Annotated in this window: 46 protein-coding genes, 6 tRNA genes, 1 other RNA gene and 2 pseudogenes (1 of these 55 running past the window's edge); 24 read left to right on the top strand and 31 right to left on the bottom strand. The window is 48.4% G+C overall.

Annotated elements, in window-relative coordinates; genetic code table 11:
* Window positions 1-1,899 carry the 3' portion of an NADP-dependent malic enzyme gene (locus VF685_RS10855; protein WP_104488292.1) on the top strand. It extends 381 nt beyond the left edge of the window, so the window shows 1,899 of its 2,280 coding nt (coding positions 382-2,280); the start codon falls outside the window, past its left edge; its stop codon occupies window positions 1,897-1,899.
* 89 nt (window positions 1,900-1,988) lie between these two features.
* Window positions 1,989-3,221, top strand: coding sequence for a multifunctional CCA addition/repair protein (locus VF685_RS10850; protein WP_368775816.1), 1,233 nt, complete (start codon window positions 1,989-1,991; stop codon window positions 3,219-3,221).
* Between the two features lie 97 nt (window positions 3,222-3,318).
* Here VF685_RS10850 and epmA read toward each other — a convergent pair whose 3' ends face one another.
* Entirely contained in the window at window positions 3,319-4,293 is a 975-nt protein-coding gene (gene epmA, locus VF685_RS10845) for an EF-P lysine aminoacylase EpmA (protein ID WP_286423853.1), read from the bottom strand.
* Window positions 4,290-5,357 carry a 4-phosphoerythronate dehydrogenase gene (locus tag VF685_RS10840; RefSeq protein WP_368775815.1) on the bottom strand — a complete coding sequence of 356 codons (1,068 nt, stop codon included), beginning with the start codon at window positions 5,355-5,357 and terminating at the stop codon, window positions 4,290-4,292. The genes epmA and VF685_RS10840 overlap by 4 nt, the downstream gene beginning before the upstream one ends.
* A 233-nt stretch (window positions 5,358-5,590) precedes the next feature.
* Between VF685_RS10840 and VF685_RS10835 the strand changes: the two genes are divergently transcribed.
* On the top strand, window positions 5,591-6,223 hold the full coding sequence (locus VF685_RS10835; protein ID WP_005179171.1) for a class I SAM-dependent methyltransferase: 633 nt from the start codon (window positions 5,591-5,593) through the stop codon (window positions 6,221-6,223).
* A 69-nt stretch (window positions 6,224-6,292) separates the two neighbouring features.
* Here VF685_RS10835 and cueR read toward each other — a convergent pair whose 3' ends face one another.
* Together cueR and VF685_RS10825 are read right to left on the bottom strand one after the other, a co-directional pair.
* On the bottom strand, window positions 6,293-6,685 hold the full coding sequence (gene cueR / locus VF685_RS10830; protein WP_005179173.1) for a Cu(I)-responsive transcriptional regulator: 393 nt from the start codon (window positions 6,683-6,685) through the stop codon (window positions 6,293-6,295).
* Window positions 6,686-6,757: 72 nt separating this feature from the next.
* Window positions 6,758-9,226, bottom strand: a complete 2,469-nt coding sequence (locus tag VF685_RS10825; RefSeq protein WP_127799608.1) for a heavy metal translocating P-type ATPase — start codon at window positions 9,224-9,226, stop codon at window positions 6,758-6,760.
* A 152-nt stretch (window positions 9,227-9,378) separates the two neighbouring features.
* Here VF685_RS10825 and VF685_RS10820 point away from each other — a divergent pair, with 152 nt between their 5' ends.
* Entirely contained in the window at window positions 9,379-9,573 is a 195-nt protein-coding gene (locus VF685_RS10820; RefSeq protein ID WP_127799610.1) for a heavy-metal-associated domain-containing protein, read from the top strand.
* A 151-nt stretch (window positions 9,574-9,724) separates the two neighbouring features.
* Here the strand turns inward: VF685_RS10820 and VF685_RS10815 are convergent, their stop codons facing one another.
* From VF685_RS10815 to VF685_RS10790, 6 genes are read right to left on the bottom strand one after another with little or no spacing between them, the layout of a single operon-like run.
* The gene (locus tag VF685_RS10815) at window positions 9,725-10,786 is read right to left on the bottom strand and encodes an NADH:ubiquinone reductase (Na(+)-transporting) subunit F (protein ID WP_286385279.1); all 1,062 of its coding nucleotides are present in this window, start codon (window positions 10,784-10,786) and stop codon (window positions 9,725-9,727) included.
* Window positions 10,787-10,797: 11 nt separating this feature from the next.
* Complete coding sequence (locus VF685_RS10810) at window positions 10,798-11,160, bottom strand: phenol hydroxylase subunit P4 (protein WP_104511304.1); 363 nt, start codon at window positions 11,158-11,160, stop codon at window positions 10,798-10,800.
* A 57-nt stretch (window positions 11,161-11,217) separates the two neighbouring features.
* Window positions 11,218-12,744, bottom strand: coding sequence for an aromatic/alkene/methane monooxygenase hydroxylase/oxygenase subunit alpha (locus VF685_RS10805; RefSeq protein ID WP_075168172.1), 1,527 nt, complete (start codon window positions 12,742-12,744; stop codon window positions 11,218-11,220).
* 59 nt (window positions 12,745-12,803) lie between these two features.
* Window positions 12,804-13,073: an MmoB/DmpM family protein gene (locus VF685_RS10800; protein WP_075168171.1), complete on the bottom strand. Its 270-nt coding sequence runs from the start codon at window positions 13,071-13,073 to the stop codon at window positions 12,804-12,806.
* 11 nt (window positions 13,074-13,084) lie between these two features.
* Window positions 13,085-14,089, bottom strand: coding sequence for an aromatic/alkene monooxygenase hydroxylase subunit beta (locus tag VF685_RS10795; RefSeq protein WP_163170272.1), 1,005 nt, complete (start codon window positions 14,087-14,089; stop codon window positions 13,085-13,087).
* 18 nt (window positions 14,090-14,107) lie between these two features.
* Window positions 14,108-14,398: a phenol hydroxylase subunit gene (locus tag VF685_RS10790; protein ID WP_104489758.1), complete on the bottom strand. Its 291-nt coding sequence runs from the start codon at window positions 14,396-14,398 to the stop codon at window positions 14,108-14,110.
* 394 nt (window positions 14,399-14,792) lie between these two features.
* Between VF685_RS10790 and mobR the strand changes: the two genes are divergently transcribed.
* Window positions 14,793-16,466 carry a phenol degradation transcriptional regulator MobR gene (gene mobR, locus VF685_RS10785; protein WP_163170273.1) on the top strand — a complete coding sequence of 558 codons (1,674 nt, stop codon included), beginning with the start codon at window positions 14,793-14,795 and terminating at the stop codon, window positions 16,464-16,466.
* Window positions 16,467-16,696: 230 nt separating this feature from the next.
* Here the strand turns inward: mobR and VF685_RS10780 are convergent.
* The 4 genes and pseudogenes from VF685_RS10780 to VF685_RS10765 form a co-directional block, all read right to left on the bottom strand.
* Window positions 16,697-16,849, bottom strand: a pseudogene (locus tag VF685_RS10780) (Arm DNA-binding domain-containing protein); the annotation flags it as partial.
* Window positions 16,850-17,021: 172 nt separating this feature from the next.
* Window positions 17,022-17,111: transfer RNA gene (locus VF685_RS10775), tRNA-Ser, on the bottom strand.
* 87 nt (window positions 17,112-17,198) lie between these two features.
* Complete coding sequence (locus tag VF685_RS10770; protein WP_171293314.1) at window positions 17,199-19,235, bottom strand: NADPH-dependent 2,4-dienoyl-CoA reductase; 2,037 nt, start codon at window positions 19,233-19,235, stop codon at window positions 17,199-17,201.
* A gap of 104 nt (window positions 19,236-19,339) precedes the next feature.
* Window positions 19,340-19,693 (bottom strand): hypothetical protein, encoded by a 354-nt coding sequence (locus tag VF685_RS10765; protein WP_180192077.1) that lies wholly within the window; start codon window positions 19,691-19,693, stop codon window positions 19,340-19,342.
* Window positions 19,694-19,914: 221 nt separating this feature from the next.
* Between VF685_RS10765 and argG the strand changes: the two genes are divergently transcribed.
* On the top strand, window positions 19,915-21,255 hold the full coding sequence (gene argG, locus VF685_RS10760) for an argininosuccinate synthase (protein WP_005179184.1): 1,341 nt from the start codon (window positions 19,915-19,917) through the stop codon (window positions 21,253-21,255).
* A 58-nt stretch (window positions 21,256-21,313) separates the two neighbouring features.
* Here argG and VF685_RS10755 read toward each other — a convergent pair.
* Both VF685_RS10755 and VF685_RS10750 read right to left on the bottom strand, forming a co-directional pair.
* Window positions 21,314-22,701, bottom strand: a protein-coding gene (locus VF685_RS10755) for an IS3 family transposase (protein ID WP_373685922.1) whose coding sequence is annotated in 2 segments (ribosomal slippage) — window positions 21,314-22,204 and window positions 22,207-22,701 — 1,386 coding nt in all. Because the reading frame shifts where the segments join, the coding sequence is not laid out codon by codon here.
* 89 nt (window positions 22,702-22,790) lie between these two features.
* Window positions 22,791-24,062 carry a GGDEF domain-containing protein gene (locus tag VF685_RS10750; protein ID WP_005179187.1) on the bottom strand — a complete coding sequence of 424 codons (1,272 nt, stop codon included), beginning with the start codon at window positions 24,060-24,062 and terminating at the stop codon, window positions 22,791-22,793.
* 148 nt (window positions 24,063-24,210) lie between these two features.
* On the opposite strand from VF685_RS10750, the gene pyrC reads away from it, so the two are divergent.
* The 11 genes and pseudogenes from pyrC (at window position 24,211) to VF685_RS10695 (ending at window position 32,140) form a co-directional block, all read left to right on the top strand.
* Complete coding sequence (pyrC, locus tag VF685_RS10745; RefSeq protein ID WP_034597856.1) at window positions 24,211-25,245, top strand: dihydroorotase; 1,035 nt, start codon at window positions 24,211-24,213, stop codon at window positions 25,243-25,245.
* Window positions 25,230-25,889, top strand: coding sequence for a ribonuclease T (gene rnt, locus VF685_RS10740; protein WP_075167718.1), 660 nt, complete (start codon window positions 25,230-25,232; stop codon window positions 25,887-25,889). Before pyrC ends, rnt begins: the two co-directional genes overlap by 16 nt.
* A gap of 20 nt (window positions 25,890-25,909) precedes the next feature.
* Window positions 25,910-25,985, top strand: a tRNA-Glu gene (locus VF685_RS10735).
* A gap of 156 nt (window positions 25,986-26,141) precedes the next feature.
* Entirely contained in the window at window positions 26,142-28,637 is a 2,496-nt protein-coding gene (locus VF685_RS10730) for a TonB-dependent receptor plug domain-containing protein (protein WP_180192078.1), read from the top strand.
* Window positions 28,638-28,720: 83 nt separating this feature from the next.
* Window positions 28,721-28,879, top strand: a complete 159-nt coding sequence (locus VF685_RS10725) for a hypothetical protein (protein ID WP_016659224.1) — start codon at window positions 28,721-28,723, stop codon at window positions 28,877-28,879.
* A gap of 229 nt (window positions 28,880-29,108) precedes the next feature.
* Window positions 29,109-29,184, top strand: a tRNA-Glu gene (locus tag VF685_RS10720).
* Window positions 29,185-29,297: 113 nt separating this feature from the next.
* Window positions 29,298-30,716 carry an amino acid permease gene (locus tag VF685_RS10715; RefSeq protein WP_005179201.1) on the top strand — a complete coding sequence of 473 codons (1,419 nt, stop codon included), beginning with the start codon at window positions 29,298-29,300 and terminating at the stop codon, window positions 30,714-30,716.
* A gap of 90 nt (window positions 30,717-30,806) precedes the next feature.
* Window positions 30,807-31,711, top strand: a pseudogene (locus VF685_RS10710) (alpha/beta hydrolase).
* Between the two features lie 133 nt (window positions 31,712-31,844).
* Window positions 31,845-31,920: transfer RNA gene (locus VF685_RS10705), tRNA-Glu, on the top strand.
* A 24-nt stretch (window positions 31,921-31,944) separates the two neighbouring features.
* A tRNA-Glu gene (locus VF685_RS10700) sits at window positions 31,945-32,020 on the top strand.
* Window positions 32,021-32,064: 44 nt separating this feature from the next.
* Window positions 32,065-32,140, top strand: a tRNA-Glu gene (locus VF685_RS10695).
* Window positions 32,141-32,425: 285 nt separating this feature from the next.
* Here VF685_RS10695 and VF685_RS10690 read toward each other — a convergent pair.
* The 6 genes from VF685_RS10690 to VF685_RS10665 all read right to left on the bottom strand — a co-directional run bounded on the left by VF685_RS10690 (window position 32,426) and on the right by VF685_RS10665 (window position 42,520).
* Window positions 32,426-33,670, bottom strand: a complete 1,245-nt coding sequence (locus tag VF685_RS10690) for an NADH:flavin oxidoreductase/NADH oxidase family protein (protein WP_075174999.1) — start codon at window positions 33,668-33,670, stop codon at window positions 32,426-32,428.
* A 100-nt stretch (window positions 33,671-33,770) separates the two neighbouring features.
* On the bottom strand, window positions 33,771-35,357 hold the full coding sequence (locus tag VF685_RS10685) for an ABC transporter ATP-binding protein (RefSeq protein WP_180192080.1): 1,587 nt from the start codon (window positions 35,355-35,357) through the stop codon (window positions 33,771-33,773).
* Window positions 35,332-36,345 carry an ABC transporter permease gene (locus VF685_RS10680; protein WP_180192081.1) on the bottom strand — a complete coding sequence of 338 codons (1,014 nt, stop codon included), beginning with the start codon at window positions 36,343-36,345 and terminating at the stop codon, window positions 35,332-35,334. Before VF685_RS10680 ends, VF685_RS10685 begins: the two co-directional genes overlap by 26 nt.
* Complete coding sequence (locus VF685_RS10675) at window positions 36,345-37,415, bottom strand: microcin C ABC transporter permease YejB (protein ID WP_005179212.1); 1,071 nt, start codon at window positions 37,413-37,415, stop codon at window positions 36,345-36,347. The genes VF685_RS10680 and VF685_RS10675 overlap by 1 nt, the downstream gene beginning before the upstream one ends.
* Before the next feature lie 29 nt (window positions 37,416-37,444).
* Complete coding sequence (locus VF685_RS10670) at window positions 37,445-39,283, bottom strand: extracellular solute-binding protein (protein ID WP_163170278.1); 1,839 nt, start codon at window positions 39,281-39,283, stop codon at window positions 37,445-37,447.
* Window positions 39,284-39,310: 27 nt separating this feature from the next.
* Window positions 39,311-42,520, bottom strand: coding sequence for a lytic transglycosylase (locus VF685_RS10665; RefSeq protein ID WP_163170279.1), 3,210 nt, complete (start codon window positions 42,518-42,520; stop codon window positions 39,311-39,313).
* 206 nt (window positions 42,521-42,726) lie between these two features.
* Here VF685_RS10665 and dnaQ point away from each other — a divergent pair, with 206 nt between their 5' ends.
* From dnaQ to nudC, 3 genes are all read left to right on the top strand, one after another.
* Window positions 42,727-44,214: a DNA polymerase III subunit epsilon gene (gene dnaQ, locus VF685_RS10660; protein WP_286385470.1), complete on the top strand. Its 1,488-nt coding sequence runs from the start codon at window positions 42,727-42,729 to the stop codon at window positions 44,212-44,214.
* 126 nt (window positions 44,215-44,340) lie between these two features.
* The gene (locus tag VF685_RS10655) at window positions 44,341-45,984 is read left to right on the top strand and encodes a chemotaxis protein (protein ID WP_163170281.1); all 1,644 of its coding nucleotides are present in this window, start codon (window positions 44,341-44,343) and stop codon (window positions 45,982-45,984) included.
* On the top strand, window positions 45,984-46,751 hold the full coding sequence (nudC, locus tag VF685_RS10650; protein WP_075167710.1) for an NAD(+) diphosphatase: 768 nt from the start codon (window positions 45,984-45,986) through the stop codon (window positions 46,749-46,751). Before VF685_RS10655 ends, nudC begins: the two co-directional genes overlap by 1 nt.
* Before the next feature lie 11 nt (window positions 46,752-46,762).
* Here the strand turns inward: nudC and VF685_RS10645 are convergent, their stop codons facing one another.
* The 4 genes from VF685_RS10645 to VF685_RS10630 form a co-directional block, all read right to left on the bottom strand.
* Window positions 46,763-47,647, bottom strand: coding sequence for an alpha/beta hydrolase (locus VF685_RS10645; protein ID WP_127798894.1), 885 nt, complete (start codon window positions 47,645-47,647; stop codon window positions 46,763-46,765).
* Window positions 47,637-48,320 carry a BON domain-containing protein gene (locus VF685_RS10640; RefSeq protein ID WP_127798892.1) on the bottom strand — a complete coding sequence of 228 codons (684 nt, stop codon included), beginning with the start codon at window positions 48,318-48,320 and terminating at the stop codon, window positions 47,637-47,639. The genes VF685_RS10645 and VF685_RS10640 overlap by 11 nt, the downstream gene beginning before the upstream one ends.
* A gap of 61 nt (window positions 48,321-48,381) precedes the next feature.
* Complete coding sequence (locus VF685_RS10635) at window positions 48,382-48,804, bottom strand: YraN family protein (protein WP_075167708.1); 423 nt, start codon at window positions 48,802-48,804, stop codon at window positions 48,382-48,384.
* Window positions 48,805-49,773, bottom strand: a complete 969-nt coding sequence (locus tag VF685_RS10630) for a penicillin-binding protein activator (RefSeq protein WP_440203629.1) — start codon at window positions 49,771-49,773, stop codon at window positions 48,805-48,807. It abuts the gene before it with no gap.
* 11 nt (window positions 49,774-49,784) lie between these two features.
* Here VF685_RS10630 and rsmI point away from each other — a divergent pair, with 11 nt between their 5' ends.
* Entirely contained in the window at window positions 49,785-50,630 is an 846-nt protein-coding gene (gene rsmI, locus VF685_RS10625; protein WP_127798888.1) for a 16S rRNA (cytidine(1402)-2'-O)-methyltransferase, read from the top strand.
* A 53-nt stretch (window positions 50,631-50,683) separates the two neighbouring features.
* Here rsmI and VF685_RS10620 read toward each other — a convergent pair whose 3' ends face one another.
* From VF685_RS10620 to VF685_RS10600, 5 genes are all read right to left on the bottom strand, one after another.
* The gene (locus VF685_RS10620) at window positions 50,684-50,932 is read right to left on the bottom strand and encodes a hypothetical protein (protein ID WP_016659239.1); all 249 of its coding nucleotides are present in this window, start codon (window positions 50,930-50,932) and stop codon (window positions 50,684-50,686) included.
* Window positions 50,933-51,108: 176 nt separating this feature from the next.
* The gene (locus VF685_RS10615; protein WP_127798886.1) at window positions 51,109-52,350 is read right to left on the bottom strand and encodes an FAD-dependent monooxygenase; all 1,242 of its coding nucleotides are present in this window, start codon (window positions 52,348-52,350) and stop codon (window positions 51,109-51,111) included.
* Complete coding sequence (ubiH, locus tag VF685_RS10610; protein ID WP_104487372.1) at window positions 52,347-53,555, bottom strand: 2-octaprenyl-6-methoxyphenyl hydroxylase; 1,209 nt, start codon at window positions 53,553-53,555, stop codon at window positions 52,347-52,349. Before ubiH ends, VF685_RS10615 begins: the two co-directional genes overlap by 4 nt.
* Before the next feature lie 798 nt (window positions 53,556-54,353).
* Entirely contained in the window at window positions 54,354-55,682 is a 1,329-nt protein-coding gene (gene pepP, locus VF685_RS10605) for a Xaa-Pro aminopeptidase (RefSeq protein ID WP_127798884.1), read from the bottom strand.
* A gap of 47 nt (window positions 55,683-55,729) precedes the next feature.
* The gene (locus VF685_RS10600; protein WP_127798882.1) at window positions 55,730-56,359 is read right to left on the bottom strand and encodes a UPF0149 family protein; all 630 of its coding nucleotides are present in this window, start codon (window positions 56,357-56,359) and stop codon (window positions 55,730-55,732) included.
* A gap of 64 nt (window positions 56,360-56,423) precedes the next feature.
* On the opposite strand from VF685_RS10600, the gene VF685_RS10595 reads away from it, so the two are divergent.
* From VF685_RS10595 to ssrS, 3 genes are all read left to right on the top strand, one after another.
* Window positions 56,424-56,975: a hypothetical protein gene (locus VF685_RS10595; protein ID WP_005179239.1), complete on the top strand. Its 552-nt coding sequence runs from the start codon at window positions 56,424-56,426 to the stop codon at window positions 56,973-56,975.
* Window positions 56,976-56,977: 2 nt separating this feature from the next.
* Window positions 56,978-57,265: a cell division protein ZapA gene (locus VF685_RS10590; protein WP_104487367.1), complete on the top strand. Its 288-nt coding sequence runs from the start codon at window positions 56,978-56,980 to the stop codon at window positions 57,263-57,265.
* Between the two features lie 97 nt (window positions 57,266-57,362).
* A non-coding RNA gene (gene ssrS, locus VF685_RS10585) (6S RNA) lies at window positions 57,363-57,546 on the top strand.
* Window positions 57,547-57,671: the final 125 nt, after the last annotated feature.

The following is a 57,671-nucleotide window of genomic DNA, read 5'->3' as shown; positions in this document are numbered from 1 at the left end:
GAACCAACCTTTGGCGGGATTAACCTTGAAGACATCAAGGCACCAGAATGCTTCTACATCGAGCAAAAACTGCGTGAACGCATGAACATTCCGGTGTTCCATGATGACCAGCATGGTACGTCAATTATCGTCGGTTCTGCGCTGCTGAATGCGCTACAACTGAACGGCAAAAACATTGCCGAAATCAAGATTGTGGCTTCAGGTGCCGGTGCTGCTGCCCTGTCGTGCCTGGACCTGCTTTGTGCCCTGGGTGCGAAAAAAGAAAATATTATTGTGGCGGACTCGCGCGGTCTATTGACCACTAAACGTGAAGGTCTGGACGAGTCGAAAAAACGCTACGTACAGGATATTGAAGCGACCCAACTGGCCGATGTAATTGCCGGTGCCGATATGTTCCTCGGTCTCTCTGCTGCCGGTATTCTGACCAAAGAAATGGTCAAGCAGATGGCGGCTAATCCAATCATCTTCGCTCTGGCTAACCCGGACCCGGAAATTCTGCCTGAACATGCCCACGAAGTACGTGATGATGTAATTATGGCAACCGGCCGTTCCGACTATCCGAACCAGGTGAATAACGCGCTGTGCTTCCCGTACATCTTCCGTGGTGCGCTAGATGTCGGTGCAACCACCATTAACGAAGAAATGAAAATTGCCTGCGTACACGCGATTGCACGTATGGCACACATAGAAGCAGATGCGGCATCCTATGGTGAAAAATCTGCTTCATTTGGTCGTGACTATTTAATTCCACGTCCGCTTGATCAGCGTCTGATTCTTGAAATTGCTCCTGCGGTCGCCAAAGCAGCGATGGATTCAGGTGTGGCAACACGTCCAATTCAGGACTTCTCGGCTTATCATCAACGTCTGTCAGAGTTTGTATATAACTCTGCGTTTATGATGAAACCAATTTTTGCACAGGCGAAAACCGATCCGAAACGCATTGCCTATGCAGAAGGTGAAGACTTACGCGTTTTACGTGCAGTACAAATTGCAGTGGACGAAGGTCTGGCGCAACCGATTCTGGTGGGTCGTACTGCGGTTATTGAAGCGAATATCAAGAAACTGGGCTTACGTCTGGAACATGGTGTGAATATCACTATTGTTGACCAGGAGAAAAACCCGGATTACGAAAAATTCGCCGATGATTACTACAGCATCATGCAGCGTAAAGGTGTAACGCCTGAATATGCGCAGCGTGAAGCACGTCGCCGCTCGACCTTAATTGCCGCAATGCTGGTGAAACACGGTCTGGCTGACGGTATGTTATGTGGTACTTATTCAAGCTACGACATTCACTTAGACTTCGTTAGCAATATCATTGGTCTGAAAGAAGGTCACAATACTTTCTTCACCTTGAATGCGCTGATGCTGGAAGATCGTAACCTGTTTATTGCCGACACTTACATCAACCGTAATCCAACCGCTGAACAGCTGGCGGAAATGACCATTCTGGCGGCTGAAGAAGTACGCCGTTTTGGTGTAACACCACGTATTGCCCTGCTGTCGCATTCAAGCTTTGGTTCAGACCAGAACGATGCCAGCGCGCAAAAAATGCGTAAAGTGTTTGATATTCTGTCTGAGATTGCACCAGAACTTGAAGTGGAAGGTGAAATGCATGGTGATGCGGCACTGGATGAAAATATTCGCCATTTCGCATTCCCGAACTCACGCTTCAAAGGTTCAGCTAACCTGCTGATTATGCCGAACCTGGATGCAGCCAATATTTCGTTTAACCTGCTGAAATCGACTTCAGGCAGCAACGTGACCATTGGTCCAATCTTGCTGGGCGCAGCGAAACCGGTACATATTTTAACGCCAACAGCGACCACCCGTCGTGTGGTGAATATGACTGCGTTAACCGTGGCAGAAATTCAGCAAGCGGAACAAGACGCGCTATAAAAACTGAATGCCGAGTGAAAAGCTCGGCATTCTGACTTGAGAAAACCTCTATTCTGTTGCATGATGACCTCAAGAATAGAGGTTTTTTCATGCAAGTTTATTTAGTAGGCGGTGCGGTGCGAGATCATTTGCTGGGGCACCCCTATCACGAAAAAGATTATGTGGTTGTCGGGGCAACACCCGAACAGCTTCTGGCCCAAGGCTATCAGCCCGTGGGCAAAGACTTCCCTGTGTTTTTACATCCTGAATCAAAAGAAGAATATGCACTGGCCCGTACCGAACGTAAAGCCGGTCAGGGCTATCATGGTTTCGAGTTTTATACTGCACCCAATGTCACGCTGGAAGAAGATTTAATCCGTCGTGACCTGACCATTAATGCCATGGCCATGGATGAAAACGGCAAGGTCTATGATCCTTATGGTGGACAGCAGGATCTGGCGCAAAAAGTGCTGCGTCATGTTTCCGACGCCTTTGTTGAAGATCCATTACGTGTGCTCAGAATTGCCCGTTTTGCCGCGCGTTATAAAGCGCTGGGCTTTCGTGTGGCCGATGAAACCCTGGCCCTGATGCGCACGCTGGCAGCGTCTGGCGAGCTGGACACCTTAACCCCGGAACGGGTCTGGAAAGAAACCGCACGTGCCTTGCAGGAAGATCATGCCGATGAATACTTTGAAGTGCTGCGTCGCTGCGGTGCCTTAAAAGCCTTGTTCCCGGAAATTGATGCCCTGTTTGGGATTCCACAGCGCCCGGAATATCATCCGGAAATTGACTGCGGCGTGCATACCTTAATGTCCCTGCAACAGGCCTGCCGCCAGAATTACAGTCTGGATGTGCGTTTTGCCGTGCTGGTGCACGACTTGGGCAAGGCCCTGACCCCAGCCGATGAATTACCGCGTCATATCATGCATGAAGAACGTGGTATTCAGCCGGTTACTGACCTGTGTGACCGCCTGAAAGTGCCGACCTATACCAAACAACTGGCACTGGCGGTGTGCAAGGAACATTTAAAATGCCATCAGGCCCTGACCTTGAAACCGGGCACCTTATGGCGTCTGCTACAGCGTCTGGATGTGTTGCGTCGCCCGGAACGGGTAGAAGCCTTTGTTCAGGCCTGTGAATGTGATTCGCGTGGCCGTTTAGGCATGGAAGATCGGGACTATCCGCAGGCCGATTATGTGCTCAAAGCCATGCAGGTGGTGCGCGGCATTAAAGCGCAGGATTTATCGCCTGAGATTAAAGGCCCGGATATTGGTGAAATGCTGATTCAGCGCCGTATTAAAGCCATTGAAGTGCTGAAAGCAGAATATACCGCTGCAAGCTAAAATTGAGTCATAAAATTAAAAATACCCGTGCTATACACGGGTATTTTTGTTGATCAGGGATGAATCATCCCCCTGTGCTGATCTGGATCAACCTGCCTTAAGACTGCTCGGCCGGAAAAGTAATTACCTGTTCCAAACGCATCTGCTGGGTGGCAACCATCAATAAACGGTCAATACCCAGCGCAATACCTGAACATGGCGGCATCTGAGGCAAGGCACTGAGCAAATATTCATCAAGTGGCATCACATGCAAGCCCAGTTTTTCCCGCTCCTGATTGTCGGCTTCAAAACGGCCACGGAGCACCTCGGCATCAGCCAGTTCATCATAGGCATTGGCCAGTTCCAGCCCTTCAATGTACAGCTCAAAACGGGCGGCAACCAGTTCGCCCTCTTCATCGACACGAGTTTTGGCCAGTGAGGCCAGTTCCGGCGGGAAATCAGTCAGGAATACCGGCGTATCAAAGCCCAGACTAGGCTCAACCATATGCGAGAACAACAGGTCGATATAGCCCAGACGATCATCACCTAAATCGAGGCTTAGCCCGACACGCTGACAGCAGGCTTTCAGTTCAGATAATGTCGCTTGCAGCGGATTCAGATCCAGCCGGTCCATAAAAGCATGTTTATAACTCAGTACTGTCGGACGCACTTCACCAAAACGCTGTGCCAAGGTCAGATTGAGTAAATCGGTGACTTCAAACATCAGCTCTTTCAGGCTAAAACCCGGGCGATACCATTCCAGCATGGTAAATTCGCTATTGTGTTTGCGGCCATGCTCATCATCACGAAACACCTTGCAGATCTGGTAAATCGGGCCACTGCCACTGGCCAGCAGGCGTTTCATGGCAAATTCAGGCGAAGTTTGCAGATAATGCGTCTGCTGCTGGCCCAATACATGACGCTTGGCCTGTACCGAGCTTAAATGTACATCGGTGACACCGGCCTGCGACAAAATAGGCGTTTCCACTTCCAGCACTTCGCGCTCAGCAAAAAACTGGCGAATCTGGACGTACATCTTGGCGCGGGCGCGCATAGCCTCAAGACTACAGGTCGGCTGATAGTTCAGGCTCATGCGGCTGGCCCTCCATGCGCAGCCCATTCACGGCGCAGCGGATAAGTCTTGCGTAAATGGTCAAAGGCCTGCTGATCGACCTTGCCGTCTTTTAAGCAGGCACGTAATTTGGCGTCATCGGCAGCAATATCATACATCTGTGGCAGATGCTGTTGCAGTGCGGCTTTTAACGGCTGACCACTAAAATAATCGCTGCACGGCGGCAACTGGTTTTCAAAGCGTTTATATGCCACTTGCCCAAAGACTTCACAAAAAGCGGCATAAATCAGTTGTGTGCCGCGGGCTTTGCCTTCCAGACTGTAACCGGCAATATGCGGCGTTACCAACGTGACCAGATGTAATAATTCGGCAGAAATTTCCGGTTCATGCTCAAATACATCCAGCACCACCGCACGCCCGGTCTGCTGGATATCGGTCATTAATGCCTGCTCTGCCACCACCGGACCACGCGCTGAGTTAATTAAAATTGCATCCGGCTTCATCTGGGCCAGGGTTTCGGCATTGAACAGATGATAGGTCGGATACGGACCGGTTTTGGTCAGCGGCACATGAATCGAAATGGCATCGGCCTGAGCGAATACGTCTGCCAATGCCAGTTGCTGCACACTTTCACGTTGCACCAAAGGATCATAAGCCACTACTTTCCAGCCCAGCAGTTCCGCCATTACCGCCAGACGCGAACCGACATTGCCCAGTCCGATAATGCCCAGACAGAACTGCTGGCCTGCTTCCAGTAAGGCTGGACGCACATGCAGTAAGGCGGTAATCACATATTCGGCAACCGCCTGTGCATTACAGCCGGCGGCATTGGACCAGCGAATCTGCTGCTGTTCCAGCGCGGCAATATCCAGATGATCGGTACCAATGGTGGCACTGCCCACAAAACGCAGCTTGCTGTGCTGGATCAGTTCGGCATTGACCTTGGTTACCGAGCGCACCAGTAAGGCTTCGGTATCGTGCAGGTCCTGCGCAGTTAAGGTCCGGCCCGGACGATGGGAGATTTCACCAAACTCGGCAAAAAAATAATCGGTAAAGGCCAGATTTTCATCGGCAATAATTTTCATAAGGCAATCCAATGCTTTGATCTGTCCATGATAACGCCTGAAGGCCCTGCGGATGAAGCGCTATTGCAGTAAATACACTGAATATTAACCGCAGCAAAGCCGGCCCATCAGGCTTCACCCAAATACAACTTGCCGAAGCCGAATAAAACAATATATGTTTTTATAATATGTTATAGTCAAGGCCAGTCTTAATCTTCTCCCCCGTTTATTTTTAACCAATGAAGGGCCTGCATATGACACCTCGCTTTAGCAATCCATGGGATGAACGCTACCACAGCACCGATCATTTATATGGCGAAGCGGCCAACGTTTTTATTCAGCAGATGGCCCAGCAGTTAGCGATTTCTGGCGCTACGCTGGGCATTGCTGAAGGTGAAGGCCGTAACCTGATTTATCTGGCCGAGCGCGCCCGTGAACAGCAACTGCCGTTTGCCGGACTACTCTGGGATTATTCGACTGTTGCGCTTGAAAAAGCCCAAAAACATGCCCAGGCCAAACAGCTGACCTTGGACACCGCCGCGGTGGATTTAAGTCAGGTAGAATGGCCGGAAAACCAGTTTCAGCATGCGATTTGCGTGTTTGGTCATGTCAATCAGCCGACCCAGCAGAAATTACTGCACGGCGTGCGTCATAGCCTGAAATCCGGTGGCTGGTTCATTGGCGAGGTCTATTCCAAAGCACAACTGGCCTATGCCACCGGTGGCCCGGGCAATCCTGACATGCTGTATGATCCACGTGATTTTCTAGAGATCTTCCAGCAGGATCATCTGCTGCATTTCTTTGTCGGTGAAGTGGAACGTCATGAAGGACAGCTGCATCAGGGGAAGTCGCATGTGATTCAGTTTGCCATTCAAATCCGTAAATAAAGCATAAAAAAGGAGGATGAATCTGCATTGATTCATCCTCCTGCAATTCGATTCCTGCTGCTTACTGGCTTATCCGCCTTTTTCAATCTGGTCTAGAATGGCACATTCCGCGCTGTGATTGCCCTGACAATGCTGCGCAGATTGCTGCAACAAATTGACCATGTCCTGTAAACGCTGGATTTTCTGGTTCAGCTCATCAATATGTTTTAAGGTCAGCGCTTTCACTTCTGCACTCTGGCGACCGCTATTTTTCCACAGCGAAATCAGTTCTTTCATTTGCTCGGTAGAAAAGCCCAGCTCGCGGGCATGACGAATAAAATTCAGGGTTTTTAAATCCTGCTCGGAATAGACCCGATAACCAGCAGCACTGCGCTGGGCAGCCGTGAGCAGGCCGATACTTTCATAATAACGGATCATTTTGGCAGAGATGCCCGACTGCTTTGCGGCTTGACCAATATTCACATGCTTCTCGCTCAATACGGCGGTTTAAGACCTGCCTCCGATCTTAAACCGAAAATGTCCTGACGCCAACGGCTATTGCAGCGGCGCGGCAAAGCGCTTCAGGCGTAAAGCATTGCCCAGCACAAACACGGATGACAGTGCCATTGCGCCTGCAGCAAACATCGGCGACAGTAAAATGCCCCACAGCGGATACAGCACGCCGGCGGCAATCGGAATTAAGGCCACGTTATAAACAAAGGCCCAAAACAGGTTCTGGCGGATATTGCGGATAGTGGCCTGACTTAAAGCAATCGCATTGGGAATGCCTTTTAAACTGCCGGACATCAGCACCACATCGGCGGCTTCAATGGCTACATCGGTACCGGTGCCAATGGCCAGCCCGACATCGGCCTGTGCCAGCGCCGGGGCATCATTAATCCCATCGCCGACAAAGGCCAGACGGCCATATTGCTGCTGCAATTCACGTACGCTATCGACTTTGCCTTCCGGCAGGACTTCGGCAACCACGGTATCAATTTTTAGCTGCCGGGCAATCGCTTCAGCAGTATGCCGGTTATCACCGGTGATCATCGCCACTTTAACACCTAATTGATGCAGCGCTTCAATCGCAGCAAAGGTGCTGTCTTTGATTGGATCGGCCACGGCAATGATGGCCGCCAGTTGATCCTCTACCGCCACATAGAGTGGTGTTTTTCCTTCCTGACCCAAACGTGCCGCAACCTGATCAAAGGCTGTGGTACTTAAACCCAGCTGATGCATATAACGGTCAGCCCCAATATGTAGCCATTGACCATTGACCTGCCCTTTTACGCCGGACCCGACAATCGAATCAAAATCGCTCACAGCTGGCAAAGATAAGCCTTGTTGCTGCGCGGCTTCAACAATGGCAAAGGCAATCGGATGCTCCGACTTGGCTTCTACTGCTGCTACCCAGCTTAACAATTGCGCCTGCTCAAAACTAGCCTGTACATGAAAATCTGTCAGTTGCGGTTTGCCTTCGGTTAAGGTGCCGGTTTTATCCACCGCCACCACCTGCGCTTCCTGTAACAGCTGCAAGGCTTCGCCTTTACGGAACAGAATGCCCATTTCTGCCCCACGTCCAGTGCCGACCATAATCGAGGTTGGAGTGGCCAGCCCCATAGCACATGGACAGGCAATAATCAGCACCGCTACAGCATTGACCAGACCAAAGGTCAGCGCCGGTTCAGGACCAAAAATCAGCCAGACCAGAAAGGTCAGCACAGCCATCAGCATTACGGCTGGCACAAACCACATGGTGACTTTATCGACCAGCGCCTGAATGGGCAGTTTGGAGCCTTGCGCCTGCTCGACCATACGGATAATTTGCGCCAGCACCGAATCTGCCCCCACCGCAGTTGCGCGGATGCTCAGGCTGCCATTCTGGTTGATGGTGCCGCCCACCACGGCGCTGCCTGCCATTTTTTCTACTGGCAGCGGCTCTCCGCTAATCATCGATTCATCGACATAACTGCGGCCGTCCAGCACTTCCCCATCCACCGGAATCCGCTCTCCCGGGCGGATATCAACCTGCATACCCGAGCTGACTTCAGCCAGCGGGACTTCTACACTTTGGCCATTACGTACAATGCGGGCGGTTTTTGGCTGCATGCCGATCAGGTGCTGAATTGCCTGCGAAGTACGACCTTTGGCTTTGGCTTCAAAGTAGCGACCCAGCAGAATCAGGCTGACAATCACCGCGGCAGCTTCAAAATAGACATTGACCGTGCCTTCCGGTAACAGCTGTGGCATAAAAGTCGCCACCACCGAAAAGCTGTACGCGGCCAGCGTTCCAACCGCCACCAGCGAGTTCATATCTGGCGCAAAACGCAGCAAGGCCGGAATGCCTTTTTGATAAAAACGCCGGCCCGGAAACAGCAATACCAGCGTGGTTAACACGAACTGTAGCAACCAGCTCGACATCTGCCCGATCTGATGCATGACCCACATATGAAAAGCCGGAATTAAATGCGAGCCCATTTCCAGCACAAATACCGGAATGGCCAGCACCAGGGAAATTAACAGATCACGTTTTAGTTGCTGCTGCTCGCTGGCTTTCTGATCCGCCTGTTCAGTGGTGGTCGTGGTCTGTAGCTGGGCATCATAACCAGCCTTACGGATGGCCTGAATCAGTTTATCGGCACTGACCGTAGTATCGGCTTCGACCCAAGCCTGTTCAGTGGCCAGATTGACATTGGCTTGTTGCACCCCCGGCACTTTTTTCAGGGCTTTTTCTACCCGCGCCACGCAGGAGGCACAAGTCATGCCATCAATCGACAATTCGATGGGTGCCGCGACGACCACATCATAACCGGCGCGCTCGATGGCTTTGACCAAAGCAGCCCGATCAAGTGGTACAGAAGATTCGACCACGGCCTGTTCGGTGGCCAGATTAACATTGGCCTGCTCGACCCCATCTACTTTTTTTAAGGCTTTTTCCACCCGGCCTACACATGAAGCACAGGTCATGCCCTGAATAGACAATGTTTCACGAAAAACAGCAGATGAATTGGAGATGCTCATGCCCTACCTCGGCCAATACCCAGACTTTCTTACAGCATACAGATTGACATCATGGGAAGGTCAAGTCTCTGCGCATAAAAATTTGGCTTGACCTTCCCATCATGACAAGCTTTAAACTGAAAGCATCTTCACATGACTCATGGAGCATCTTAATGAAACTGTATATTGCCAATATGACTTGCGGCGGCTGCGCCCGCGGTGTAACAGCCACCATTCAGGATGTGGACCCGAATGCCAAAGTTGACATTGATCTGGACAGTAAAATCGTGACCGTTGACAGCAGTGCCAGCGTAGATCAGCTGGTGGCGGCGCTGAATGAAGATGGTTTCCCGCCAGAAGTGCAATAATTTCCAGGCATTCTCAAAACCGCTAGCGTTTATAAAATCGCCTCCGTGATGCGGGCATCAGGGAGGCGGCAAAAGACGAATGACCTATAACGGACAACGGGACATGCAATAGGTCATTCGAAACCGGACAAAAAACAAAACACACTTAAACTTAAATATGCTTAAACAGCGCCGAACGGGCTGAACCGGATGCCCCATCAGCCGCACTCAGGAAGCGTTCGGTGTGGATGTCACGTTCAAACAGGCGGCTTTGCATTAAGGTTGAAATCGCGGCATCAATCATCACCGGTGGACCGCATAAATAGGCTTTGTGACCACTGCATTTGTGTTCAAAATAATCCGCCACTGCTTCATGTACATAGCTGTTAAAGCCGGTCCATTGATCTTCCGGCTGTACGGCATTCAGCGCCGGAATATAACGGAAGTTCGGATAGTCCTTGACCAGCTGCTCAAACAGTTCGCGGTTATACAGTTCGCTTAAATCTCGCGCGCCCTGGAACAGGTAAATAATCCGGCTGTCACCCTGTTCCAGTAAGTCCAGAATCATGGATTGTGGGCTGGATAAACCCGAACCGCCAGCAATAAAGATCACGTCCTGATCATCGGATTTACGCACAAAGAACTGTCCATACGGCCCGGACAATTGCAGTTCTTCACCCACACTCAGTTGTTCGTGCACATAACTGGTGGCTGCGCCGCCTTCAACTTTACGAATATGCAACTCGATAATACCGGCTTCACTTGGCGCATTGGCAATCGAGAAAGCGCGCGTGCCGTCAACACCCGGAAACTGGATATTGATGTATTGCCCGGCCTGAAACTGCATTGGACGGTCAATCTGCAAACGCAGCCCTTTAATGGTCGGTGACAGGTCTTTTATTTCCAGCACCGTGGCCTGATAATCTTCCACCAGATAGCCCATGAAATCTTCATCTTCATCGACATCGGCTTCAATAATCATGTCAGATTCCGGTTTGCAGCAGCAGGCCAGCACCTTGTTTTCTTCGCGTTCAATATCCATTAAGGCAAACGGCGATGCTTCACCGACATCATAAAAACCGTCCGTAACCTGCACTTTGCAGGTGCCGCAGGTGCCATGCCCGCAGGCAAAGGGTAACCATACGCCCTGACGTAAGGCGGCATCGAGAATGGTCTGGTCTTCTTCCACGTCAATGGTGGTGCCAATCGGTTCAATGGTAACTTGATAACTCATGCGCTTTCTCCTTAAACATGGGCATCCTGATAGCCTTTTAGTTCCGGGCTGACAAAACGCAGCAGGGATTTGTGGTCAAAGCCTAGCTCGGCCAGTGTTTTGGAAAAATCGGTCTGTAAAGGTTCATGGTTTAACACAAACTGCACCGTTGACCAGTCCAGCTGCTCAAAGTCGGGATGCTGATGAAAACCGGCCTGAATCTGCTGATCGATCAGATCCTGCAAGGTCTGCTGCGGTGACACCACAAAGGCATGAGCCGCACAATATAAGGTGTGATGATCCCAGCCAATATACAACAGCATGTTGTCGCCATAGTGATGCTGGGCATCGCGCGGTTCGAATTGATAATGGTCTTGAATTGCACGTACAGTCATGAGAAATCTCCTAATTCCTTGAGCGGGTCATTGGCAGCAATGACCCGATTCCATTTTTTATGCGGCGTCGCCTTTCCATTTTTTCCAGCGCTGCTGATCTGGCGAGCCTTCAATGTCCAGGTTATCTGCACCGACATTGAAGTGATAATAATCACGCAGGATGCTCTCCAGATCTGGCCCGCCACAGTTGCCCTGTAAAATCTGGTTCACTGGCAGCCAGGCCTGAATATATTTTTCCGGTTCACGTTCAAAGATGTCGTGGCAGCCATCGGAACAGGTGTGATAACGCTCGCCCTGATAGATGCTGTCGCGATAACTGAACATGGTCGGGTCGCCGCCCATTTCGGTAAAGGTCATTGGAATCTGGCAGACCTGACACAATTGCGGTAAACCGGCGCTATAGAAGCGTTTGCCTTCGGCTTCCATCTTGCGGGCCAGTTCCCAGCGTGGACGGTAATATTTGTCAAAGGTGTCCGGATACTTGGCCGACAGCCAGTCCATTTCTTCATCGGTTGGAATCCAGGTGTGGAAACCGGCAGCATGGCCAAAGTTATAGAAAATCCACCAGGCCTGATGCGACACATGCTCTTTTTCTTTCTCAATCACTTCCGAATATTTCGGCATACGGATGCCATAACGGCCCAGGTCTTTAAACAGTGCCCCGCCCGCTTCTTCAAAGTAGGTTTCCCAGGCTTCTTTCCAGGACATGACTTTATTTGGCAGCATGTAGTCCATCATCATGCCGACAATTGACAACAGACGTGTGCCGCGCCAGAACCATTTATCAATCCATTCCTGCACAATTGGCACGTTATCTTCATGCTGTTCCAGCAGGAATTTGACAATTTCCAGGCCCAGGGTCATGTGACGTGCTTCATCGGACTGAGCACTAAAACCAAAAGTCACGGTGGCCATATCACCGTTATAGGCCGCACCAGACATAAATGGCACAAACAGCAGGTTGGTCAGCACATATTCAAAGGCAAAGCTGATCGCCAGCAGGAATTCAAATGGTCCGGCTGAACGTGCATCTTCAAAGAATGATTTAGGCACAGATAAATACCAGACCCGGTCATGCATATGCGCCCAGTCCTGAAAGCCATCAAAGAACTTGTTGTAATGGCTCATGGCATGAATCTGGGTCTGTACATGACGCAGCTCATCAATCGACTGCATTTGCGAGGCAATCCGCGCACCAATACCACTGAACTGACGGCCGACATGGGCATAACCCTGATAGGCCTGATATTCTAGCGGGGTAACCGCGGTTAAAAACAGCTTGATCGCATTTAAATAACGTTCATTGGAGACATTCATCTGACCGTTGTTCTGCGCGAATGCATCAAAAATGGCGTAGAGTTTTTTCTCTTTTTCGGCCTGATATTTCCAGTAGGCATCCATGGTTAAACGGAACGGATCTTCCCATTTTGACCAGTCGGTAATTTTAATGCCTTCAAATTCTTCATACGGAAATGCGGCTTTACGGTCGGCATAGGAAAAATCCCAGTCCAGATCACGGGTCAGCATCCGGTAACGGTCTTTGGCATTCAGTTTTTTCTGTGCAGTTTTGGCTTGTGTATTCATCTTGATCATCCTGTTCAATTTTTCCAGTGCAGGCACTCAGGCCTTGGCATGTTGTCTGTTTAATTCCATTTCAGCTGGAAGCTGTCATCATCTTCCTCGACATTGCCGCCCAGAGTAATCATGTTGAGCTGTAATTCCTGGATGTCCCAATCCTGACCCAGTTTTTCCGACACGGTTTCAGCCCGTACAATCAGACCGGTTTCGCTTTCAATGCGGATCATGGCCGGTAAATACTGGATGCTGGCATCGGGGTTGTCCTGTTCAATCGCTTCGACGATATAGCGTGAAGTGTCGTTATCTTGCAGGGCTAAATAAACTTTTGAGCTCATGAGGCATCTCCTTATGCGGCTGAGGCGTGTTGAATCTGTAAACCGGCTTTCTTGCAACGTTCCTGAATCAGGTTCATGGCGGATTCCACCGATGCACTACCCAGTGCGAGCGTGGCCCAGCTAGAAAAGGCCTGTTCCACTTGGGGCAGCAGTTCTTCAATCCAGCCCTGAATCAGCTGCTGGTTATGCTCCGATTCTGCGACTGCAGTTTTAAACACACTGTCAGACCATTTACGTAAATCGTTCAGGCAGTCCTGCATAAACTCGGTCAGCATGGCAATATCGCGTGCGCCCTGCTCGACCAGCCATTGATCCAGCTCGCCATACACCAGCTGCTGCAACATGCTGTCGATCATCAGGTTTTGTAATAAAAACAGTTTGAACCAGTCCTGCTCGGTCAGGCTGACTTCACATAAACGGCGCAGCGGCTGCCAGGCGGCATCTTCCATCCAGGCAGTTTTGGCGTGCTGCAAAGCCTCACCACGATTGCCATCGAGCAGCAAACCAATTCGTGACAGATACTGCGCCATGCCCAAACGGTCCATTGCGGCAAAAATACAGGCCTGGGTGATAACCGTGCCATAGCCATAGGCACTGCCCGACATCATGTGCAGATTAGCAGTCTGTTCGACATAACGAAATGGCAACAGGCACTGCATCAGTTTTTGCTGAACTGCCTCGGACAGGTTCGCCACCAGTTCGCGCTTTTCAAAAAAGGCATAATTGCTTTCGGCAATATCCTGCAAACGCGCGCGATGCTGCACATAGGCGCCATAATAAAACTGGCGCGGATCTTTAAAGGCATACCAGTCCTGCATCAGCAGTGCGGTATGGGTTGGATCATTTAAGGTTTTTTCCGGTTTCCATAGCGGACGATAATGGAAATTGGCCGCCGCCTGCACATCAAAGCTGACTTCCTGATAACGTGTGGCCGGCTTGTTGCCAAAACGGCGTTCAATATAGGCATAGGTCTGGCGGATGGGTTCAACGCTGGACGTTTTAATTTCTAAAGTCATCATTATCTCCTTATCGACTTAAGACTGATCTTCTTGATCTGACAGATACTGTGTCGGGCGCACCATGCTCGGTTCTACGCCATAACGCCATTTATCTTCCTGGGCATCATTCCAGGCCTGTTGTGCGGCGCTCATTTCCACCACCTGATGCATGGCACAAAATTCCTGGAAAGCCTGCTGGGGCAGAACCAGCTCGACAAATAGCGTCGGGTCCTGAATGGCAAAATCAAATTCGACAAATTTGGCCTGTGGATCACCGGTAATCCGGATGTATTTGGTCAATGCCGTTGGGCGTGCAGTGTGCGTCATCATGACCTTCCTTTTTCATTGCCACCAAAATCATTTCAGTGTGGCAAGCACGGAGCTTGCAGCTTTATTTACTTAAAGCATTTCAAAAGGCGTGCCAACTTTTATAAATTATTGATATTTATATTTTTATTTAAATTGGCTTAAAAATACAGAGATGAGATGGACGAGAAATTTCATGTTTTGCTGAAAGATATTTTGCTGAATTTCAGCATTTGATGAACTTAAACGCATACTGAAGTTTTAGACATTTGTATATTGCTAAAATTTCAACTTATTGATTTATGAGCACTATATTTAAAAGGTATAAGATTATGCGCTTTTAATCCTCACCTCCGTGGTCGGAATTGGTTAAGATCAACCCATGCTTGTGACTTGCCAAAATGGATGATTGGCTATGCCCCATACCCAGGACCTTAAACACTACAAACAGCTGCTGGAACACAATCAGGACATTCAGGATCTGCTCGACAAAATCCAGTTTGATACCGAACACGGTCAGATCTGGTTTGAAGAAAACCGGATGCTGCTGATTCATAGCGGCATCATGGGCTATTTGCGCAAAGACCTGTATCAGATGCTGGGCTATGAACGCACCAAACACTTTTTTATCCGCTGCGGCTATCAGGCCGGGATGCGCGATGCCGAAGTCACCTCACGACTGCGCCCGAACTTAAATGAAGTGGAAGCCTTTATGGCCGGCCCGCAGATGCACGGTATTCGCGGCATGGTCCAGGTTACAGTCAATGACCTGCGTTTAAGTCATGACCAGCATCAGTTTTATGCCGATTTTAACTGGCTTAACTCTTTTGAAGCCGAAGTGCATTTATCTGAATTTGGCGCAGCCGATGAACCGGCCTGCTGGATGCTGCTCGGTTATGCCTGCGGCTATAGCAGCTATGTGATGGGTCAAACCATTATTTATCAGGAAACCCATTGCGTGGCCAAAGGCGATGACTGCTGCCGGATTATCGGCAAACCGCTGGCCGACTGGGAAAATGCCAATGAACTGATCCGCTTTATGTCACCCGATCCGGTGTCAGACAAGATTATTGCCTTGCAGGCAGAGCTGAACCAGCTGAAACAGACCATCTACACCGATGCTGAAGCCGACTACACCATGTTTAATGCTATCGGTGAATCGGCGGCCTATCGCAAGGTCTGTGACCTCCTGAAAAAAGCTGCAGGCAGTAAAGTCGCAGTCCTGCTACAGGGCGAAACCGGTGTCGGTAAAGAAGCCTTTGCCCGCGGGATTCATCAGGCCAGCCAGCGCCGCCAGCAACCGTTTGTCGCAGTCAACTGTGCCTGTATTCCTCCCGACCTGATTGAAGCCGAATTGTTCGGGGTGGAAAAAGGTGCCTATACCGGCGCCAACCAGTCACGTGCAGGCAAGTTTGAACGCGCAGATGGCGGCACCATTTTTCTGGATGAAGTGATTGAGCTGTCACCGCGGGCGCAGGCCGCCCTGTTACGCATGTTACAGGAAGGCGAATTTGAACGAGTTGGTGATTATCGGACCCGCAAAGTCGATGTGCGTATTGTCGCCGCCACCAACGAAGATCTGGAACAGGCAGTCAAAGCCGGACGTTTCCGTGCCGATTTATTTTATCGGCTGAATATTTTTCCGGTACAGATTCCGCCACTGCGCGAGCGCCGTGAAGATATTCCGCTACTGGTCAATCATTTTCTGAAACGCTTTGAAAACCTGTATGGCAAAACCCTGCCTGGCCTGAGTGACAAAGCCAAAAATTATGTGATGAGTTATGAGTGGCCCGGTAATATCCGTGAACTGGAAAACCTGCTGGAACGCGCCACCTTACTGACCGATGACCAGCAGGAAATTAAACTAAGCTGCCTGTTTCCGCAGTTAAAGCAGCAGGCTAAAAATTCAACCTCCCCCAATTCAATTGAGACCCTGTTGACCGAGGATTTTTCTTTGGAACGGCATGAACAGGAAATTATTCTAACCGCCATGCAGCGCAGCCAGCAGAATATTTCTGAAGCGGCACGTTTATTGGGGATTAGTCGGGCAACGCTGGATTACCGGTTAAAGAAATATCAGATGGTTTAAAATTTAATACAGCAAAGTTCAGGTCAAATTCGGACCTGAATTTAGGTGAGCCAATATCTCCTTAAACCAATAATTTAATATTAATCGCAGCTATTGAGTATTTAGTTTAAGAATAGGCTTTGTTGCACAAAGATTTCATAACTATATGATTTTAAAAGTTTTGATTATTTTTTGATCCAAAATTAAATTTATTTAAATCAGATGCTTACATATTTATGCAACAAAGCCTATGGGCGAGTATAATTAAATATCCAATACCGATTCCCATTCGGATCAACACGAAAGTAGAGATTTCCACCATCACCTATTTTTTTACTCTTTTGCGGATCAGCCTTAAGTTTTTTAATTTGTAGCGCTGTGAGCTTATTCTGGGTACGTGCCATAATAAAAAACCACGCAAAAAAAATGTAGTAAGTTTTAACTTACTACATTTCTTATTACTTTATAACTGTCGATTCACGTCAAGTGTCAACGTACGTCGTACTGTTATATTCCAGCTTTAACCAATATAATCAATCGCTTATATTACGTTAAGCAATACTGGACAGTGTTGTTTGGCGGAAGCGGTGAGATTCGAACTCACGGAGGACTCACACCCTCGTCGGTTTTCAAGACCGGTGCATTAAACCGCTCTGCCACGCTTCCATGTGCGCCATAATACGAAGCTTTTTTCCATCTGACAAGTAAAAATTACATTCAAGTGACTCAAACGAATATTGTTTCATCAAATGTTTAAAGTTTGGCGGCCAATTCAGCACCTTCGCGAATGGCGCGCTTGGCATCCAGTTCCGCCGCCAGTTTTGCCCCGCCAATAATGTGATATTGCGCCAAGGTCTGCTGGCCATTTTCCGGCATAATCTCTTTAACAGATTCCTGCCCGGCACAGACCACCACGGTATCGACTCGCAATAACTGGTCATGGCCATCCATTTCTACCCATAAGCCTTCATCACCAATGGCTTTATATTGCACCCCGCGTAACATGCGTACGCCGTGCTTTTTCAGTTGTGCACGATGCACCCAGCCGGTGGTTTTACCTAAGCCGGCACCCAATGGCGTGGTTTTACGCTGCAACAAATAAATTTCACGCACAGGGGGATGAATTTCCGGTGCCTGCATACCGCCTTCAGATACATAGTGTGGATTTAAATCGACGCCCCACTCGCGTTTCCAGTCCTCCACAGGTTGCGGCTGTGGCTGCTGCTCCGGTTTTAATAAAAACTCGGACACATCAAAGCCAATGCCGCCAGCGCCAATTACCGCCACTTTATGACCGACAGGCGCGCCATTCAGCACTTCGGCATAAGACAGAACTTGGGGTAAATCGCTGCCCGGAATATTGAGTGTACGTGGCACCACACCAGTGGCAACAATCACCTCCTCAAAACCTTCACGTTCCAGCTGCTCGCGGTTAACTTTGGTATTCAGACGTACATCTACGCCAGTTTTTTCCAGCTGCACTTTAAAATAGCGGATGGTTTCGTGGAATTCTTCTTTGCCCGGAATCACTTTGGCCAGATTAAACTGCCCGCCGACATCGGCATTGGCTTCAAATAATGTCACCTGATGACCACGGCCTGCAGCCACCGTTGCAGCAGACATACCAGCGACTCCACCGCCCACCACGGCAATCCGTTTTGGCTGTTTGGTTTTGACATAGACCAGTTCGGTTTCATAAGCAGCACGCGGATTGACCAGACAGGTGGCGCGCTGGTTTTTAAAGGTATGATCCAGACAGGCCTGATTACAGGCAATACAGGTATTGATTTCATCGACCCGGTTAGTGGCGGTTTTATTGACCCAGAAAGCATCGGCCAGTAAAGGACGCGCCATCTGAATCATGTCGGCTTTGCCCGCTGCCAGAATTTCTTCGGCCGTATCCGGCATATTAATCCGGTTAGAAGCAATCACCGGAATCGATACCTGCTGTTTCACCGCTGCCGTGTAATCCACAAACGCTGCGCGCGGCACCGAAGTCACAATGGTCGGAATACGCGCTTCATGCCAGCCAATACCGGTATTCAGTAAAGTCACACCGGCCTGTTCCAAGGCTTTGGCTACCGTGATGACTTCATCCATAGTGTTGCCATCATGTACCAGATCCAGCATCGACAGACGGAAGCAGATAATAAATTTATCGCCAATTTCTGCACGAATGGCTTTGACAATTTCCACAGCAAAGCGCATTCGGTTTTCAATCGGGCCACCCCAGCGGTCATTGCGCTGATTAACATGACGGCTTAAAAACTGGTTTAGCAAATAGCCTTCAGAGCCCATGATTTCCACGCCATCATAACCGGCTTTTTTGGCCAGACTGGCGGTTTTCACATAGTCCTGAATGGTGTTTAAAATCTGTTTATCGCTGAGCTGGCGCGGTTTAAACGGTGAAATTGGCGATTTAATCGGGCTGGCCGACACCACAAAAGGCTGATAGCCATAACGGCCGGCATGCAGAATCTGCAACAGAATTTTGGCGCCATGCTTATGTACCGCGTGGGTCACCAGTCGATGCGGTGCAATATCCCCCAAGGTATTCATGGTGCCGCCGGCCGGTAATAACCAGCCCTGACGGTTCGGTGAAATCCCGCCCGTAATAATCAGGCCAACGCCGCCTTTGGCACGCTCACCAAAATAGGCCGCCAGTTTCGGATAATTATAAAAGCGGTCTTCCAGACCGGTATGCATGGACCCCATCACCACCCGGTTTTTCAGGGTGGTAAAACCTAAATGTAAGGGACTGAGCAGATGTGCATAGCTTGTTGTCATCATGTATTCCTGTACGCTGGTTTTGCAACTTGTTGCATAATACTGTAGCGATTTTTTATTATTTGTTTATGGCATTTTCAAAAAATTATCATGACAAACTGCCAATGTCAGTTCTGCCACTGCTTGCTGCTGCTTTTCCATAGCGCAATTGCACCGAGCACCGTGCCAATTGGAAAGCTTAATAACATTAGCACTGCCAGAATACGCGACAGTGTGCGTCCTTCACCATTGCCCCGTTTCACTTTCAAACAGGCGCTGATATTCAGATAAATCAACAGCAGCATCAAGGCCATCACAATCACTAAATTGAGGGTAGCAATACTGCGCTGCTGATATTCCAGATACAGGAACACCACTGCACTAAAACTGAGTAAACCGGCATAAATACCATGAACCAGCGCCAGGGTTTCATTGCGGTTATTGTTGGAGATCAATGGGGGCGGTGTGACATTGGGCTGCATCGGCATTTCCTCTCTGTGGATATAAATTGTTCTATCATACTCAAGCCAGGAATGGGCTGCTGTGGCCGAAAATAAACTGAAACCGATGAAAAAAGTCTAACTTTTTTCAGAAAGCAAATTTTTCAGAAAACATCGTTTCGGAAAAGTGCTACAATAGCGCCATTTTCGAATTCTCCTTGGCCACCATTTTGGTTGCCTATATTCATAAGTTAGGACTCGCAATGACTGATAATGCAACGATCTTGCAAAGCGTACCAGTAGGCAAAAAAGTGGGTATCGCCTTCTCTGGTGGTCTAGATACTTCTGCTGCTTTATTGTGGATGAAACAAAAAGGCGCTGAACCTTATGCCTACACAGCAAACTTGGGTCAGCCAGATGAAGATGATTACGATGCTATTCCGAAGAAAGCGGAAGCCTATGGCGCAGTAAAAGCACGCTTAATCGACTGCCGTTTACAGCTTGCACTTGAAGGTATTGCTGCAATTCAGTGTGGCGCGTTCCACATTTCAACAGGTGGTGTGCCTTACTTCAACACCACACCACTAGGCCGTGCAGTTACCGGGACCATGCTGGTTACTGCCATGAAAGAAGATGACGTGAACATCTGGGGTGATGGTTCAACCTATAAAGGTAACGACATCGAGCGTTTCTACCGTTACGGCTTACTGACCAACCCGGCGCTCAAAATTTACAAGCCGTGGTTAGACCAGACCTTTATTGATGAGCTAGGCGGCCGTGCAGAAATGTCACAGTTCCTGATCGACAACGGCTTCGACTATAAAATGTCAAAAGAAAAAGCCTACTCGACTGACTCGAACATGCTGGGTGCAACACACGAAGCCAAAGATCTGGAATATCTGAATGCCGGTATCAAGATTGTTGAGCCAATCATGGGCGTTGCGTTCTGGAAAGATGATGTTGAAATTGCGCCTGAAGAAGTTTCAATTACCTTTGAAGAAGGTTTCCCGGTTGCACTGAACGGCCGTCGTATCGAAGATCCGGTAGAGTTCATTCTGGAAGCCAACCGTATTGGTGGCCGTCATGGTCTGGGGATGTCGGATCAGATCGAAAACCGTATCATTGAAGCGAAATCTCGTGGTATTTACGAAGCTCCGGGTATGGCACTGCTGCACATTGCTTACGAGCGTTTAGTGACAGGTATTCATAACGAAGACACCATCGAACAATACCGCATCAACGGTTTACGTTTAGGCCGTTTACTGTATCAAGGTCGCTGGTTCGATTCTCAAGCCCTGATGCTGCGTGAAACTGCACAGCGTTGGGTTGCAAAAGCCATCACTGGTACGGTGACTTTAGAGCTGCGTCGTGGCAATGACTACACCATCATGAACACTGAATCTGAAAACCTCACCTATGAAGCTGAGCGTTTGACTATGGAAAAAGGTGATTCAATGTTCACGCCAATGGATCGTATTGGTCAGTTAACCATGCGTAACCTGGACATTACCGATACCCGTCAAAAACTTGGCATTTATACCGGTGCTGGTTTACTGGCCGTGGGTACAGGTTCTGCTGTTCCACAGTTAAAAGACAAGAAATAAGTTGTCTCTATGAAAAAACCGCCTTCGTGATCTGACCCCAATAAGTTGGACGGTTTGATTAAGCAGCTTTTAAGGACTGAGTTCTGTATTGTACAGGACTTAGTCCTTTTAATTTAACCTTGATTCGTTCATGGTTGTAATAATGAATATATTCTTTCACGGTCTGTTCCAACTCTTCAACTGAATTAAATTCCTCACCATAGAAACATTCTGATTTAAGTATTCCAAAGAAGCTTTCCATTGAAGCGTTGTCTAGACAGTTACCTTTACGCGACATACTTTGAATAAGCCCGTGCTGTTGAAGCTGTTGCTGATAAAATCTCATTTGATATTGCCAGCCCTGATCTGAATGAATAATTGGCTTATCATTCGGGCTGAGCTTGGCGATAGCATCTTTCAACATATCTTTAACTAAACCAAACAGTGGTCTACGTTGGAGCTGAAACGCAATGATTTCACCATTAAACAAATCCATTATGGGTGACAGATAAAGTTTTTCACCGCGTACATTAAATTCAGTTACATCTGTTACCCACTTCTGATTGGGCTTGTCTGCCTTGAATTGACGCTGCAACACATTCTTAGCAATTTTACCAATTTGCCCCTTATAAGAGCGATACTTTACAGCTCTAATACATGATCTGAGCTGCATGGACTGCATCAAGCGTTGAACACACTTATGGTTAATGGTAAACCCCAAATTCTTCAAGGCAAGTGTAATCCTGCGATACCCGTATCGTCCCTTATGTTTATGATATATCGCCTTAATTTGCTGTTTAAGGTCACTATATTTATCTTCACGCTTTGATTGCTGCTCATGATAAAAGTAAGTGCTTCGAGCCATTTCTGATGTACGTAACAAGTGCCTTAATTGATAGCTTTGCCTTAATTCAGATATGAATCTTGCAGCCGTTGCTGTTCGGCTTTTTCCTGTTCTTTGCGCTTCTGAATCAAGGCTCTCCGCTTTTTTAGATAAGCGACCTCTGCCCGTAGATACGCCAATTCCTCAAGTAGCTGTTCTTGAGTTTTATTTCGATCTTCTTGTGAGGTTTTAATTCTAGGTCGCTGTGGCTTTGGCATCTGTTTGGGGCGTCCTTTGGGCTTAGATTTTAAGCCATCTATACCGTGTGCCTGATATTTGCGCAACCATGTAGAAAGAGTTCCAACTTCTTTTAATTTAAAAAATCTTAAAGCATCGATAAGTGACAAGCCATCATTCAATATTTTAAGAACAACTTTAAGTTTGAACTCTGTAGAGTAGGTTATGCGATGAGATTGAGGTTTCAAGCCGTCTTCGCCAAGAGTCTGGTATATAGCAACCCATTGTCGAATAGTAGCTCTGTCTAATTTATATTTATTAGCTGTTTTTCTAAACCCATCATCATTTTTATTTGATAAATAATTTTGAACAACTTCAAGTTTAAACTGTTGAGAATATTTAGCCATAGAAAAGCACCCTTCAAATTGGACTAAGAGTGTCCAAATTTCGGGGTGCAGATCATTCGGGCGGTTTTTTTGTGCTTGCTGTTTGGGATTTATTCCAGCCCCTGCAGAATATCGCTGACCTGCGCGGTCTGATAATAAATCTGGTTCCGGCCGAGTTTTTTCGCCCGGTACAGCGCCTGGTCGGCACGGCTAATCAGATCATCCTTGGAAATCTCGAGCTCGCCTTTATACACGGTAAAACCCAGGCTGATAGTAATGATATCGGACACACTGGATTTTTCATGTGGAATGGCCAGCCGTTCAATTGCCCTAAAAATATTTGACGCCACCGCATAAGCACCATGCGCATCAGTTTCAGGCAGCAACACCACAAATTCTTCGCCGCCATAACGCGCCACAAAATCCATATGCCGAATCGCGTCTTTAATGGACTTGGCCACTGATGAAATGACTTCATCACCTTTTTGATGGCCATAAAAATCATTAAACAGCTTAAAGAAATCGACATCAATAAATAGCAAGGACAAGGGCCGTTCATCATGCCGCGCCTGCTCATAATAGCTGTTCAGCATTTCATCAAAGTTGCGCCGGTTCGACACTTTGGTCAGTGCATCATGCTGGCTTAAATGCAGCAATTCTTCACTGTTAATCCGGTTAATTTTCTCGCCGAGTTTCGCCTGCTGCATCACCAGAAAGATCATCCGCTCTCGGGTACACAGCATTTTACTCATTAAAAAACCCATCACTACGCTGCCGATGAGCACCCGCGCCATCACCATCACATCAATTGGAATGTAAAAGGTAAACAGCATGACCATGGTCATGACTGCCGCCATTAATCCGGTCAGCAGCATATGAAATGGTTTTACCCCGGTCAGCACATAGCCCATGATGTAAATGATACAGATGATCATCATGGCCTGATATTTCAGTGCTTCGGTATACACGGTCATGGTGAGCCAGGTCATCGACAGGATGGCCCAGAACACCAGCGCCATGGCGGCATAGGCAAAATAGCGCCGCAGGATTTTATAATGCGCAAAGAAAAACAGCGTCAGCAGACACAGGCCACCATTGAGTAGCCCGAGCAGACAGCGGATAAAATCATGCCAGAAATGTTGCGGCTGGATAATCCAGTAATCCCCGGGAATGACCAGCATGGTCAGAATAAAATAGACCAGCACCCCCGACCAGAAATACTGGTTAATATTATGCCGGGCACGCTCCAAATACTGCTGCCAAAATTCCTGTTCCAGCTGTTTCGGAAACACCTGACCCGCGCTGCGTCGTTGCCGGGCAATCAGTGCCTCTATTTTTTCCTTGTCGTATTGCAATTGGACAAGCTTATATTTGTATTCCATTGACATAAAATATAATTTTTATAGTCGCTTAAAAATAACACAAAATGATAAAAATTAATTCAATATAAGGCATCTTTTGTCTAGATTTGACGTTATCATTGTCAGGTTTATAGATTATCATTCCATTTATTTTTCGATCGGCATCACCTTGAATACGATTACTCTTTTACAGCCAGATGACTGGCATGCTCACTTACGTGACGGTTTAGCATTAAAACGTACAGTTCCAGATCTTGCCAAACAGTTTGCACGTGCGATCTGTATGCCGAATCTTGTCCCGCCTGTAAAAACCGTGGAAGAAGCGATCAGCTATCGTGAACGCATTATGGCGCATGTGCCAGAAGGCGTGGCGTTTGATCCGCGCATGGTACTGTATTTCACCGATCAGACTTCGCCAGCCGAAGTGAAAAAAATTAAAGACTCCGAGCATGTCAATGCCATCAAGCTGTATCCGGCCGGTGCAACCACCAACTCGGACAATGGGGTCAGCGACATCCGTAAAGTCTATGCGGTGATTGAACAGTTAGAAGAACATCAGGTGCCGCTGCTGTTACACGGCGAAGTAACCCATCAGCATGTCGATATTTTTGACCGTGAAAAACGCTTCCTCGATGAAGTGTTGGCACCTTTATTAAAACAGTTCCCGAAACTGAAACTGGTGCTAGAACACATCACCACCAGCGAAGCAGCGCACTTTGTTCTGGAGCAGGACCGCAACGTGGCCGCTACCATTACTCCGCAACATTTGCTGTTTAACCGCAATGACATGCTGGTTGGTGGGGTTAAACCACACTTCTACTGCCTGCCTATTTTAAAACGTCAAACCCATCAGCAGACTTTGCTGGAAGTGGCGACCAGTGGCAATCCGAAATTCTTCCTCGGAACCGACAGTGCGCCGCATTCTAAAAATGCCAAAGAAAATGCCTGCGGCTGTGCCGGCTGCTATAGCGCACCAACCGCCATTGAGCTGTATGCGCAAGCCTTTGACCAGGTCGGTAAACTGGACCGCCTAGAAGGTTTTGCCAGCCACTTTGGCGCAGACTTCTATGGTTTGCCGCGTAATACTGGTACGATTACCCTGGTTAAAGAAGACCAAGTGATTCCTGCAAGTTTAGACTATTTGGATGGTGAACAGATTGTTCCGCTATATGCCGGTCAAACCATCCAATGGAGAAAAGTGTGACAGACGAAACTCTACCTTTAATTGGTCAGCGTTTCCGTGGATTCTTACCTGTTGTGGTCGATGTCGAAACAGCAGGTTTTAATTCGCAAACCGATGCCTTACTTGAAATAGCCGCCATTCCGATTGTGTTTAATGCGGAAGGCCATTTTGTTCCGGGTCAGGCCTATCATGCGCATATTAATCCGTTTGAAGGGGCCAATCTGGACCGTCGTTCACTCGACTTTATCGGGATTGATCCGTTCAACCCGATGCGTATGGCCATGGCTGAAGATGAAAAAACGGCGCTGAAACGTATTTTTAAATCCGTGAATGAAGTGCGTCGCCAGCAAAACTGTACTCATGCAGTGCTGGTCGGCCACAATGCGCATTTTGATCTGGGCTTTTTACAGGCGGCCATTGCCCGTACCAGTACCAAAAACCAGAATCCGTTTCATAGCTTTTCCGTACTCGATACCGTAACCTTAAGCGCAGTGATGTTCGGTCAAACGGTACTGGCCAAATCCTGTATTCAGGCCGGCATTGAATTTGATGGCAAAGAAGCGCACTCTGCCCTGTACGACACACAAAAGACCGCGGAACTGTTCTGTTATATTTTAAACAAACTCACCCCACATCTACTTGACACCTTGGTGGCGGATCAATAAGATACCGCCATCTTCTAAACGTCCCTATCGTCTAGAGGCCTAGGACATCGCCCTTTCACGGCGGTAACCGGGGTTCGAATCCCCGTAGGGACGCCATCTCATTTCTCTCCCCTCCTGTTTGTTATTCATTCTTCTTTGCACAGCACTGTTGTCTATTTAAGCTGTTATTGCAAATAATTCTCATTTCTATTGATTAAGCCCATAAATTTAATGATAATCGCTTGCATTATCTTTTACAAAAAAACACATCTCATGCGTTTTGCCTATTCCAGCTTGTCTGTGGCCATTTTAAGCAGCTTCAGCTCCCTTAGTTTTGCTGAACAGATTCAAGAATCAGAACCTACCACCCTCTCTCCCTCGCTCAAACTGTCGACCATTGTGGTCGAGGCCAAAGAGGAAAATGCGCTGGGAAAAACAGTCTATAAACAGGAAGATTTAAAGAAAAGCCCGAATAGCAGCAAGAACATCACCGACTTTTTAAAGGTGAATCCGAACGTGCAGCTAGGTCACCGCTTTCGCAGCAGCTTGCAGCAAGGTGAACTGAACGCGGCCGATATCAGTATTAATGGCGGATTGGCTTACGATAACAAGATTCTGATCAATGGCCTCTCCATCAACAATACGATTAATCCGGTGGGGGCACAGCAATCCAATCATCCTAACCAGCTGATGGGCAATTCACAGGCCGCTGCCATTAATACCGACCTACTGTGTAAACTGACCGTGTTAGACAGTAATATCGGGGCGGAATATGGAGAATTTACCGGTGGCGTGATTTCTGCCGAAACCTGCGCTCCGCAAACCGAAATTGGTAAAATTCACGGTTCGCTCAGTTATGACTACACCTCGGATGCCTGGTCAAAAGTCAATTTCCCCTCTCAGGACAGCCGTGATGCTTTTGAAGATTCGAGCGATGAATCGGCACAGCCCTACTTCACCAAACAGGGCATCAGCCTGAACAGTTATGGCCGGCTCAGTGAACAATGGGGTTTTAATGCCTTTGCTTCATACCGGCATTCAGCCATTCCCTTAAAAACAGATTTTGCCGAATCAGGGCAATTTGAACAGCAGCGTCAGGCCCGCAATGCCGGTGTGGAATTATTTTATGATCCCTCTGAACGTACTTCGTTTAAGCTGGGTGCGAGCTTTTTGGAAAATGATGGACTGTATTTTAAATCCAATATCCGTGATTCTGAATCGACCCAGCACTCGAACAGCCAGAACCTGTATTTTAATCTGAACAACCAGCTCGACAGTGTCTTGCTGACCCAGCAGCTGAACTATCAACGCCAGCAAGCGGGACGTCAGGCTGCCCAGAATCACTATAGCTGGCTCAACTCGAGCAGCAAAAACTGGGGCAAGGACAAATATAGTTTCGAAGGTCATATGGGCGGCTTAAAGCAGCAAGAAAGCCGGCTGGAATACACCATTAAAGCCCTGTTTGAGCCGATTGAAACCGCATCTTTGCGGCATCAGTTTAAAATCGGGGCCGGCTATGGCCATTATGCTGCTTACTGGCAACGCCCTGAAACTGCCCACGTATATGCCACGCCTTTAAATTTAAGCGGCGCCGACTGCCAGTCTGATAATGGCACTCTATATGATGCCTGTGATACTGCGCCAAGTCTGGATGGAAAATATCAAGGCCAGTATTTAAGCAGCAAAACCAGCTATTATGCCGGTCAACTGGATATCCGTCAGGATCGCTGGCATGCCTTTATTGAAGACCAGATTCACTGGTATCAGTATCTGAGCGCAACCTTGGGCTTCCGGAGTGACTATGATTCCATCCATAAACAGAACAATGTTGCCCCCAGAACTGCACTAGAAATCCGTCCCTTGGGCAATGAACGCCTGATCCTTTTGGGTGGCTGGAACCGCTATTACGGGCTAAATGCGTTTGTGAATGAACTGAATGACCGGATTGACCAGTTTGAGCAGAAATATACACGCGCGCAGCTGGAACAGGGCTGGACACCCAAAACCGCAGGAAAGACCAGTTTCACCTATCGTTCCGAGCTGAAAACCCCGTATAGCGATGAAACCGTACTTGGCCTGAGTTCCAAACTGAATAATACCGCATTCAGCCTGAAATGGGTCAACCGTGACAATCAGGACCAGTTACGTAAAACCAAAATGAATCTGGAAGATCTGAGTTATAGCTATGACAATCGCGGGCGCTCTGCATCCGATATTTATTCGCTTTCCATCCGTAATCTGGCGCCACTGGCATTTTTAGGCGCACAACATCGTCTGGCCCTGAATGCCGACTATACTGAAACCACGCGCAATTTTGATCATTACGACAGCACCGATATTCTGACCGCCACCCCGCAAGTCTATTATAAGGGGCAACTGATTGATGCCGAGGATCGCCCTGCCCATGAATTTCATGTGCCGTGGACCGTGCGCCTGAACTGGGAGATGCAGTTTGACCGCCTGCCGCTAACGCTCAGTCATTTCCTGAGTTATCAGGGTAAAGTCGATGCCCTAAAGCGTGAGGCCAAAGGCTATACCGATGCACAAGGTGTGCAGCATGATGCCTATACGCCTTACACCACCCAGAACAAGTTTTATTGGGACTTGAAAGCCAGCTACCGGATTCCATCTTTTAAAAATACTCAAACCATTTTCGGCCTGACCATTAACAATGTCACCAACCGTGCCAACAGCTTTATTGACAGCAGCAGCAGCGCCCAGCCCGACATTGGCCGGCAGTTTATTGCCGATGTGACCTTTAAGTTCTAACGTGGAAACATGCACAGGCTTGCGCTTTTGGCCTGTGCATCCGCTATAATTGCAGTAATTTCCCATGCTGTTTTTATAAGACAATGTTAAAAAAGATTTTTCTGGTCCTGATTATTTTGCTGCCTTCGGCACTTTATCTGTACATTGTGTCGCGTGATAGCAAAGCACCGCAAGCGCCCGCACCGGCTGAACAGGCCGCGCCGCAACCACAAGCACCTGAGTACCAAACCCCAGACCACTAAACGTGGTCTTTTTTATCTCCAGTACGATGAGTCGTGCAGATGCTCATTGGTTAAAATCCAGTGCAGATTGAAGTGCTTATTAAAAACCGGGTGGCCATCATCAAACGATAAATTTTCCAACAGCCTAAACAGATACTTTTTAGACAAATAAATCCAAATCGTGGAATTATTCCCGTCATCAAATTGACATCTTTGGGACAAATCCCTAATATAGCCCTCACCTCGCAACGTCCCTATCGTCTAGAGGCCTAGGACATCGCCCTTTCACGGCGGTAACCGGGGTTCGAATCCCCGTAGGGACGCCATCTAAATCGCGCCAGACGATTACTTCTAACCCAATTGTTTTGATTATTGATTGCAGATTTGTAGTTTTTCTCTACAATAGCCTGCTTCTCTATTCTTTTATTCTCCTACTCTTATGCAGACATCTCATTCTCCGAATGATGCTACGCATCAGGGCAATTCTGCGCCTTTAAAACGCGCTATGAGTACTCGACATCTGGTTATGATTTCACTTGGTGGTGCAATCGGAACTGGTTTATTTTTAGGTTCGGGTGAAGTCATTGCACAAACGGGGCCTGTAGGTGCCATTCTTGCTTATTTTCTGGGCGGCGTGATCGCTTACATGGTTATGCTGTGTTTGGGCGAACTGGCTGTCCATATGCCTGAATCCGGTTCTTTTGGTGCTTATGCCAAACGTTATATTGGACCCGGAACAGGCTATACCGTCACCTGGCTGTACTGGCTGACCTGGTCAGTCACCCTGGGGACTGAATTTACCGCAGCCGCCCTGCTGATGCAGGAGTGGTTCCCGCACATCTCGATGTGGTTATGGACCATTATTTTTGGGGTATTTGTCTTTACCTTAAATATGGTGTCTAGCCGCTGGTTTGCTGAATCCGAATTCTGGCTGGCACTGGTCAAAGTCGTGACCGTGGTGGCCTTTATTCTGCTCGGTCTGCTGGCCATTTTCGGCGTGATCGGCTATCAGGGCTATGAATCTGCGCCGCTGTTTAGCAATTTAACCGCACAGGGCTGGTTCCCGGAAGGTTTATTCCCGATTTTCACCACCATGCTGATTGTGAACTTTGCCTTCTCCGGCACCGAACTGATTGGTGTGGCCGCTGGTGAAACCAAAGACCCGGCCAAAAACGTCCCGAAAGCCATCAACACCGCAATTTTCCGCCTGCTGATTTTCTTTGTCGGAACCATTCTGGTGGTGACTGCGTTATTGCCGCATCAGGAAGCCGGTCTGGCCGCTGAGGGCGTGAGTAGCAGTCCATTTGTGACCGTGTTCCAGCACATCGGGATTCCATACGCAGAAGATATTATCCGCTTCGTGATCATTACCGCCTTACTGTCTGCCGCCAACTCAGGGTTGTTTGCAGCATCGCGGATGATGTGGTCATTGTCGTATCAGAAGCAGTTGCCGCAGGTTTTCTCCAAGGTCAACTCGCGTGGTATTCCTTATGTTGCAGTGATGGTCACCATGCTGGGCGCAATGCCAGGCTTGCTGTCTGAGCAGTTTGCACCTGAGCTGATTTTTACCAACCTGCTCGGTATTGCAGCCTTTACCATGGTGGTGGTCTGGATGAGTATCTGCTTAAGTCATTTCAACTTCCGCCGTGAATGGTATAAACAGGGTCGTAGCGTGAAAGAGCTGGGCTTCGCCGCACCATTGTTCCCGATTGTGCCAATTCTGGGCTTTGTATTCTGTCTGATTACCTGTTTGAGTATGGTATTTGATCCATCCATGCGCATCAGTTTCTTTGGCTGTTTAATCTTTATTGCAGCCTGCTATATCAGCTATTACCGTTTTTATCATAAAAAAATCTGATCAGGATTTGCAGTAAAGAGCGGCCCCGGCCGCTCTTTTTTTATTTATACTGTTAAATAAAGCCATTCTCATTCACATGCTGACCCGACAATGAATATTATTTGCATTCATGGGATGAATCAGCAACACCAGACTGCCGATTCACTGCGTCGACTGTGGTTATCAATACTGGAGCAGGGTTTAAAACGCAGCCAGCAGTCCCATTTTTTGCCGATTTAAAACAGGTCATCTGTATGCCGTTTTATGGCGATTTGCTCTCCAAACATCATCTGCAAAACACTTTAAATGCCAGCACCCTGATGCCGCAGCACTGGCCGCATTTTCCACTGCTGCATCCAGTCAAAATTCAAAAACCGACCACAGTGGTGGAAGAACATCGCCCCGGCGATTGCAATATTCCGCATCTGCAAGTCTATGATGCACTTAACTTTAACCAGAAACTGAAATGGCTTAGTGCTTTAAGCCGGGATATTGCACTGCGTGATTTTGCCCGGCTGATCAATTATTTTCCCAAACTGCATGCCAGCTTGTTGCATAAATTTCTGGTCGAAGCCTATTTATACCTGGCCGATCCGCATTTTATTCAAGAGGTACACAGCCGGATTTATGCCCAGCTCTGTCAGGATGACACCCATATTATTCTGGCGCATTCCTTAGGCACGGTAATTGCCTATAATCTGTTAATTCAGCATCCGGAACTGAATATTGCACGCTTTATTACCCTCGGTTCGCCGCTGGCCTTTCGGGTGATTCAGGAGCATTTACAACAGCCGATTCAGCGCCCCACTGCCCTGCATGGCGACTGGATTAATTTTTATTCTCCGGATGATTTTCTGACCGCCTTCCCACTGTCGGAACCACCGTTTCATTTTAAACCGGCCATTCTGAACCGGCAGGTACAAACTCCGGTAGATCGTCCTCATGAAGTCTATGGCTATTTACAGCACCTCCAAGTCTTAGAGGCCTTGGTCGAGTTACTGCCAGAAAGTGCTTAAATTGAGGGAATTTTCACCTGATTTATGCAAATTGTTCTAAATTTATTCGCTTAAAAGCCTTGCAGCCAGAAAATTGTAGAAAAGCGTTTGACACCCTCCTTTTTTCACCCTAATATACGCCCACCTCTGAAACGTCCCTATCGTCTAGAGGCCTAGGACATCGCCCTTTCACGGCGGTAACCGGGGTTCGAATCCCCGTAGGGACGCCAATTTCAGAAGTAATATTTTATTAAGTCCCTATCGTCTAGAGGCCTAGGACATCGCCCTTTCACGGCGGTAACCGGGGTTCGAATCCCCGTAGGGACGCCACTTCTTCCAATCAAAAGAAGCGGTTTAAAATATTCTTCTGCACTGTCCCTATCGTCTAGAGGCCTAGGACATCGCCCTTTCACGGCGGTAACCGGGGTTCGAATCCCCGTAGGGACGCCATATTCGGGTCACATACGTGATTCATAAAAAAGCCCAAGCATTGCGACTTGGGCTTTTTTATTGCTGCAACTTTTTATTTGTACAGAACGGGAAGTATGAAAAATACTATCACCTGTTTAAAACGGTCATCTCACCTGCGCCCAGATCATTGTTTTTGACAGCCATAACAGGCCTGCTATCATTCACTTCATACAATCTCCTACGAATGTGGATGGAAATGCTCAAAAAAAGTTGAATAAAGCGTAGATGGGGAATCGGGATGGATCATCCCTCCCCCATTTCTGTTTAGGCCGATTTACGCGAGTTAATCTGTCCTTTAATGACTGCAGTCAAATTGCCTTTTAAATATTTAAAAAATACTTTTAAAGGCGAGAGTTTTGGATTCGGCTGTTTGCCTTGGGCAATGTCCTTGAACTGCGCGGCATACCAGATAATTTCCATAATTGCCATTTTATCGACCAGTGGAATGCCGGTCTTAATTTTATCGACACCATAACGCACGTCTTGCCCTGCCAGCAAACGATGTGCCAGATCTGGCTCTACCGCAAATGGGCGAGCAATCCCGATAAAATCACAGGCGCCGCTGGCCAGTGCCGTATTCATGCCTTGTACGGTCCGGAAACCGCCGGTCACCATTAAATGACAACGAACTTCCTGGCGGATCCGCTCCGCAAACTCCAAGAAGTAGGCTTCACGCGCTAAAGTCGAGGCTTTGCGTTTTTCCGCTTTTACTCCGGCCATGGCCGGTGCTTCATAAGTCCCCCCCGATACTTCAATCAGGTCAATTCCGGCAGCATCAATCGCTTTAAAGACCTGAATCACATCTTCCTCACTAATACCACCGCGCTGGAAATCCGCCGAGTTCAGCTTGACTGAGATGATAAAATCTTCAGAGGTCGCAGCGCGCACCGCCTGATAAATTTCCAGCAAAAAGCGCATCCGGTTGTCAATCGAGCCACCCCAACGATCTTGGCGTTTATTGGTTAGCGGTGATAAAAACTGGCTGATTAAGTAGCCATGTGCGCCATGCAGCTGCACCCCTTCAAAACCGGCCTGCTCACAGATCTGCGCTGCGCGGGCAAAGCGCTGGATAATATCAAGAATCTCATCTTCACGCAGTTCACGCGGTGTGCCAAAGGTGGTGGCCAAGGCCGGGCTAAACGGTACGGCGGAAGGCGCGACGGTTTCTTTGTTCAGGCCTTTCGGACATTGCCGTCCCGGATGCGACAGCTGCACCAGTTGCACCATGCCATACTGCTTGCCAATCTGTGCCCACTGTTGCAACTTGGCCAGATCACGTTCTGACTCAATGGCCACCACGCCCGGTTCATTTTTGGCGCGAATATCCACCATGACATTGCCGGTAATGGCACAGCCCAGCCCACCCTTGGCCCAGGCCTCATATAAGCCCAAATGTAACTGGTTCGGCTGACCAGCCGTATTGGCCAGCGCCTCACTCATAGCGCCTTTAATGATGCGGTTTTTAAATGTGGTCTTTCTAATTTGAAGCTGATCTGCAATCTGGCTCATTGGTCAATCCTGACATTGTGGTCTAGAGCAAATACTCCATTGAATTACCCCAATGGTCAAGCAGATTTTGACAACTCGTATTGTCAAAAATCGTTACCGCTTAGTATTGACTGGCCTGAATCAGCTGCCGGGTATAGTCAGTTTGTGGCTGTGCAAACAGATCTTCAGTACGCTGGAATTCCATCACCTTGGCATGTTTCAGTACCAGTACCTTCTGACACAAGGCCTTGACCACCTGCAAATCATGGCTGATAAACAGATAGCTCATCTGCTCCTGCTGCTGCAAACGCCGCAACAGTTTAACGATGGCGCGTTGTGTGGTGCGGTCCAGCGCCGAGGTCGGCTCATCCAGAATCAGCAGTTTCGGTTTCAGCACCAGCGCACGTGCCAGTGCAATCCGTTGCCGCTGTCCACCGGATAGTTCATGCGGATAACGGGTTTTAAAACTGACCGGCAATTCAACTTTTTCCAGCGCCAGATCAATGCGCTGCTGAATTTCGGATGCTGACAGCTTTTGTAAGGCCAACCCTTCGCCAATGGTCTGCTCGACATTTAAACGCGGATTCAGACTGCTAAACGGGTCCTGAAATACAATCTGAAATTCACTGCGTAATGGCCGCAGCTGCTTTTCCGAAAGCCGGTTCAGGTCCTGCCCCAGCAAATCAATTTTGCCCTCACTGGCAGTTAAACGTGAAATCGCCAGTGCCAGCGAGCTTTTACCGGAACCACTTTCCCCGACAATACCGATGGATTCGCCTTGCGCCAGATTTAAATCCAGCGGCTCCACCGCGACAAAATAATTTTTGACCCGATTGAGTAAACCCTGCTTAATGGGAAACTTCACACCCAGTTGTTGCAGTTGCAATAAAGGCTGAGTCGCCTCTACCTGTAAAGCCTGACCAAAATCATGATGCAGCAGTTCCCGGGTATAGGCCTGCTGCGGCGCATGAAAGACCTGTTCAACCGGCCCCTGCTCCTCGACCTGGCCTTTGTTCATGACAATGACCTGATCGGCATAATGCCGCACCAGATTCAAATCATGGCTGATTAAAATCATGGCCATCTGCCGGCTGCGCTGTAAGCTTTGCAGCAGATCCAGAATTTGCGCCTGCAGGGTCACATCTAACGCAGTGGTCGGCTCATCGGCAATCAGGATGTCCGGATCAAGCGCCAAGGCCATGGCAATCATCACCCGCTGGCGCTGCCCACCTGACAGTTCATGCGGATAACGCTTCAGTTTATCTTCCGGCTGGGGAATGCCGACATCTTGCAGCAATTGCAGTACGCGTTGCCGGGTTTCCGCCTTGGAATAGCCTTGTAACAGCAGGCTTTCGCCAATAATTTTTTCCACCCGATGCAGCGGATTTAATGCCGTCATCGGCTCCTGAAAAATCATGGCAATGCGCTGGCCGCGAATCTGGCGTAGTTGTACCGGATTCAGCTGTAGCAGATCCTGCCCCTGAAACAGTGCCTGCCCCTGAATCTGTAGCTGACTCGGCAACAAGCCCAGCAAGGCCAGACTACTCACCGATTTACCCGAACCACTTTCACCGACCAGCGCCAGTGTTTCGCCAGCGTGCAATTCAAAATTTAAATTGTGCACCAATAGCTGCTGTTGATGCTGAATCTGGAGCTGCTGTACCGTCAGCACTGGCGTGCGCTTACTGGCGTCTTGGGTCGAATGCATCACGGGTCGCCTCTCCAATATAAATCAGTAAAGATAAAACAATTGACAGGGTAAAAAAGCCCGACAATGCCAGCCACGGCGCATTTAAATTATTCTTGCCCTGTAGCAGCAGTTCGCCTAAAGATGCAGCATCGGGCGGCAAACCATAACCGAGGAAATCCAGTGCAGTCAGCGCGGTAATATTCGCAGTCAGCATAAAGGGTAGTTGTGACAGACTTGAACTCATGGCATTGGGCAAGATGTGCCGGAACATGATGGTACGGTCGCTCACACCCAGGCTGCGGGCAGCACGGACATAATCAAAATTACGTGCCCTTAAAAATTCGGCCCGGACCAGTCCGACCAAGGTTGGCCAGCCAAACAGCAGCATAATCAGAAACAGCCAGTACACACTCGGACTAAACATACTGACCAGAATCATTACCATGAATAGCATTGGTAAACCGCCCCAGACTTCCAGAATCCGCTGTCCCAGCAAATCGACCCAGCCGCCATAATAGCCCTGTATCGCCCCGACGATAATGCCAAGTGCAGCAGAGGCCAGCGTTAAGGCAAATCCGAATAGCAGTGATACCCGCAGGCCATAGAGAATCCGCGCCAGTACATCTCGGCCCTGATCATCGGTCCCGAGCCAGTTATCGCTGGTCGGTGGTGACGGCACCGGCACAGCCAGCTCTAAATTCGGTGACTGATAAGAATATTCAATCAGTGGCCAGATGGCCCAGCCCTGGTCCTGAATCAGTTGCTGCACGGCCGGGTCCTTATATTCTGCTTCGGTTTCAAAGACCCCGCCAAAAGTGGTTTCAGGATAAGCCTTGAACACCGGCATATATAAGCTGTTTTCATATTTGACCAGCAGCGGCTTGTCATTGGCGATCAGCTCGGCTGCTAAGGACAAGATAAAAATCAGGGCAAAGGCGATAAAACAGCCAAATCCCAACCGGTTCTGTTTAAAACGCTGGAGCCGCACCTGCATTAAGGGAGACATTATTTGGCCCCCCGTGATTCAAAATTAATCCGTGGATCAATGACCTGATACAGCACATCACTGATCAGTCTAAGGACCAGTCCCAGCAAGGTAAAAATAAACAGGGTGCCAAAAATTACTGGATAATCACGCTGTACAATCGCTTCAAAGCCCAGCAATCCCAGACCATCGAGGTTAAAAATAATTTCAATAAACAGGTTACCGACAAAGAAAATCCCAATTAATGCTTCCGGCAGGCCAGCAATCACAATTAGCATGGCGTTACGAAAAACATGGCCATACAGCACCCGCGATTCGGTCAGGCCTTTGGAGCGTGCCGCCAGCACATACTGTTTATTCAGTTCTTCCATAAACGAGTATTTGGTTAAGTAGGTCAACCCGGCAAATCCACCAATCACCATCGCCAGCAGCGGTAAGGTCATATGCCAGAAATAGTCTTTGATTTTACCCAGCAGACTCAGCTGATCGAAGTTTTCCGAGACCAATCCCTGTAGCGGGAACCACTGAAAATAGGAACCACCGGCAAAAAATACAATCAATAAAATCGCAAAAGCAAAGGCCGGAATGGCATAGCCAATGGCCAGCAAAATAGACGTGGCTTTATCAAAGATCAGACCATGCTGACGGGCTTTTTTTATCCCGAGTGGAATAGACACCAGATAAATCAGCAAGGTGCTCCACAATCCTAAAGACAGCGATACCGGCAGTTTTTCCCACAGCAGCTGGGTCACCGGCTTGTCTTTAAAAAAGCTGGTGCCAAAATCAAATTGCAGATAGCTGCTCAGCATTAGCCAGAAACGCTCATGAATTGGTTTATCAAACCCATATTGCGCTTCAATTTTAGCCACCATTTCATCACTTAGACCTTTGGCGCCCTGATAGGGCGTTGAACCGGCCGCAGCAGTTTCGGCACTGCCACTCCCGCCCATGCCCTGAAAGGCTTCTGCCTGCTGAATTGCCTGCTCGACCGGACCGCCCGGGGCAATCTGGATCACAATAAAGTTAATCAGCAAAATCAGAAACAGTGTGGGAATAATCAGCAACACACGTTTCAGGATATAGGTTCCCATGCGCTCAGCATCCTTGTGGCAAAGCCAGCTTATTGTTTACGCAGATACTGGGCTACTTTTTGCGCCCCGGCTGCATCACTCCACCAGTAATCAAGTCCAATGGAAAGTTTTGGTTTTATTTTCGGTTGTTGGTACATATTCCAGTAGGCCAGCCAGTGCTCGCCTTTGCCATAGGTCGGAATCTGGTAATAACCAGCGCGTAATAAGCGGTCCAGCACTTTGGTCCGGACAATCAGCTGCTGGCGGTCAGGCGCGTAAATAATTTTCTGAATGATGTCATCAATGACCGGATTCTTGATGCCGGCATAATTATAATTGCCCGGCTGATCTGCCGCGGCACTGCTCCAGAATTGCGCCTGTTCATTGCCCGGACTTAAGGACTGTGGCAAGACCATGGTGCTTAAGTCAAATTCTGCCCGGCGCATCCGTTCAATATATTGCGGCACATCGACCTGACGGATATTCACCACAATCCCCAGACGTTTTAAATTGCGCACAAAAGGCATTAAAGTACGCTGCAAGCCATCCTGATGAATTAAAAATTCCAGCTGGATGGTGTTGCCTTTCGGATCAAGCAAACGGCCATCCTTGAAGCGATAGCCGGCATTCAGCAGGATATGCCGGGCTTTGAGCAGACCGCTGCGGTTAAAACCGCTGGCATCACTGACCGGGAATTTCCAGTTGGCCAGCACCCCCTGACGCTGCACCGGATGCAACTGTTTTAAATACGGCTTTAACAGTGCCAGCTCCGCCGCGCTTGGACGACCTTTGGCTTCCAGTTCGCTATTGCTAAAATAACTTTGCAAACGCTGATACTGTCCGTAAAACAGGGCTTTATTCTGCCATTCAAAATCATAGGCATGGCTGAGCGCCTGACGGAAATGAATATCCTGCATCGGTGCACGCCGGGTATTAAACACAAAACTTTGTGTTGGCACCGGGTTTTCATGCCGGAACTTATATTTCACCACCATCCCCGCTTTCACTGCCGGGAACTGATATTCTGTCACCCATTTGCGCGCGGTATATTCTTCATGCAGGGTGTATTGGCCCGACTTAAAGCCTTCAAAGGCCACATCCATATTGCGGTAATAGACAAATTTAAGCCGGTCAAAGTTATAACGGCCCTTATTGACCGGCAGATCTTTGCCCCAATAGTTCGGATTACGCTTATAAGTAATACTGCGTCCGGCATCAATGCGTTCAATCAGATACGGGCCTGACCCCAGCATCGGCTGCAAGGTAATCCGGCTAAAGTCCTTGCCCTGCCAGTCTTTCTGGGAATAAATCGGTAAGGCCGATAAAATCAGCGGCATTTCACTGTTGTTATCGGATTTAAAGGTCATTTTGACCTGATGTCTGGATAAGACCTCGGTTTTATCCAAATCGGCAATATACATCTGCAAACCCGGATTAGATTTGCTCTGGAAGGTATCAAAACTGAATTTGACATCAGCCGCGGTGACCGGTGTGCCATCACTAAAACGTGCTTTTGGATTCAGATGAAAAATGACAAATTTAGTCTGCTTCGGGTCATAAGTCACTTTTTCTGCCAGCAGTGGATACATCACCCCCGGCTCATCTAGCGAGCTGGTCATGAGCGAATCAAACAGATAATTCACCCCATCGGTCGCACTGCCCTTACCGTTCATGCTGTTCAGGTTGTCAAAAGTGCCATTGCTGGACTGACTGAGTATGCCGCCTTTGGGCGCTTGCGGATTGGCATAGGGCATGGCCGCAAGCTGGCTGTATTTCGGACTGCTGTGCAGCGCAATATACGGCGTGGTCTGCAGCGCAGCCCAGCTCCAGCTTGAGGTCAAAGCCAGTGCTGTCGCCACAGCACTCAAGCGATATAAAGATCTGTTCATGCGGTCACGACTCCTTGTGCCCGGCAATTACAGGTTCGGAACCTTGATGATCTCTCCAATACGCAGCTGCGTATTCGGTTTAATCTCGTTCATATCGGCCAGTTCACTGGTTTCCAGACCATAACGGCTGGCCAGCCCAATCAGGGTATCACCGCGCTTGACCTTATATTCTGTCATGGTTTTTGGCAATTGCAGGGTTTGTCCCACTCTTAAACCGGCACGCGGACTCAGGCCATTCAAGGCCGCCAGTTCAGCGACCGAAATACCGGTACGGCTGGCAATGGCATTTAAGGACTCACCGGCTTTAACGGTATAGGCTTCAGTTGCTTTACCCGTGCTGGCGGTGCTCACCGCTGCACTTTCCGCGGCACGGTTGCTACTGCTGTCCAGATCACCTTCAATTTTTAAACGCTGGCCAATCCGCAGTGCAGCAGTACGTGGCAGATCATTTAGTGCGGCCAGATAGTTCAGCTGCAAATGATATTTACGCGCAATACTATTTAAGGTCTCACCCGATTTTACAATATGAATATCAGAGTTTGCCGCAGTTGTGCTGACCTTACTTTCTTCCACTAGCGCTGGCTCACCGCTGAGTTTCAGGCGCTGGCCGGTACGTAAACCGGCAGTCCGGCTGATGCCATTTAAACTGGCAATCTGCTCCAGACTCAGGTTATAGCGGTTGGCAATGGCAGTTAAGGTATCTCCCGACTGTACTATATAACTATCCGGGATGGTCGAACCGGCGGGAATTTTTAAAGTTTGCCCAATTCGCAGGCCGGTATTGGTCGAAATCTGGTTTAAGGCGGCCAGATCAGCCAGACTCATTTTGCTTTGTGCGGCCACACTCGATAAGGTGTCGCCGCGCTGGACAGTATAGTTTTCCGTTTTAATCTCAGCTGTTGATGTACTTGGCACTGCACGACGACTCTCTGCGGCCGTTTCAGTTTTTGCTTCGGCTTTCGAGTCACTTACAGGCACATTAATCCGCTGTCCAACCAGCAAACTGCTGCCAGCAGTCAGACCCGGAGTTAAGGCTGCCAGTTCTGCATTGGACAAGCCATGACGGTCCGCAATCAGTTTCAGATATTCACCGCGCTTCACCGTATAGCTTTGCGTGGCCACTTTGGTTTCAGCCGCTTTCTGCTCAGCTGCCTTGGCACGCATCTCTGCTGTTTCTTGCAGATTCAGCTTCTGGCCGACAAACAGGCCACTGCTTGTGTTCAGATTATTGTAATCCGCCAGCTGCTTGACCGATAAACCGAACTGATTGGCCACACCAGTTAAGGTATCGTTGGCTTTAACCACATAGGATTCCGGCTGCTCTTTAGCTTTGGCTGGCGCGGCAGCTTGTGGCTTGGCATCATATAAATAGATGGTAGTACCGGCATATAAAGTCGAGTTTGGATCAATCTGGTTCCATTTTGCCACATCACGCCAGTTCACCCCATTTTTCATGGCAATCAGCACCAGGGTATCGCCGGCCTGTACCGTATAGGTACTGCGCTTGCCTTTTGGCGGCACCACCACCACTTCAGTGTCGGTCTTGATTACGTTCTTGCCCTGGTTCCGCTGGGCTTCATCTGAATCTGGACGGGTGCTATCCGCGACACTTTTCGGGTAAGCAAAACCTTTGGTCAGCTCTTTGCCTTGCTGCTCGGCCACCGACAGACTGGTCTGAATCGCGGTCAGCTTAATTTTGCCATCATAAGGATCGACAATTTCAGTACCTTGTGGTGCAATTTCTTTTAACTCGGCCACCACCTGCGCCTGTTCAGCCTGAGAGGCCACCGGCTGCAACACCTCTTCTACCGTTTTGTTCTGGTCTTCAGTTTTCACTGCAGCCAGAATCTGTTCACGTTCTGCTGCTGAAATTGGCGGTTCGACCTTCACCGGCTGAATATTCTGTGCCGGGGTAATGGCCACCGGAATACGTGGAGCACTTGGAATATCTGAATTGGCCGCAAAAGAGGCCAAAGCCGATGAACCGCGTGGCGTACTGATCCGTTTGGTGCTGGTTGTAGTCGTGCTGCTAGCAGTTTTGGCTGTGCTCGCTGGTGTAGTCGTAGCAGTACGCTGAGTTACACTGGCCGTCAAAGCGGGTGTGGTGGTTTTTGTAGCTGGGGCACTGGTCGTGGTCTGCGTCGTCACACTAGGACGAGTGTTGCTGGCCAGCAATCCACCACCTTGCAGGTTTTTCAGACGTTCATCGACTGTTGGGCTTAAATCGGCTGGAATCAGAATCCGCATCGGGCTGGCACTGTCAATTCGGTCAGTACGATGGCCCGGGTTCAGTGCATATAACTCGGCACGGCTAAGACCAGTAATATTGGCCACATCATTTAAATTCACCGCTCCGACCGTCACTTCACGGAAATGGGGACGGTTGGCAATTGGCGGCAAACGCACCCCGTAGGCACCTGGATTTTTAATAATTTGCGCCACTGCCAGGAAACGCGGCACATAGTTCATGGTTTCCTGTGGCAATTTCAGTGACCAGTAATCGGTCGGTAAACCGGCAGCCTTGTTACGGTTAATCGCCTGCTGAATACGGCCCGGTCCGGCATTATAAGCGGCCAGAGCCAGCTCCCAGGAACCAAACTGGTTATACAGGCTACCGAGGAATTCATAGGCAGCACGGGTCGATTCGACCACATCACGGCGGCCATCATACAGCGGGGTCTGTTTCAGACCATAAATACGTCCGGTACTTGGAATAAACTGCCATAAACCGGCTGCAGCAGCGCTACTGGTTGCTGCCGGGTCGTACGAACTTTCAATGACTGGTAATAATGCCAGTTCGGTCGGCATGCCACGGCGCTCGGCTTCTTTAACTGTGTGATACAGATAACGTGAAGCACGCGCACTTAAACGGTCAATATACGGCTGACGTGAAATAAACCAGCCGCGCTGCGCTTCAATACGCGGATTCCAGTGTTCCAGATCCATTTTGAAACCTACGGTCATACGCTTCCAGACATCACCGTGTTTTAAAATCAGTAAACGGTCGCCTTCTACCGCGCGCATGTCGGTGGCCGACAATAAATCTTCCAGTGAATCTAAACTGCTGGCGTCCAGATAACCTGAACCAACCTGACTCGACGTTGACGCTTTGCTGGCACTTTGTGTAGAGGTACAGCCGGTGCTGATGCCGAGCGCGGCCAGCGCTGAACCCAAAACTGTAATTTTAAATAGTGCCGGGACCATAGGCTGCCACATGCGTGTGGTTGGTTTATACATAGGAAATCCAAACAACTCGTCTATAAATTATTTTTTAGATTTGACATTGTAGTGAAGCATCACTACGACACAAGGTTTTACTCTAGCGCGATTCTAATATAAATGTTACAAGAAATTAAAAAATTGACGTCTTCGGCGTTTCTGATCTGCAATTGCGTTATACAATAGCGGCTCGGTTTTTATTTGGCTCTCTTTGGATCTGGCTTATGTCTCAAACAATCACACTATATGTGGATGGTGCTTGTCGTGGAAACCCTGGCTTGGGCGGTTGGGGCGCATATGTCATTACAGAAACCCAGCAACACAAACTTTATGGCGGTGAACTGGAAACCACCAACAACCGTATGGAGCTGACGGCAGCCATTGAAGGCATTCAGTTCTGCCCGGCAGAGGCCAAACTGATTCTCTGGACCGATTCCAACTATGTCAAACGCGGCATGAGCGAATGGATTGCCGGCTGGAAAAAGAAAAACTGGAAAGATGTGAAAAATCCGGACCTATGGCAAAAACTGGATGCCATCTGTCAGGGTCGTGAAATTGAATGGCACTGGATTAAAGGTCACGCTGGCCATGCTGGCAATGAAATGGCCGATCAGCTGGCCAACAAAGGGGCCGATCTGGTATTTGCACAGCAGGTCAAAGTGACGCCGGTACAAATCATTACTGAAGATAAAAGCGCTGAGTCTGAAGTCATCCCGCCGGGCACGGCTAAAAAAAAAGCAGAATCTGACTGGTTGCTCGACGACCCTTTTGGCTTCGATCTAGACGACAGCCAACTAGACGTTGAAGTCGAAGAAGAACTGCTAATGGTGCAGGAGGATCATCTCAGTCTGACCCAGCACAGCATTACCGTGACGCAAACCCTCAGTCAAAATGACAGCCCGAATCAGAACGAAGTCCTGATCCAAGATGAAACCCAGAACCAGAGTGCAACAGCGCCAGCAAACACGTCATCGCATCCCCATATTGTGATTACCCCGGCCACGGTTCAGGCTTATGGTCCACGCCAGCTGATTCTGGATACGGAAACCACCGGTTTTTATTATCAGGATGGTGACCGGATTATTGAAGTCGGCGCGATTGAAATGGTCAACCGCAAACTGACCGGCAGCTCGATTCATATTTATATCAACCCGGAAAAACCGGTCGGTGAATCGGAAGTGGTGCACGGTATTTCGGATGAGTTTTTAAAAGACAAGCCGAAGTATGCCGAAATTGCTGCAGTGCTGTATGACTATTTAAAAGGCGCGGAAATTATTGCGCATAACGCCACCTTCGATATGAACTTCCTGGATATGGAGTTTAACCGCTGTGGTCTAGGCGATTTATCGGCGGTGTGTGAAGTCACCGATACCCTGGTAATGGCCAAAAACAAGCATCCGGGACAAAAGAACTCGCTCGATGCCTTAGTGAAGCGTTATGAAATTCCGGCGCGTGACCGTACCTTCCACGGCGCCTTGCTCGATGCTGAAATTCTGGCCGATGTCTATCTGGCCATGACCGGTGGTCAGGTGTCCTTTGATATGGATGCCCTGTCGGCCCATCATGAAGAACAAAGCGGTGAATCGGGCCGTCGCAGCATTGAAATGGAATTGCCGGTGATTCTGCCTTCTGCCGAAGAGCTGGAAGCACATGAGAATTGGGTCAAACAATTTGAAGAAAAGCATGGACAGCCCTGCTTTTTTGCCAAATAAAAAAACCGATGATTGTAATTTTTTGTATTTAATCTGTTCCTAGTTCAGTTATAGTTAAGATAAACAGGTCTGCTGTTTTTGCAGCAGGCCCATAAACAGATAAAACACTAGGAAAGGTGCAGATACATGTCTTACCAAACCTCTATTCATTTTGATCCGACTGCGTTACTGATAATAAAAAATGAGGTTGATAATTCAATCAAATTGGTGGAATCCGCAGTCAGCACCTTGGCAGAAGATCAGACTTTACCTTTCGGGATTGATGATGCCCTCAACCAGTTTGAACAATGTGCCCAGGTACTGGCCCTGATTGATATGTCGAGCCTGGCAAAAATTGCCCAATATTCAGCAGAATTAATGCGCAAGATTATGGGGAATCCGGCGCAAATTAAAACTGAAGACGTGATTGCCTTAAGTGAAGGCACCACCATGCTCAAGCGCTACATCGAATTTATTTGTCTGCGCGAAGTTAAAATTCCACAGTTTCTGCTCGATACCTTAAACCGTCTGGAACGTGCCTTGGGTAAACCACTCACCCAGGAAGGCCAGCATATTGAATCTCTGCTGGACTGTATTCACCCGGAATTCAAATTGCCACAAGCACCCGGTCTGGAAAAATCAGGCTATGTGCATCAGCTGTATAAACTGTCGCTGTACAAGTTACTGAAGCAGGAAGAATCCGAGCTGGATCTGCAAGCCATGAAACTGGTCGGCACCTATTTAGCCGGTCTATCCGCCCAGCATCCAAGCCAACAATACTGGAATCTGGTCTATGTGGCGTTAAACCAGATTGATAACCTGCTGCTGAATGAACCGCGTTTACGTACCTTAATCAGTATTGAACTGAATATGCGTCAATACTTTGCCGCGCCAGACAGCTTCCAGGCCCAGTTAAGTGATCTGGCCAACATCCTGAGCCTGTGCATTAGCCAGGAAGATCAGGTGGCCCAGCACATCCGCGAACAGCTGAATATTGGCGAAGACCTGCTGACCGATACCCAGCTGCAGGTGTTCAGCCGTCATCTGTATGGTCCGGATTTTGAAACCATGCAGACCATCAGTGCTCTGGCGACCAGTGAAATGGCGCAGATTCGCAATGATATCGAATACAACTACCAGAACATGACCCCTGAAAAAACCCAGGAGTTGCAGGCCAAGCTGAAAGATCTGGCCAACATCTTTAAAGTACTGAACCTGAATGAAGCCCACCGTGATCTGCTGGTTCAGGCCTACGCCTTGAGTCAGGCCGAAGTGCTCAAAGAAGAAAGCTTTGCCCAGCAGCTGATGAACACCATTTTATCAGCGATGAACTCGATTGGGGTGCTGGAGCGTCATCATACCTCTAGCCGTTTACAGCTGCGCGTTAACAACATGCACATTTCGCTGGACCGTTTAGATGAAGCGCATGAAGTATTGCTGAGCGAAACCAAAATCTTAATTGATCTGGCTCAGCAGATTCTGGTGCAGCACGTTCAGGATCAGGATGTGCGCTTACTGGAAAACACCTGTACCCAGCTGCGTGAAGTGGCCGGTGCCCTGCTGTTCCTGAATGAAGAAAAAGGCCAGCAGGCGCTGCTGACTGCCGCTGACTTCATCTATCGTAAATGCGAAGCCGGTGAAACGCTCAGTAGTGACGAGCTGAATGCCGTGTTAGACACCCTGGCTGGTGCCGACATGCTGATTGACAATTTAAAAAACAAACAGCCTGTTTTACAGTCGATGTTTGATGTAGCATTGGCAAGTAGCGAAAAACTGAAAGCTGTAGCCTAATGTCTGAACTCTCACTTGCCTATATTTTTCACCAACAGCAACTGCTGGTCGATGAACAGTTTCAACTGCCCCGGGTTGAAAAATTAGCAAGTGACCTGTCTACGGGCAATCAGGTGATTGCCCGCGACTTACTCCCCGATGAACCCATTCCTGAAGGCTATCAATTATTGCCAATTCGCCAGCTGTTACAGTTCTGGAACAGTGCCGAATTTGAACAGGCCAGCCGTGCAATCCAGTTGCTAGAATGGCGTCGTAATCACCGTTTTTGCAGCCACTGCGGCCATCCAACCGAAGCGCATGCCACCGAATATGCCATGGTTTGCCCGGTCTGCCAGTATCGCCAATATCCACGTGTACAACCCTGTGTCATTACCGTCATTACCCGCGGTGAAGATGAAATTCTGCTGGCCAAAAATGCGCGAAACACCACCAATATGTATGGCCTGATTGCCGGTTTTGTTGAGGTGGGAGAAACCTTGGAAGAAGCGGTACGCCGTGAAACCGCGGAAGAAGTCGGTATCCAGCTAAAGAATATTCAGTATCTGGCCAGTCAGCCCTGGCCTTTTCCAAGCAACCTGATGATTGCCTTTAAAGCCGAATATGCCGGTGGTGAACTGCAGTTACAGGAAGAAGAAATCAGCGACGCACAATTCTTTAAATTTGATCAGCTGCCGAATATTCCATTCAAAGGCAGTATCGCCCATGCCATGATCAAACACGTGACCGAAGGCTCTGCCGTCGCCGACGACAGCAAAGCCTGGCTCTAAAGAGACACTACTCAGGAATTTAGCGTTTCTTCCAGCGCCTGCATAATCGTGTGCTTGGTCTTGAAATAACGGCTAAACAGACTCGATACCGAGCCCATAATACTGACATGCCCGGTGCGTGGAATGGTGATCAGCTGACTATGATTGCCATGCTTGTTTAGCACATGATCAAAATCAACCGCATTACTCAAATGCACAATCTGGTCATTCTCAGCCACCAGCAAATAGTGACGAATGTGATTACTTTCCACAAAGTAATACGGCATCACATCATGATAAGGAATGGTCTGATCAAATGCATCGGCACAAAGCGGATCATCTTTATAGTCAAAATGATAGGGACCAGCCAAGCCAATCGCAGCCCGAATATTGTCTCGGCAGTTCAGCGCATAAGGCTGCGGATGATACAGCACCGACATGATATTAAATGCACCGGCCGAGTGCCCCATCAGGATAATCTGATCGGTGTTAATCCTTAACTCTGCCTGCTGATCATGCAGATAGTTCAGTGCCAAAGTCAGGTCATCAATATAGACCGGAAAAATATTCTGCGGCGCCAGTTGATAATTAATGACGGCAACATCAAAACCTTGTTGGGCAAAAGCTTCGCCAACAAAGCGATAATCTTTTTTATCACCCCGTGACCAGGCACCACCATGGACAAAAACAATTAACGGCTGCTGGGGACGTGGCTGGGCAGTCCGGTACAAATCCAGCTGATGGCGTTCATTCGCTCCATAAGCCAGATCGTTCTCTACCGTATAGCCCTGTCGTGGAGTCAAACGGTTCAGGGCATAACTGCCAAAATCATACAGGCGGAATTCCTGATATACACTTTTGGCCTGAACCAGACGATATTGCAGCTGCGTTTTAAACTGGAACAACTTAGAGCGCATTCGTTGGCTCGATCTGGTCCGGATCAATGGCGACCGGGGTTTGTACATCCGGCTGTACATTCATCATCGGGCTGGCAAAACCAGAAGATGTGGCCTGTGAGGCTTCAATATTGTCAATTAAGGTCACAATTTTGGTGACATTACCGACCTGCTGTAACACCTGATTTAAATCGGCGATTTCCGCATTATTCAAACGGCCCATCACATACAGCACGCCATCTTCGGTGTGAATTCGCACTTTACTGTCGGAAACCACCGGCGCTTTCATAATCAGGCCACGGGTATTGGCGGTCACGGTGGTGTCCTGCATGATGGTGTTATAACCAATCTGGTTGCCCACGGTAATATAGTTGTGTACGGTTTTGACATCACTCATGGCGCGTACATTGTCTTCCGCCAACTGCTTCAAATGTGCATCTGGCACCTGACCGGTCAGCAATACATTGCCGTGGAAACTTTCAATATTAACGCGCGACTGTTTAAAACGGGCATCCAGCTTATATAAATTAATTTTTGCTGTACGTTCAATGGAGTTATCAATAAAGACCTGGCCAAGTGAGCGTGCGCCACTTTCCGTTCCTACAGGTGCAGAACCCGTACCACTGGAAATAAAACTTGCACAGCCGGATAGACTTGCCACACACAGCACTGTGATTGCGATACGATTTAACACTCAGCAAGACTCCTCATTACTTATTCATTTCTGTTTTCAAGCATCTTTGCTTCAATTCTCTTCACAGATTAATGAACTCTGAATCAAAAGTAAAAGCATTTTCAATCCATTGCAGATCATACGTGAAATTGGAAAAATCTTGCTGTACTGTTTTTGCAATTTGTTCAGTAAAATCAAAACAAATCACATCAAATCGACAATAAAAATCCTGTAATTGTGCAGAATTGCTCAAATAGGTCAGCGCAGTTTTAATCAGCTTTTGCTGCTTGGAGATGGAAACCACCTCCACCGCCCGGCCATAATCGCTAAAAGATCGCGCCTTTACCTCCACAAACACCAGCTGCTGATCCTGCCGGGCAATCAGGTCGATTTCACCATAACGGCAATGGTAATTGGCCGCCAGAATCTGATAACCCTGCTGCTCTAATAACATTGCAGCCTGCTGTTCGGCCCACTGGCCTAGACGCGCGCGCTGACTGGCCATTTACAGGATCTGCACCAGCTGTTTCTGCTGCACATAACATTTCGGAATACGCTGAATCTGGTTGTCCTGAATCCGGATTAAACCGGTTCGCCCTTCAAACTCGATGCGGTTTAATTGTGGCTGTTTCAGATAATAATTGGCGATCTGCCAGGCATCTCCACCAAAGGCCACCAGCCGCTGAAAAGAAAAGTGTTCCGCCTTGGCCGCCTGAATCCCGGCCTGTACATCTGCCCATTGGGACTGATATAAAGCCGGCGCATCACAAAACTGCAGGCCTTGCGGTAACTGCTGCTGTGACTCGACGGCATTGGCCAGACTGTATAAGCGCTTTTTGGGCAACCTGTTCTGGCGATTGATCCAGCCATTCGAACCCAGCAATAACACCACCTGCTGACGTTTCAGCCACCTCGGCGGACTGTCTACCACCTCCACCGGATAATCCAGCTGCGACACCAGAGACATCAATAACAGCTCATGTTCAGCTTCGGTGCCGGGTTCACGCAGAATATACAAATGATTGATCTGATCTTTCTGGAACAGCTGTTTTAAGGTCTGCGCATCATCTTTTTTTGACAGGCTAAACTGTAACACCCGTGGATGCTGCTGGATCACCTCGTTTAAGGCCAGTGTGCGCACTTTGGGCCGCAGCGCAATTAACTGTTCCACATCGGCACGTGCCAAAGGTCCAATCACCACCCGGGTTCTAGCATTAACATGCTGACGCAGCAAGGGACCAATTTTGCGCTGCTCGGAATTAATCAATTTAACCGGCATTTTCTCACCCGATGCCTGATAAGCGTGCATAAAACCCTGCTGAATACTGAAACCGGCTCGCGCCATAGGACCCGATTCAGGTAGAATGACCAGAATCTCGGCCTGGGCAATTGAAAGTCCTGCGCCCAACAGCGCCGTGGTGATAATTACTTTTTGAAGCTGTCTTTTATTGTTATTAATAATTTGCCTAAACATGGAGAAACCTAATGAGTGCTCAGTTATTTGTTGTAGCCACCCCAATTGGGCACTTAGACGACATGACCTATCGGGCGATTGATGTTCTAAAGTCTGTAAATATTATTGCGGCAGAGGATACTCGGACCTCCGCTCAATTATTAAAGCACTATAATATATCAACTCCGTTAACGGCGTGCCATGAACATAATGAAAGTAACAAAATTGATATATTGATTCAGCGCCTGCTGAACGGCGAAAATATGGCCCTGATTAGTGATGCCGGTACTCCGCTAATTAGCGACCCCGGTTTTAAACTGGTCCGCGCCGCCCAAGAACACAATATCCGGGTGATTCCGGTTCCGGGAGCCTGTGCCGCAATTGCAGCGCTCAGTGCCGTTGGTTTACCGAGTGACCGCTTTAGCTTTGAAGGCTTTTTACCGTCAAAACAGTCACAGCGTATCTTGAGTCTGGAAAAACTTAAAGACCAGACCGCGACCCTGATTTTTTATGAAGCGCCACATCGGATTCTGGACAGCGTTAAAGATATGGCCAGTATTTTTGGCGCCGAGCGTCCGGTCGGTTTTGCCCGTGAAATTACCAAAACCTTTGAAACCATCAAGAAGATGACACTGGGTGAGCTGGTCAGTTTTATTGAAGCCGATCATCATCAGCAAAAAGGTGAAATTGTACTGGTGGTGGGTGGTGCAACCGCGGAAAAAGATCTGGAGCAGGAAAAACTGGATCAGTTGCTGACCCGACTATTGCAGGATTTATCGGTGAAAGCCGCGTCACAGCTGGCCGCCGATTTAACCGGAATCAAGAAAAAAGTGGCCTATCAGCGTGCGCTGGAACTGAACCAGAACAATGATGACTGATTCTGGCTGTTGATTCGCAATAAAAAAAGCATCACCGGAGTGATGCTTTTTTCTTATTCGCGTGCAGCCTCATCTGGTGGGACTTCAGTAATTTTTCCCCCACGTGCCAAGAAGGCCGCAATTTCATCTTCTAAAGCTTGGCGTTGCTTCTGTTTAGCGGTTACGGTTAAGGTTTCTGCTTCCGCCACATCACCATCGTTTACGGCATCTTCGCTGTCCAGTGCACCTTTTTCAGCCGCTTTTGCCTCATCGTCATCGACGGTGGTATCTTCTACATCATCATAATCGTTCATATCCGTCATTTTAATCTCCCCGCAAATGACCTCAATTGAGTCCTGGTGAACGTTGTCATGCAATTAGGAAGAAATTTATCAATCTCTGCGCCTTTCGCCTAGAGGTAAAGACAAAAAAATCGTGTCTTTTTTAACCAAATTCGTAATCATGTATTAATGAATGTTTAAAAAATAACTATTTCTAGCTAGACCGCATACCGCGTGTCTTTCAGCAGATGCAAACCATTGGCCTGCGCCATAAAAGCATCCTTTAACACCGGCAGCTGTTCAACCTGCTTCAAGCCAAAATTACGTCCCCAGACCAGCGGGAATAACTGGGTGGTTTCCAGCCAGCCTATTGCAGACATGCTGTGCATCATTGCATCATTTTGACCTTTACGACGATGCTCATAACGCTTCAAGGTCTGCTCATGCGCCCAGACCCCACGTGCCCGGTCATGCAGCAGAACATCACACAAGACTGCGGCATCCAGACAGCCAATATTGACGCCCTGCCCGGCCAGTGGATGAATCACATGCGCCGCATCGCCAATGAGTGCCAGTCCCGGCTCGACATAGTGCTGCGCAGCACGGGCTTTTAAAGGGAAACGGGCACGTGGTGTAGCTTCCAGTACTTGACCCAACATATGATGGCTTTCACGAGTCAACAGCTGGGTAAATTCCTGATCGGATAACGCGGCATATTCTTCTGCATAATCCTCTGGTAGCGTCCAGACAATAGATTGCCAATGGCCATCCTGTTCAGGCTTGAGGCTGCTCATTGGCAGGTATGCCAGTGGGCCGGTTTCCAGAAAAATCTGACGCGCCACATGCTGATGCGGCTGGACAGTTCGAATAGCACAACTGATGCCTGCCTGCTGATAATCCAGCACATCCAGATCAATAAAGGCCTGTTCGCGGACAAAGGAATTGGCCCCATCTGCGCCAATTAACAGTTTGGTGCTGAGCTTCGTACCATCGGCCAGGAAAATATGCCAGACACCAATCCCCTGCTCAATCCGGGTGACTTTGACCTGCGTGCGATAATCCTGAATCTGCGTCAGCATGGTTTGCTGAATGGCCAGATTTAAAATACTCGGCTCCACCATCGAACCCAGCGCCTGGTCCACTCCGGGTGTTTTTTCTGCCGGCTGACCAAAATTGATTTCGCCATAGCCATTTTTATTCCAGACCTGCATGCCAGTATAAGGCTGCTGACGCGCCAGTTTATCCCAAACACCCACATTTTTTAGCAGATGGATGGTGGCCTGACTTAAAGCCAGTACGCGCGGATTGGCCATACTTAAGGTTTTTTCTGTATCCAGAATTGGTGCGGCATCCAGCACAGTGGCCTGTACCCCACCTTGGGCCAGTAATAATGCAGTTAAGCCACCGACCAAACCACCACCCACAATAACGGCATCTAATACGTGTGCTGTCTGGTTCATGCTTTTAGTCCCATGGCATAGTTGGCAACAAGTGGTTTAATTCCCGGAATGGTATCAAAGGCAATCAGACCGGTATTTCTGAGCAGTTTCAGCACCGGATTCTGGTTACTAAAGCCACGCACCACGCTATCACAGAATTTGATCACGCGCTGCTGATCGGTCAGACGGGATTTTTCATAATCTTGCAGCATGGCGGCATCGCCCAAATCGGCCTGTTGAGCCAGCTGTTCTTTTAAATAACGCACCAACACATAAGCATCGCGCATACACAGGTTAAAGCCCTGTCCGGCCACCGGGTGAATGGTATGTGCCGCATTACCCATCAGTACTACTCGGCCCACTGCCTGTTTTTCTGCCAGCACCTGCGAAAGCGGGAAGCTAAAACGGCGTCCGGTTTTCTGGAATTTTCCAGCCCGATCGCCATAAGTCTGCTGCAAGGCATTAAGGAAATGCTGGTCATTGTCTTCCCCCACCCATTCATGTTCCGTGCCTTTTTTCACCGGCCAGACCACCGAACGACGATATTCACCCGGCAAAGGCAATAACGCCAGCGGACCTAAAGGACTGAAACGCTCAAAACCGACATGATTGTGTGGTTTAGAGGTTTGTACGGTGGTTACAATGGCGACCTGATCATAATCATGTTCATCCACCCCAATGCCTAGGGCTTTACGGCAGAATGAATCGCGGCCATCGGCAGCAATCACCAGTTTGGATTGCAGTTTTAAGACTTCACTTCCACGCTGCGCTTCCAGATAAGCCAGATCTGCATCTTGGGTCAGGGAAGTGACTTTTACCCCATCAATCAGTTCAATTAAAGGCTCTGCGCGCACCTGAGTCAATAACACCCGGCCTAACCAGGCATTTTCAATCACCTGTCCAAAACTTTCGACTTTTTCCTGTTCAGCTTGCAGACGCGCCTTCCCAAAACTGCCCTGCTCGGTAATGTGCACTTCCAGAATCGGGACAGCATGTTCCTGTAAGGCTTCCCATAGGCCCAGTTCCTGATAAATCTGTACGCTACGACGCGACAGCGCACTGTTTCGGGCATCAAAACTGGAGTGATACGGGGCAAGATTGGCATCATCATAATTCGGGTATTGAATTGCTTCGAGCAGTTTGACCGCAATATTGGCTTTGGCCAACATGAGCGCCAAACTCAGCCCCACCATACCGCCGCCCACGATGATGACTTCTTGTTGCATGCTTGAATCCTTATTTGTGGTATCTCAAAAGTTTAGATACATCTTAATCATGATTGATTTTATATTACATCAAGGGATTGGATTTTTATAATGATTCGTGTGGATGGCTGGAATTTCCGAGCTTCAACGCTTGCGTGTTCTGACGATATATCCCGTTTAAAAGATGTTATTCCATAAGATGACACTGGAATGGTGTACAATATAACATCTATACAAAGCCCGGAGCGCCAGACTTAAGCTGACCAAGCGACAACCCTGACGTAGATAAAATAAATTAAAGAATTCGTATCAGCTGTATGCTATTCATTGTAGAAAATTTAAAACATGAAGAAATTAGAACTTATCTTTTTAGTCGTTTTAATCTTGGTTCTGTTGTGGGGCATACAATGGATGTTTCATGGCTTTCCGGCCGCAAGTTAAGTCTTCTATTATTCAATCTAAAAGCTATACTATAATTTCTTAAAATAATTAGAATGTTAGGATAATAAATGGATCATACTGAACGTTTTATTACAGCATTTTACTACGCTGTCGCCGGGATTTTTTTGGGGCTAGGGTTAGCAATTTTTTCATCCCTCTATCTCAGCCTTACAATAAGCTCAGCCCATATTGTAATTTTTACAGTCATTTGCTGTTTTGTTTTAGGCTATGTATTTCCTCATAGCGTTGGCAATATTTTTAAATGGGTTTGGCATATTTTCGTTCATTAGTCTGGATGTCTATCTCTATTTAACCCATTAACGCTGATTCAAAATCAAAAAAGCCGATCTTCTGACCGGCTTTTGACCTGTACGGCTTTTATTGGGCCGCAGCCATCAACGCTTCAATCTCGTCTACAGTTTTCACCACTTTCGCAGTTAAGTTCAGTGGACCATTTTTGGTCGCGACAATATCATCTTCAATCCGGATGCCAATGCCACGCCATTTTGGATCTACCGTTTCATCATCCGGGGCAATGTATAGACCCGGCTCAACCGTAACCACCATACCGGCTTCATAAGCACGCCATTCGCCATCAACCTTATAAGTTCCGACATCATGCACATCCATGCCCAGCCAGTGGCCTGTACCATGCATATAGAACTGACGATAGCTTTCTGACGCAATAATCTCGTCCAGATCACCCTGCATAATGCCTAAATCAAGCAGGCCCTGCACCAGAATACGTACCGCAACATAATGCGGTTCTTTATAGGAGTTGCCAATCTGTACGGCATTAATTGCTGCAAGCTGAGCATCTAGTACAAGGTTATACAGCGCTTTTTGCTCGGGGCTGAATTTGCCATTCACCGGAAAGGTCCGGGTAATATCTGAAGCATAGAACTGATATTCACAGGCGGCATCAATTAACACCAAATCGCCATCTTTCAGTTCTTTGTCGTTCTCTACATAGTGCAGAATGCAGGCATTTTCACCACCACCGACAATACTGTTATAGGATGGAACACAGCCATTTCGGCCAAATACATAGTTCAGTTCGGCTTCCAGCGCATATTCCATCATACCTGGCTTAACCGTTTGCATGGCCCGGGTATGTGCTTCGGCAGAAATATCTGCGGCAATTTGCATCAGTTCCAGCTCGTTGGCGTCTTTGTGCAAACGCATTTCATCGACCAGCCGGTCGAGCTGCACCACCTGCGCTGGTGCCGAGGTACCACGGCGGCTTTCGCCATTGGCAGCTGCAATCCATTTGGCCACCCGCGCATCAAATTCGGCATTCTGTCCAATACGGTAAAAGAGCTGGTTTTTATCCAGCAGTTTTTCCAGAATTTCTTCATCGAGCAGGTCAATGGCATAGGCTTCATCGGCCTCATACTGTTCAATGGCACCATCAATACCAGCACGATAGCCATTCCAGATTTCCATCTCCCGGTTACGTTCGCGGCAAAACAGGCTATAGGTATAGCCTTCATCTATAGATTCATAGGTTTCAATGACCGCGACCGCTTCAGGTTCTGCAAAGCCGGTCAAGTAGAAGAAACTGCTGTCCGTTCGATATTTATAGTCAGCATCCCGGTTACGCATGGCCACCGGACTGGTGGCAATAATGGCAATACTGTGTGGTCCCATCAGTTCAGCCAGACGGTCACGACGTTCTTTAAATTCTACCTGGGTCAGTTTCTTCATTAATTTTTCTTCGCAGCCTAAATAAAGGGAGGATGGTATCGCCCGAATCAGCTCGGACGATGTGGGGTAAACATTTCAACAATACTGCCGCTTTCTGGCGCAGCCACCTGACGTGACTTGGCATGTACGTTTTGTAACAAAGAACTTTCATCAACCGCTATTTTCTTGCGGCCAACCGACAGGCTCACCGGAATCAGGCGGACAAATTCATATAATTCCTGATAGCTTTCTTCGCCTTCTTCGTCATTGTCCGAGTCTTCAAACTCGACTGCTGCCACATCTTGCAGATGTTCAATCAGCTCCAGCTCATCGCTGCGGATATGTCCAGACGCCAGGCCAAAGCCCAGTACCACGCCAGCACACCAGTCAGCCAGCGCCTGTACCCGCTCTTGTAATACGTGTTCATCATCCGGTAACAGGGGCAGATAATCCAGTTCATCTTCAGATAAAGCATGCGCTACATCTTCCGCTTCACCGGTTAAAATATCCAGCGCTTCCGGGCTGAGTTCGGGCACATTCAGGGTTGCCAGAATCTGTTGCCACTCGGCTTCAGTTGGTGCATTTGTCACACAAACTATACCGGTCAGTAAACCATGTAACTCACTTGGACTTGAAATTTCTTCAATCATAGAAAAATTGCGGTACCATTCGGACCAACCTGAAATATCGTCTTGCATTCGCTTATCCAATCTCTATACTTCGTATATATTACCTTTGTTTGCAAGACTGTGCGACCACGATATGTTAGAAGAATTACAGCGTCTACAGGCGCATATTGGTGTTTTAAAAACACGACTTGCGCATTATGAGAGTGAAACTCAATCTTTAGCTGAAGCCAAGCAACAGGCTGAAGAGCAGCATCATGCACAAATTGTGCAAAGAAATGGGGTGATTACCCAAAAACAAGAAGAAATTGAGTCTTTAAGTGAACAGCTCAGCACCAGTCAGGCCCAATTTCAGCAGTTAAATCAGGATGCGACCGCATTGGCGGACCGTTATAGCCGTCTGGAAAAAAGCTGCACCGATCTCAAAAACCGCTTTCAGGAATTGCTGGCCGAACGTAACGAGCTACGCGTCATTAAAGAAAAGTTGCAGAATGAACAGCGTCAGACTTTGCAGAATGTGCAATCTTTGCAGCAAGAACGTGAGCGTTTATTGCAGAAGAATGAGCATGCCAAAGCCAAAGTCGAGGCAATTATTCAGCGTCTGGCCATTTTAGGAACTGCACAAGACCAGAATGCCCAGGAAATTCAGCAATTGGCCCATCCAACTGATGTCAGCGAGGAAGCTTAAGCATGAGTGAACAAATTCCTGTAGATTTACGTGTTTTAGGACACAGTTTCAAGCTGGCCACGACTCTTGAAAAACGGGCGGATCTGGAACGTGCAGCAGAATTACTGAATGAAAAATATGATGAATTCCGTCGTAAAGCACCACGCATGGAACCAAGCAAGCTGATTATTATGGTGGCCTTAGAGCTGATGCAGGAAGTGCTGTCAATGAACAAGTCCCTGCAGGAATATGTCCATTGTGAACGCTTGCTGGCCACAATTCTGGAAGAAGTCGAAACACTGACCGAATAAGGCTTTGACTTGCATAAAGCCTGTGCAAATGACACTTAAATTTACAGTTCTGTAGGCCGATAGGTTTGCGTCTAAAGCTGAATCCTTTATACTGAGTCTAACTCTGAGGTGTTCGCCAGCAGGTCTATTCCCCTGCCGATACTTAAACTTATGGATTGCGTTCTGTATATTTAGAGTGCATGCCCACCCTGAGTGGGAAGCCCAGCAAGTATACGTCGCGTCCACCTTGAACTCATCGGGTTCAGGGTAACGACACATGCAGCGGCACCGTCGGAGGGTTTAGCTGATTTATCCTCTATTCAGTCCTCAGAATTTCTATATTTCCTCTTTTTTATAAGTAATGATTCTCTCGCTCTAATCTTTTAAAGCTTCCAACTAACCGTTAAGCCCTCTTGTAGATACAACC

Origin of the sequence: Acinetobacter sp. Brlt_5 (assembly GCF_051949055.1) — a bacterium.
Classification (GTDB): Bacteria; Pseudomonadota; Gammaproteobacteria; order Pseudomonadales; family Moraxellaceae; genus Acinetobacter; species Acinetobacter indicus.
This window is presented reverse-complemented; position numbering and strand designations above follow the sequence as displayed.

Coding starts and splice junctions, on each gene's coding strand:
- VF685_RS10725 (WP_016659224.1), top strand. CDS start 28,721: ATGTTAAAAAAGATTTTTCTGGTCCTGATTATTTTGCTGCCTTCGGCA.
- VF685_RS10850 (WP_368775816.1), top strand. CDS start 1,989: ATGCAAGTTTATTTAGTAGGCGGTGCGGTGCGAGATCATTTGCTGGGG.
- VF685_RS10790 (WP_104489758.1), bottom strand. CDS start 14,398: ATGACGCACACTGCACGCCCAACGGCATTGACCAAATACATCCGGATT.
- VF685_RS10815 (WP_286385279.1), bottom strand. CDS start 10,786: ATGAGTTATCAAGTTACCATTGAACCGATTGGCACCACCATTGACGTG.
- VF685_RS10810 (WP_104511304.1), bottom strand. CDS start 11,160: ATGACTGTACGTGCAATTCAAGACCATTATCAATTCGAACCGCGCGAT.
- epmA (WP_286423853.1), bottom strand. CDS start 4,293: ATGAGCCTGAACTATCAGCCGACCTGTAGTCTTGAGGCTATGCGCGCC.
- rnt (WP_075167718.1), top strand. CDS start 25,230: ATGGAGAAAAGTGTGACAGACGAAACTCTACCTTTAATTGGTCAGCGT.
- VF685_RS10800 (WP_075168171.1), bottom strand. CDS start 13,073: ATGAGCTCAAAAGTTTATTTAGCCCTGCAAGATAACGACACTTCACGC.
- ubiH (WP_104487372.1), bottom strand. CDS start 53,555: ATGCAACAAGAAGTCATCATCGTGGGCGGCGGTATGGTGGGGCTGAGT.
- VF685_RS10590 (WP_104487367.1), top strand. CDS start 56,978: ATGAGTGAACAAATTCCTGTAGATTTACGTGTTTTAGGACACAGTTTC.
- VF685_RS10840 (WP_368775815.1), bottom strand. CDS start 5,357: ATGAAAATTATTGCCGATGAAAATCTGGCCTTTACCGATTATTTTTTT.
- VF685_RS10675 (WP_005179212.1), bottom strand. CDS start 37,415: ATGGGAACCTATATCCTGAAACGTGTGTTGCTGATTATTCCCACACTG.
- VF685_RS10645 (WP_127798894.1), bottom strand. CDS start 47,647: ATGCGCTCTAAGTTGTTCCAGTTTAAAACGCAGCTGCAATATCGTCTG.
- argG (WP_005179184.1), top strand. CDS start 19,915: ATGACTGATAATGCAACGATCTTGCAAAGCGTACCAGTAGGCAAAAAA.
- VF685_RS10670 (WP_163170278.1), bottom strand. CDS start 39,283: ATGAACAGATCTTTATATCGCTTGAGTGCTGTGGCGACAGCACTGGCT.
- VF685_RS10615 (WP_127798886.1), bottom strand. CDS start 52,350: ATGAACCAGACAGCACACGTATTAGATGCCGTTATTGTGGGTGGTGGT.
- VF685_RS10820 (WP_127799610.1), top strand. CDS start 9,379: ATGAAACTGTATATTGCCAATATGACTTGCGGCGGCTGCGCCCGCGGT.
- VF685_RS10715 (WP_005179201.1), top strand. CDS start 29,298: ATGCAGACATCTCATTCTCCGAATGATGCTACGCATCAGGGCAATTCT.
- VF685_RS10835 (WP_005179171.1), top strand. CDS start 5,591: ATGACACCTCGCTTTAGCAATCCATGGGATGAACGCTACCACAGCACC.
- VF685_RS10795 (WP_163170272.1), bottom strand. CDS start 14,089: ATGACTTTAGAAATTAAAACGTCCAGCGTTGAACCCATCCGCCAGACC.
- VF685_RS10805 (WP_075168172.1), bottom strand. CDS start 12,744: ATGAATACACAAGCCAAAACTGCACAGAAAAAACTGAATGCCAAAGAC.
- VF685_RS10825 (WP_127799608.1), bottom strand. CDS start 9,226: ATGAGCATCTCCAATTCATCTGCTGTTTTTCGTGAAACATTGTCTATT.
- VF685_RS10655 (WP_163170281.1), top strand. CDS start 44,341: ATGTCTTACCAAACCTCTATTCATTTTGATCCGACTGCGTTACTGATA.
- mobR (WP_163170273.1), top strand. CDS start 14,793: ATGCCCCATACCCAGGACCTTAAACACTACAAACAGCTGCTGGAACAC.
- VF685_RS10665 (WP_163170279.1), bottom strand. CDS start 42,520: ATGTATAAACCAACCACACGCATGTGGCAGCCTATGGTCCCGGCACTA.
- VF685_RS10595 (WP_005179239.1), top strand. CDS start 56,424: ATGTTAGAAGAATTACAGCGTCTACAGGCGCATATTGGTGTTTTAAAA.
- VF685_RS10600 (WP_127798882.1), bottom strand. CDS start 56,359: ATGCAAGACGATATTTCAGGTTGGTCCGAATGGTACCGCAATTTTTCT.
- dnaQ (WP_286385470.1), top strand. CDS start 42,727: ATGTCTCAAACAATCACACTATATGTGGATGGTGCTTGTCGTGGAAAC.
- VF685_RS10690 (WP_075174999.1), bottom strand. CDS start 33,670: ATGAGCCAGATTGCAGATCAGCTTCAAATTAGAAAGACCACATTTAAA.
- nudC (WP_075167710.1), top strand. CDS start 45,984: ATGTCTGAACTCTCACTTGCCTATATTTTTCACCAACAGCAACTGCTG.
- VF685_RS10630 (WP_440203629.1), bottom strand. CDS start 49,773: ATGTTTAGGCAAATTATTAATAACAATAAAAGACAGCTTCAAAAAGTA.
- VF685_RS10765 (WP_180192077.1), bottom strand. CDS start 19,693: ATGCAGCCCAATGTCACACCGCCCCCATTGATCTCCAACAATAACCGC.
- rsmI (WP_127798888.1), top strand. CDS start 49,785: ATGAGTGCTCAGTTATTTGTTGTAGCCACCCCAATTGGGCACTTAGAC.
- VF685_RS10620 (WP_016659239.1), bottom strand. CDS start 50,932: ATGACGGATATGAACGATTATGATGATGTAGAAGATACCACCGTCGAT.
- pepP (WP_127798884.1), bottom strand. CDS start 55,682: ATGAAGAAACTGACCCAGGTAGAATTTAAAGAACGTCGTGACCGTCTG.
- VF685_RS10730 (WP_180192078.1), top strand. CDS start 26,142: ATGCGTTTTGCCTATTCCAGCTTGTCTGTGGCCATTTTAAGCAGCTTC.
- VF685_RS10750 (WP_005179187.1), bottom strand. CDS start 24,062: ATGGAATACAAATATAAGCTTGTCCAATTGCAATACGACAAGGAAAAA.
- VF685_RS10680 (WP_180192081.1), bottom strand. CDS start 36,345: ATGTCTCCCTTAATGCAGGTGCGGCTCCAGCGTTTTAAACAGAACCGG.
- VF685_RS10635 (WP_075167708.1), bottom strand. CDS start 48,804: ATGGCCAGTCAGCGCGCGCGTCTAGGCCAGTGGGCCGAACAGCAGGCT.
- VF685_RS10770 (WP_171293314.1), bottom strand. CDS start 19,235: ATGATGACAACAAGCTATGCACATCTGCTCAGTCCCTTACATTTAGGT.
- VF685_RS10685 (WP_180192080.1), bottom strand. CDS start 35,357: ATGCATTCGACCCAAGACGCCAGTAAGCGCACGCCAGTGCTGACGGTA.